This window comes from Noviherbaspirillum aerium, from assembly GCF_008929045.1.
Classification (GTDB): Bacteria; Pseudomonadota; Gammaproteobacteria; order Burkholderiales; family Burkholderiaceae_D; genus Noviherbaspirillum; species Noviherbaspirillum aerium.
Map to the genome: position 1 here is coordinate 171,635 of NZ_VFAH01000010.1, position 44,748 is coordinate 216,382.

Annotated in this window: 29 protein-coding genes (1 of these 29 running past the window's edge); 20 read left to right on the forward strand and 9 right to left on the reverse strand. The window is 60.2% G+C overall.

The window, feature by feature from the left end:
- The 3 genes in view from FH061_RS16230 to FH061_RS16240 are tightly spaced (at most 16 nt apart) and all read left to right on the forward strand, a layout consistent with a single transcriptional unit that may run on beyond the window.
- Positions 1-314: the 3' end of an LPP20 family lipoprotein gene (locus tag FH061_RS16230; RefSeq protein ID WP_151636881.1), read on the forward strand. It extends 409 nt beyond the left edge of the window; only the last 314 of its 723 coding nucleotides appear in the window; its start codon lies beyond the left edge, outside the window; the stop codon is at positions 312-314.
- A gap of 1 nt (position 315) precedes the next feature.
- Complete coding sequence (locus FH061_RS16235) at positions 316-1,509, forward strand: flagella assembly protein FlgT middle domain-containing protein (protein ID WP_192805096.1); 1,194 nt, start codon at positions 316-318, stop codon at positions 1,507-1,509.
- A 16-nt stretch (positions 1,510-1,525) separates the two neighbouring features.
- Positions 1,526-1,783 (forward strand): hypothetical protein, encoded by a 258-nt coding sequence (locus FH061_RS16240; RefSeq protein ID WP_151636883.1) that lies wholly within the window; start codon positions 1,526-1,528, stop codon positions 1,781-1,783.
- A 416-nt stretch (positions 1,784-2,199) separates the two neighbouring features.
- On the opposite strand, the gene FH061_RS16245 is transcribed toward FH061_RS16240, so the two are convergent.
- Together FH061_RS16245 and FH061_RS16250 are read right to left on the reverse strand one after the other, a co-directional pair.
- Positions 2,200-4,323: a hypothetical protein gene (locus FH061_RS16245; protein ID WP_151636884.1), complete on the reverse strand. Its 2,124-nt coding sequence runs from the start codon at positions 4,321-4,323 to the stop codon at positions 2,200-2,202.
- 467 nt (positions 4,324-4,790) lie between these two features.
- Positions 4,791-5,534 (reverse strand): hypothetical protein, encoded by a 744-nt coding sequence (locus FH061_RS16250; RefSeq protein ID WP_151636885.1) that lies wholly within the window; start codon positions 5,532-5,534, stop codon positions 4,791-4,793.
- Between the two features lie 545 nt (positions 5,535-6,079).
- Here FH061_RS16250 and FH061_RS16255 point away from each other — a divergent pair.
- From FH061_RS16255 to FH061_RS16280, 6 genes are all read left to right on the forward strand, one after another.
- Positions 6,080-7,651 carry an O-linked N-acetylglucosamine transferase, SPINDLY family protein gene (locus FH061_RS16255; protein WP_151636886.1) on the forward strand — a complete coding sequence of 524 codons (1,572 nt, stop codon included), beginning with the start codon at positions 6,080-6,082 and terminating at the stop codon, positions 7,649-7,651.
- Positions 7,652-7,919: 268 nt separating this feature from the next.
- Positions 7,920-8,345 (forward strand): response regulator, encoded by a 426-nt coding sequence (locus tag FH061_RS16260; RefSeq protein ID WP_151636887.1) that lies wholly within the window; start codon positions 7,920-7,922, stop codon positions 8,343-8,345.
- A 261-nt stretch (positions 8,346-8,606) separates the two neighbouring features.
- Positions 8,607-8,942 carry a DUF5710 domain-containing protein gene (locus tag FH061_RS16265; RefSeq protein ID WP_151636888.1) on the forward strand — a complete coding sequence of 112 codons (336 nt, stop codon included), beginning with the start codon at positions 8,607-8,609 and terminating at the stop codon, positions 8,940-8,942.
- 254 nt (positions 8,943-9,196) lie between these two features.
- A complete protein-coding gene (locus FH061_RS16270; RefSeq protein WP_151636889.1) occupies positions 9,197-9,739 on the forward strand; it encodes a hypothetical protein in 543 nt (180 codons plus the stop codon).
- A 192-nt stretch (positions 9,740-9,931) separates the two neighbouring features.
- The gene (locus FH061_RS16275) at positions 9,932-11,389 is read left to right on the forward strand and encodes an MBOAT family O-acyltransferase (protein ID WP_151636890.1); all 1,458 of its coding nucleotides are present in this window, start codon (positions 9,932-9,934) and stop codon (positions 11,387-11,389) included.
- Between the two features lie 2 nt (positions 11,390-11,391).
- The gene (locus FH061_RS16280) at positions 11,392-12,609 is read left to right on the forward strand and encodes a hypothetical protein (RefSeq protein ID WP_151636891.1); all 1,218 of its coding nucleotides are present in this window, start codon (positions 11,392-11,394) and stop codon (positions 12,607-12,609) included.
- A gap of 78 nt (positions 12,610-12,687) precedes the next feature.
- Here FH061_RS16280 and FH061_RS16285 read toward each other — a convergent pair whose 3' ends face one another.
- The gene (locus FH061_RS16285) at positions 12,688-13,032 is read right to left on the reverse strand and encodes a PilZ domain-containing protein (protein WP_151636892.1); all 345 of its coding nucleotides are present in this window, start codon (positions 13,030-13,032) and stop codon (positions 12,688-12,690) included.
- A 427-nt stretch (positions 13,033-13,459) separates the two neighbouring features.
- Entirely contained in the window at positions 13,460-14,137 is a 678-nt protein-coding gene (locus FH061_RS16290; RefSeq protein ID WP_225984701.1) for a hypothetical protein, read from the reverse strand.
- Between the two features lie 856 nt (positions 14,138-14,993).
- Between FH061_RS16290 and FH061_RS16295 the strand changes: the two genes are divergently transcribed.
- On the forward strand, positions 14,994-16,538 hold the full coding sequence (locus FH061_RS16295) for a DUF4214 domain-containing protein (RefSeq protein WP_151636893.1): 1,545 nt from the start codon (positions 14,994-14,996) through the stop codon (positions 16,536-16,538).
- A 279-nt stretch (positions 16,539-16,817) separates the two neighbouring features.
- On the opposite strand, the gene FH061_RS16300 is transcribed toward FH061_RS16295, so the two are convergent.
- Positions 16,818-19,784, reverse strand: coding sequence for a beta strand repeat-containing protein (locus FH061_RS16300; protein ID WP_151636894.1), 2,967 nt, complete (start codon positions 19,782-19,784; stop codon positions 16,818-16,820).
- Between the two features lie 513 nt (positions 19,785-20,297).
- Between FH061_RS16300 and FH061_RS16305 the strand changes: the two genes are divergently transcribed.
- From FH061_RS16305 to FH061_RS16320, 4 genes are all read left to right on the forward strand, one after another.
- The gene (locus FH061_RS16305) at positions 20,298-21,506 is read left to right on the forward strand and encodes a site-specific integrase (RefSeq protein WP_151636895.1); all 1,209 of its coding nucleotides are present in this window, start codon (positions 20,298-20,300) and stop codon (positions 21,504-21,506) included.
- A gap of 238 nt (positions 21,507-21,744) precedes the next feature.
- Positions 21,745-22,467: a tetratricopeptide repeat protein gene (locus FH061_RS16310; RefSeq protein ID WP_192805097.1), complete on the forward strand. Its 723-nt coding sequence runs from the start codon at positions 21,745-21,747 to the stop codon at positions 22,465-22,467.
- Between the two features lie 805 nt (positions 22,468-23,272).
- The gene (locus FH061_RS16315; protein ID WP_151636897.1) at positions 23,273-24,151 is read left to right on the forward strand and encodes a nuclear transport factor 2 family protein; all 879 of its coding nucleotides are present in this window, start codon (positions 23,273-23,275) and stop codon (positions 24,149-24,151) included.
- A gap of 463 nt (positions 24,152-24,614) precedes the next feature.
- A complete protein-coding gene (locus FH061_RS16320; protein WP_151636898.1) occupies positions 24,615-27,623 on the forward strand; it encodes an NEL-type E3 ubiquitin ligase domain-containing protein in 3,009 nt (1,002 codons plus the stop codon).
- A 351-nt stretch (positions 27,624-27,974) separates the two neighbouring features.
- Here FH061_RS16320 and FH061_RS16325 read toward each other — a convergent pair whose 3' ends face one another.
- On the reverse strand, positions 27,975-29,549 hold the full coding sequence (locus FH061_RS16325; RefSeq protein ID WP_151636899.1) for a HupA family protein: 1,575 nt from the start codon (positions 29,547-29,549) through the stop codon (positions 27,975-27,977).
- Positions 29,550-30,006: 457 nt separating this feature from the next.
- Positions 30,007-30,351: a hypothetical protein gene (locus FH061_RS30505; RefSeq protein ID WP_192805100.1), complete on the reverse strand. Its 345-nt coding sequence runs from the start codon at positions 30,349-30,351 to the stop codon at positions 30,007-30,009.
- Between the two features lie 180 nt (positions 30,352-30,531).
- Between FH061_RS30505 and FH061_RS16335 the strand changes: the two genes are divergently transcribed.
- The 3 genes from FH061_RS16335 to FH061_RS16345 are packed head-to-tail and all read left to right on the forward strand — an operon-like array spanning position 30,532 to position 35,153.
- Entirely contained in the window at positions 30,532-32,397 is a 1,866-nt protein-coding gene (locus FH061_RS16335) for a type I secretion system permease/ATPase (protein WP_151636900.1), read from the forward strand.
- Positions 32,398-32,400: 3 nt separating this feature from the next.
- The gene (locus FH061_RS16340) at positions 32,401-33,714 is read left to right on the forward strand and encodes an HlyD family type I secretion periplasmic adaptor subunit (RefSeq protein WP_151636901.1); all 1,314 of its coding nucleotides are present in this window, start codon (positions 32,401-32,403) and stop codon (positions 33,712-33,714) included.
- A 2-nt stretch (positions 33,715-33,716) separates the two neighbouring features.
- Positions 33,717-35,153, forward strand: coding sequence for a TolC family outer membrane protein (locus FH061_RS16345; protein ID WP_225984702.1), 1,437 nt, complete (start codon positions 33,717-33,719; stop codon positions 35,151-35,153).
- A 668-nt stretch (positions 35,154-35,821) separates the two neighbouring features.
- Here the strand turns inward: FH061_RS16345 and FH061_RS16350 are convergent.
- Positions 35,822-36,694: a sulfurtransferase gene (locus FH061_RS16350; protein ID WP_151636903.1), complete on the reverse strand. Its 873-nt coding sequence runs from the start codon at positions 36,692-36,694 to the stop codon at positions 35,822-35,824.
- Positions 36,695-36,906: 212 nt separating this feature from the next.
- Between FH061_RS16350 and dnaE the strand changes: the two genes are divergently transcribed.
- The gene (dnaE, locus tag FH061_RS16355; protein WP_151636904.1) at positions 36,907-40,356 is read left to right on the forward strand and encodes a DNA polymerase III subunit alpha; all 3,450 of its coding nucleotides are present in this window, start codon (positions 36,907-36,909) and stop codon (positions 40,354-40,356) included.
- A 564-nt stretch (positions 40,357-40,920) separates the two neighbouring features.
- On the opposite strand, the gene FH061_RS30510 is transcribed toward dnaE, so the two are convergent.
- Positions 40,921-41,091, reverse strand: a complete 171-nt coding sequence (locus FH061_RS30510; protein WP_192805101.1) for a hypothetical protein — start codon at positions 41,089-41,091, stop codon at positions 40,921-40,923.
- A 3-nt stretch (positions 41,092-41,094) separates the two neighbouring features.
- On the opposite strand from FH061_RS30510, the gene tssI reads away from it, so the two are divergent.
- Together tssI and FH061_RS16365 are read left to right on the forward strand one after the other, a co-directional pair.
- Positions 41,095-43,785 (forward strand): type VI secretion system tip protein TssI/VgrG, encoded by a 2,691-nt coding sequence (gene tssI / locus FH061_RS16360; protein ID WP_192805102.1) that lies wholly within the window; start codon positions 41,095-41,097, stop codon positions 43,783-43,785.
- Positions 43,766-44,371, forward strand: a complete 606-nt coding sequence (locus FH061_RS16365; RefSeq protein ID WP_151636906.1) for a hypothetical protein — start codon at positions 43,766-43,768, stop codon at positions 44,369-44,371. The genes tssI and FH061_RS16365 overlap by 20 nt, the downstream gene beginning before the upstream one ends.
- The last annotated feature ends 377 nt before the right edge of the window (positions 44,372-44,748 follow it).

The following is a 44,748-nucleotide window of genomic DNA, read 5'->3' on the forward strand; positions in this document are numbered from 1 at the left end:
GCGGCGCGCGGATCGTGAGCGTGACGCCCATGGCGGACGGCAACTATGAGACCACGATCGAGATCGATTTCGATGACAGGGCAGCGCGCTCCTATCTGCCGCCGGCATCGCCGCAGCAGAACATGCAGCCCGCCAGCCGCAGCTATGTGGCGCAGCCCGCGCCGGTGCATGTGGCGCCGCCCGCGGCTTCTCCCGTGATTCCGGTCTATGCGGCACAGCCGATGGGCGCGCAGCGCCGCGTCGTGGATGACGGCATCAGGGGCACCGCGGGCCCAGGCCGTGCCTATGGGACTTCCTTCTATTCCGCGGAATGACATGAAGCCCGATGGTTACATGGCCGTGGCGGCCCTTGCTGCGCTGGCCTTCACCGCGCCGGCCGTTCATGCGGCCCCGATGGAAGCGGAAGGCGCGGCGCCGCTCGACAAGGGGATCGCGTATGCGCGGCAGGCCGCTAAAGATGATGCCAGGCGGCAGCTGGCGCTGCAGCGCGGCGCCGTCGTGGTGAGCGGCGAGCAGATGACGTCGAGCGGCGAGCTGCTGCAAAGCGCCGCGGTTCGCCCGGCGGGCCAGGTGGGGCCGGCATCCACCGTGCGGGAATGGAAGAGCGGCGATGCCCTGCATGTGCTGATGCAGGCCGGCGATGACGCCGGGAGTGGCTTTGGCCTCGATGAGGATGAGGGCGGCAATGCGTCGGCCACCGCGTCGTATCGCAAGAAGGTGCTGATTACGCCGTTTCGCGTGACCAGGCCGGAGCATGTGGCGGACATGGATGATGTGCCGCTGGGCATGTCGCGCAATCTGTACGAGAGGCTGGGGCGCAGCGGCAAGCTGCAGCCGCGGCTTGGCAAGTACGTCGTGCCCAATGAACGGATGGGCGCGACGCCCGAGCAGACGGCTGCAGCGGTACGGCAGCTGGCCCGGGACAATGACAGCCAGTTCGTTCTTGCCGGCGAAGTGGTCGATGCGGGAACGAGCACGGTCAAGGGCTTTCTGTCTTCCACGACGACCCGCAATTTCGAGGTCCGCACCAGCCTCTACGATGGATTGACCGGCGTGCTGATTGCCGAGCGCCGCATCGGCCGGCAAGGCGAAGGCGAAGTCGGCATTGGCCGCCATCGGCCGTTTGGCAGCGCGTCTTTCTTTTCCACGGCGTTTGGCTGCGTGGTGGATGCGGTGCTGGGTTCGGCGGCGGCGGAAATGATGCAAGACCTTGCGCCGCTGCCCTTTACGGCGAGGATCGTCAGGATCGAGAACAGGAAACTTATTTTCGATGCGGGCGTGACTTCCGCGGTGCAGCCCGGCGACAAGCTCATTGCCTACAGCAGGAAACCGGAATGGGACGTGGGCGCCGCCTTGCATGGCGCGGGCGGCGTTCCGGAGTCGCCGGTGGCAACGGTTTCCGTGGTGCAGGTTCATCCGGCGTTCTCGGTGGGAGAGATGTCCGAACAGCCGGCTCGGGTTCACCTGAAGGTGGGCGACTATGTGCGGTTCGCATCATCGAGCCAATGAATAAGGCGGCAGGAAGATGAAGACAACGATGCGGTTGGCATTGCTATTGGGCGTTGCGGCGCTGTGCGCCAATGCGCATGCGTCGGAAAATGGCCGCACCAAGGCCAGGAAGATGACGACGAACGAAAAGCTCGAACAGCTGACCGAACGCCAGCATGCCATCGTGCAATGGCAGGAACAGCAGCAGCGGCAATTGCAGGAAATGACGCAGAGGATGAATGCCGTGAGGGCTGCGGCGGTGGCGGGGCAGAGTCCTGCTTATTCTTATCCCTAGAGCGGATTGCAGGTGAATGGTCGGTCGCCTCGGCTTGCCCTGGGCGCACGGCAGCGTTGTTCGTCGCTGGTGTGGCCCGCCACACGGCACTCCTCCCGCCTTGCCCTGCACCCCAGGGCAAACCGATTCTTCCATATATCCACCTGCAATCCGCTCTCGAGCGTTTTCGGTTTGACTGTACTGTCGATGTGGAAGCATTTGCCCGCATTACTGCGTTGCGGGGGCGCCGAGTCCTCCTTGACACGGCCCAGCCATGTCAAGGAGCCGCGCCTCTACCCACGGACCGGCTTGCATGCCGGTCCGGCTACGGCAGCGCAAAGCAGGGGGTGCGAAATCCTGCTTCCGCCCGCAGGCACATTTTCCCGGCCTCGTGCAGTCCAGTGAGGACGAAGGCGCCCCGGAACTTCAGCGGGGTGTCATTTTTTTCCTGGACGCCATTGCATCGGGATGGGGTCGTCCTGGTGCGCTTGCGCAATCTCTGTCGCATGGCTTTCCGCGGCTGTTCTCGCGGCCAGCAGATCGTTGCTGTAGTCGGCAGGCTTGAACGCCCGGGTTTCCTCTCCGTGGGTGACCATGAAGGCTCGTTGATCATGATTCCAGATCACGGGAGGCACGCGCCTTAAACCTGGAGCGAATCGTGAAGCCGCGCGGGTGGCTGGATGTGCGCCATGATCAAGTGCGTACTGTTCTGCAGCCAATTGCGGATTCTCATGGTCCGCATCAGAAAATTTTGTGCGCGACATTTTTCCATCCGGCCCTTTAACACCGAAGACCCAAATCTTCTCGAATGAAGACCAATGTACGCCTCGAACGATACTTTGGTACTCCGCTTTTCCTAATTTTTTGTAGAGGTGGGGATTTTCTTTTATGTTTCGCAATTCTTCTATTGCGGCCTGCACAGCCTTTTCCTTGTCGCCATACTGCTTCATCGTGAAATTTCTGGTTAGCCCTTTCAGCTCGTCTATGGTCTTGATTCGAAGTTCACAATGGTTTTTCATGGTACGACCTTCGTCGCCAAACCACGTTAACTCGGGATAACCAGGAACGGATTCGCCACGATGTCTTTCAGGGGGCGGCACGAACGTGCCGTTCTCGATGCTTTCAATATCTTTCTGCCTCGCGGCTCGGGCGGCAGCGTCGCTGGCGAAATTTGATAAATAATAATTTTTAGTTCTAACTGTGCTTTTTGAATTGCCTTCCGTGACGAGGTAAGTCAGCTTGTGCGTTATGCCGGTGGCACGACTATCAACGGTGGATTCTTTTAATTTTTTAATGCTCGTTCCCGCTGTTGCCTGTTGTTCAGCAGGTGGAGCGGCAATCCCGGACGAAGGCCCCGCAGCTTGGGTAGCCTGATCTTGCGCTACAGCCCCGGCGGCCAGGCGCAACCGGTGGCGCGGCGCGATCACAGTCACCTCATTGAGCAATCCCGATCCGGCGTCCAGATCCCGCAGGTATTCCAATGGAGCCATGGTTTGCGCAGATAGTCGGACACTGTCCAGCAGTACCCACTGTCTTGTCTGCGAGTCCCGCCGGAAGGCAACAAAGTGCGATCCCAGGGCGGTCATGCGTCCGGTGTGCGAATTTTCCGTGACCGTGCTGGCATGCATGAGCAGCCGGTCGGTATCAAGGTCGTCGATCTGCGCAAGGTGTTCCCAGTTGATTACTGGCCTGTCGTCCGCACCGGCGGCTGGGACATGCCTGTAGGCCGTCGTCGCAAACCCTTGTCCGTGCAGCACGCCGAGCACTGATTCCGGTTCCACGCCTCCACGCGCTATCGCGTCCAGGATATTTGCCTCTGATCTTGTCGTATTTGCCGGCCGATTCCGGAGTTCATGTTGGACGAATTGATTGAACGACACGAACGGTCCGCCCAGCATGGCATTGACCGCATGCTGGGCGCAGGATTGTTCGGTCTGCTTTTCGAGATAGTAATGCAGGCTTCCATCGGCATCGCGAATGCCGTCCTCGACGGTGAGGCGGTCATCATGGGCGGCCGGCGCCAATTCGGGCTGCTCAATGCCAGGGGGCTCGATGACATGAATGCCGTTCTGGTGGAAGTCGCGCATTTGCGCCATGTCCAGAATACGTGGCATTGGCATGGGTTCCGGACTGGCGGCAGCTTGCGCCTGAGGCGGGGTGGCGATTCGGCGGCGTTGTGCTGGAGGCGCTTCGGGGGGCGTGCTTCTATCGCTGCGCGGACGCGTCGAGACGGATGGCCTGCTGGTTTCCGCGTATAAATCCCTAGTCCAGGCAGCACGAGGGGGCGGTGTGGCGGACTGGCCCAATAAAGGCGGCAAAAAGTAAGCTTCTCGTCTCAAGACGTTGTCCGACTCGATGGATTCCGATTCCAATATCATGCGGGACAGCATATTGTTTTCATCGATGTGCAGGCTCACATCCATTGTTGTGTTGCGATTGTTCACCCCGCTGTAGATCAGCTCGCGCGCACCTGCGGGGCTGGATATATCGGGGATGCCTTCCGGATTGCGCACGACATACTCGATCGCGGGGCTATCCTGGATCCGTGTAAGGATGTCCATGATATCGCCGAGAGTCAGCCGATTCGATTCCTGTGACGGGGTCGGTTCCGCAGGTTGTACCAGTCTCATGAACGGCGGTCCCCTGAACCTGTGGGGGTTGTGTTGTGTTCCTGGGGAGGGGTCTCGTGTTCTTGGATGGGGGGATGGCAACTGTTGCAGAACCCACATTCCATTGGCGGGTAGCCTGGCCAGGAGGTTCTGACGGCGTTGTTGGGTTGCGGCCTGTTCGGCCTCATTGGTGGAAGCGGTTTGGCTGCCCTGGATTCGGGAAGCATGGACAGACGGGGGAATGCGGGATGTCATGGCTCTTGTCGACGTCAATATGCGTTACGCAGGGGGCCACTAGGTGGCGGCCTGGTGTCGAAAAGTTCCATTGGGTACTACTCGACAGACATGAGTGCAAGCTGTTTCAACCCATTCCCGATCCGCTTTGTCAGCCCGTCCGGGCCGGCTCAAGCCGAAAGCGTTTAACTACCGGGGCGGCGGCTGCGCTCATAGGCTTCAATGGCGTCGTTTAGTAACTTCGTTCTCACAAGGCCTGCCTCTATCGCTGTTTTGAGGTCGTAAGTCAACATCCATTTCGTACTTACGTCGTTCCAGTGGCGAAGGTCTGGATCACTGCCTGCCGGCTCGGGCCGGGGATCGGGTTCGCCTAACCGCCCTGACTGATTGGGGCTTTCAGCATGTGCAGCGGTGGCTTCCTCGCTGCGGGCCCTGTAGTAGCTTGCCAGCAATACCGCCGGATTGAAAACCGGGTCTACTGTTGTTGTGTTGCTTGGAATGGCGTCGGCACTGAGCCCGCACGCGATCTGGCACGCTTTCCGGAACGCCGCGTTATCCAGTTCCTGCGGATATTTCCTGGCAATATCGAGTACGGACTTTGGGAGTAGATACATCTTTCTTAACGCCGTTCTGTATAGCAAATTATCCATCTCGTTTAAATTATCGCTCACGATGGCGTCCTTGATGCAGTGGAGAATCGCCTCCCAATCGGTTTTCAGGACAGTGTTTAGAAGCTTGCGCGTGGATTGCATATAGGCGTCTACAGTTATGGGATTGCGTTCGGGCAGCCGAGCATTGGGAGGCATCACTGCCGGATTCGCGCTGGTGGAGGCTGTGGTCGAGTGTTGCACCGAGTGCAGGTTCGTGCTGGGAGCAGGGCTGGAGGTTCTTGCGGCAGGAGCATTCTGTTTCGGCTTTTTCTGGAACAAACCCAGAATGCGAGACTTGGCGCTTCTGCTATCCCTCGTCCGGCGGGCTGGCCCCGGTTGATGCCTTGTCTCCTCGGCGTCGTTTCCTCCACGATGGCTTGTCGCGCTTGTGGTATCCGGGTTGGTATTCGGCCTGGTGCTGGAAGCGCCGAGATGTATCGCTTTACGAAAAGTATTCCACAATCCCGACATCAAACCCCCCGACTTTTTTCAATGGCAGTGCATTCTGCGTGGCATGGCAACCGCATTCGGTTCCCTTGCCTGCTGCTTACCTGCCCATCCGCCATTCCGCCATTCCGCAATTTCGCTATTTCCGGCGCCCCAGCAACGGCTTTATTGAATAAGAAATGGAGCAGGCCGGTGCAGACGGGGTTCTGTGAACCAATGGGTCGCGCCGCCGTGATGTCCATCGGGGCTGGCAGACCGGCCTGCCGCATGGATGTTGCGCCGGATGCTCGACGCATCGCGCCAGTCCCTCGCTGCGAATGCCGCAAATTGCGCTATGCTCTGGGCCGGCAAAGCCCCTCACTTCTTTTGCAAATCAAATGATGCAAGACTGGAAACAGCAGTTCGCCATGGCCCAGGCCGCTGCACAACAAGGCAACATCGCATCATGCCTCGATGCATGCCAGCAGGTTCTCGATGCCCAGCCCGGGAATGTCGATGCCTTGCTCATGGTGGCGGGGTTGCTGTATTCCACCGGCTTGCTGTCGGCCGCGCGGCAATGCCTGGACCAGGCCCGCGCGCTGGCGCCGAACGATTCCCGTCCCCTGCTCGAACTGGCCAACATCGCCAAGGATGAAGGCAATCATGCCGAGTCCCATCGCCTGTACTCCCTCTTGCTGCGCCATCTGCCCGACAGCGCCGTGGTGCGCAGGAACGCATTGACCAGCCTGGAATACAACCCGGCCGTGCCGGAAGCGGAACGCCTGCAACAGGCGCGGGCCTGGGGCGACTGGGCCATGGCGCGGGCCGGCGGCATGCGGCCGCGTCCGCCGCTGATGCCGGAAGCGCTGGATGGATCGCGGCCCTTGCGGGTGGGTTATGTGTCGGCCGATTTCTGCCAGCATACGGTGGGCCTGTTCGTCAAGGATGTGATCGGCAGCCATCGCCTGGACCGGGTAGCCGCGTACACCTACAGCGCGGGCCGCGTGGATGACTGGGTGACCGCGACCATCCGCAGCACCAGCCGGTTTCGCGATGTTTCCGCGCTGGACGATGCGGCGCTGGCCGAACGGATACGGCAGGATGGCATCGATGTGCTGGTCGATCTGTCGGGGCATACCGGCGGCTCGCGGCTGGCCGCCTTCGCGCATCGGCCGGCGCCGGTGCAGCTGAGCTGGCTCGGGTATTTCGCCACCACCGGCCTGGCGGTGATCGATGCGGTGCTGCTTGACGAGTGGCATGCGCCGCCGGGAATCGAGGCGCATTTCGTGGAGCCCATCGTGCGCCTGCCGCGCGGACGCTTCTGCTATGTGCCGGTGCCGTTCGCGCCTGCCGAGGTGGCGCCGCCGCCGTTCGAGAAGAACGGTTTCATCACCTTCGGCTGCTTCAACAATACGGCCAAGCTGAACGGGCCGGTGATTGCGCTGTGGGCGCGCATCCTTGCGGCGCTGCCCTCATCGCGCCTGGTGCTGAAGTGGCGCAGCCTGCAGGACGGCAAGCTGCGCGCCGCATTGCATGCGACTTTCTCGTCCCATGGCATTGCGCCCGGGCGCATCGAACTGCGCGGCCCGTCGTTTCATGCGGATCTTCTCAAGCAGTATGCCGACATCGATATTGCGCTCGATCCCTTTCCCTTCACCGGCGGCCTGACCAGCTGCGAAGCCTTGTGGATGGGCGTGCCGGTGGTGACCTGGCCGCAGGCGCAGGTTGTGAGCCGGCAGACCCATGCGTTTCTGAGCGCCATCGGTCTGCCGGAACTGTCGGCGGCGGATGCCGGGCGCTATGTCGCGATCGCCTGCGAGCTGGCCGGCGACCTGCCGCGACTCAAGGATTTGCGCGGCGGCATGCGGGAACGGATGCGGTCGTCGCCGCTCTGCGATGTGAAAGGATTCACGCGCATGCTGGAGGATGCTTACCTGGCCATCGCCCGGCGATATGCCGGTCATCCATAGCGAGCCGGTTGTCCTGCATGACCAGCGGGAGAGGCAAGCCAAGCGGGAGAAGCGGGATAACGGACCGCCGGGCGGCGGTGCATTATTGATCCGGCCTGGGAAATGGTGCATTTTTCGGGGCGCTGAGTTCAAATGCGCTGATGCATTAAGGTCAGGATTGGATTAACGTTACGTGCATAAGGTTAAGTGCATCAGGTTGATTGCATGTACGGCAAGATGCCTGCCAAATATTCGCTGCACGAAACATCATTGCGCTGCAAATTTTCCAATGACCCATGCCTCTTCGAAAACCCTGCTGATCGCCGTGCGAGAGGATGATGTCGCCCTGGTGCAATCCTTTCTCGGCGATGCCTACCGAACGGTGTATTGCCACACGCTGGAGGAGGCCAAGGCGGCGCTGAACAACGGCGTCGATATCGTGGTGTCCGGCGTGCATTTCGACGGCGGCGCGGTGTTCGACCTGCTGCAGCATGTCCGTGCCAGCAAGGACTTCGGCACGCTTCCCTTCTTTGTCATGCTCGACACCAGCCGGCGCTACAGCTATTCCCGCGCGATCGTCCACGGCATGCGTACGGCATCACGAGTGCTCGGCGCCACCGGCTTTACCGACCTTGGCGGGATGATCGAAAAATACGGCAAGGACGAGGCGGTGAGGATGCTGAAGAAGGGAATCGATGCCGCGTTCGGCGGATGACGGCTCGGCACCTCGATGATGCTGCGGACATGGCATTGCATGGGCTGACCCAATGATCTTCCTCGGCGCGCTGCCTTCCGGAATTGTCAGTGCGGTCGGGCCGACATCGCTCCCATGCATGCATCCGGCATTCCGGCTACAGTCTGGTACCGCGGATGACAGGCACCAATGCATCAATGCATCAATGCATCAATGCATCAATGGACCGATGCACCGATATCCGCGGGATTCGACCCGATTCCTCATGAGAAATGATTTGATATGTCAATCACCGCGCCTCCATTTGATCCGCCTTATGTCAGCATGCATGCTTCCGAAGAGCTTACCGAGTACATTGAAACGCTGGCGGACGGTTCGACGCGCAACGTTCCCGAGGCGGCCTACGGGCCGGCCTTGCTGTCGGTGCGGGAAGTCGTAGCAGGCAGCAAACCGGCGTCCTCGTCGTCATCTTCATCGAAGTCTTACCTGAGCGTGCCTTATGCGGAAAAGGACGAGGCCAAGGCGCTGGGCGCGCGGTGGGATGCGGCCAGGAAGAAATGGTATGCGCCGCAGGGGGCGGAGCTCGACCGGTTCGACAAGTGGCTGCCGAAGACATAGAGCGGATTGCAGGTGAATGGTCGGTCGCCTCGGCTGGCCCCGGGCACATGGCCGCGCTGTTCGGCGCTGGTGTGGCCCGCCACACGGCGCTCCTTGCGTCTTGCCCTGCATCCCGGGGCAAACCGATTCTTCCATACACCGACCGGCAATCCGCTCTGGGCTGTGTTTGATAAGCGTTGCGAGCGGTTCGGATTGGCGCCGGGGAGCGCACGCCCCGCCAATATTTTCCTCGTGTCGTTAAAGATCATCGCGCCGTGATCGAACCATTCGGCGGCCGTCCGCCACACATGAATATGACTCCTAGGAAGGTCAGAGCCATTTTCAGCCGAGGGCGGCCCGCCCTCGGCTTTTTTTATGGTCTGGCGCATATTTATGGGATTGGCGGATTATGCTGCGCCGCATATATTTGCCGTTCGATCAATGACAGCAAAAGGCTTGTCGGGGGACGGACAATGGCAGATGCGTGGCAGGAACTTCAGCGCACGGTGCGCGCATTGCGAAAGCCGGGTGACATCAAGGTACGCCTGACGGAAGCTTACCGGGCCTTGCTGCGGCTGCGGCTCAAGGACCTGCCGAGCGAAGCACGGCATCACCATGAGTGGCTGGTCGGTACCATTGATGCCCGAACCAGCGAATATCTTCTAGCGGAAATCCGGGATTGTATCGAGGGCATGAGCGATGCCCAGATCGCCGAGGCGGTGCACCGGATCGTGGCGCTGTATGAAGCCGTGAAGGTTTATCAACCCGGTCTTTCATCAACCCGCAAGCCTCCCCCATGTCAAAGCGGCAATATCTGACGCTGTCCGGCCTGCTGGCCAGTGAGCGCGGTTACATCTAGGCACGCGCAGGCACGCGCAGGCACGCGTACGCACGCAATTGTCTTACCGGCTAGTTGCATATATATTCATTGGGTGGTGCAAGCATGTTAAAGTGAGCGCTTATTGAGAACAGGCAAATGATGTAGTAATTGCCGCCTACCAGCACTCATTATGGTCTTCAGCTCACCGACTTTTCTCTTCTATTTCTTTCCGCTCTTTCTTCTTCTGTACTATGTTTTGCCCTGGAAGAATGGCGTTCTGCTGGTGGCCAGCCTGTTGTTCTATGCATGGGGCGAGCCCGGTTTCGTGCCGCTGCTGATGCTGTCGGCGCTGCTGAACTACAGCATGGGCTATGCGATCGCACGCTGGCGCGCAAGGGGCGTGCCGCTGCTGTGGCTGGGCATTGCCGCCAACCTGGCCTTCCTGATCTATTACAAGTACATGGCCTTCCTCTGCCAGATTGCGCGCGACCTGCTTGCGCCTTTCGGGCGGCAGGTGGAGATCCCCGAGATCGTGCTGCCGCTGGGGATTTCCTTCTTCACGTTCCAGGGCATTTCCTACCTGATCGACGTCTATCGCAACGAGGTCAACGCCCAGCAGAGTTTCTGGCGCTTCGCGATGTACAAGGCGATGTTTCCCCAGTTGATCGCCGGCCCGATCGTGCGCTACAAGCAGATCGCGCATGAAGTGGATCAGCGCTCCATCACCAACGCCCGGGTGGTGGCGGGCTTCCATCAGTTCGCCGTCGGTCTCGCGCAAAAGGTGCTGATCGCCAATACGGTGGCCCTGCCGGCCGACCGCCTGTTCCTGGTGCCGCCGGGGGATCTGTCCATGCTGGGTGCCTGGATCGGCATTGCCTGCTACTCGATCCAGATCCTCTACGACTTCGCCGGCTATTCCAACATGGCCATCGGCATCGGCCACATGATCGGCTTCAGCTATCCGCCCAACTTCAACCGGCCTTACTCGTCGGCATCGGTGACCGAGTTCTGGCGCCGCTGGCACATGAGCCTGTCGTCCTGGTTCCGCGATTACCTGTACATCCCGCTCGGCGGCAACCGGGTGTCGCCGCTGCGCACCTATATCAACCTGGCCGTCGTATTCCTGCTGTGCGGACTCTGGCATGGCGCTGCCTGGACCTTCATCATCTGGGGCGGCTGGCACGGCCTGCTGCTGATCGTGGAGCGGGCCGGACTGGGCAACGCGCTGGCGCGCCTGCCGCGGCTGGTGTCGCAGGCCTACACGCTGTTCGTGGTGATGATCGGCTGGGTGTTTTTCCGGGCCAACGATGTGCCGCATGCGCTGCATTTCCTGAAAGTCATGTTCGGCCAGGGCACGAAGGGCGAAACCTATCCGTGGCAGTCGGATTTCCAGTTCACCGCGATGACCGCGCTGGCGGTGGGTGCCGTGCTGGCAGTGTGGCCGGCGTCGAATGAAGCGGAGCGGCTCAAGACCGAGGGCATCAACCGGGCGGCGGCGCCGGGCAAAGCGGGCATCACGGCCATATCGGTGATGACGGCGGCCGGCACGGCTTCGGTGAAGCATGCGCTGGCGGCCGCGGCCATCATCCTGTGCGCGGCCAGCCTTGCCGCGGGCACCTACAATCCGTTCATCTATTTCCGGTTCTGATCATGACGTTGAAGCAAAGGCTGACGGGCAACGCAGCAAAAATTGTTCTGGTGGTCCTGCTGGCCGTGCCGGCCCTGCGCTCCATGACCGGCAGTTCGCAGCTGGAGGGAGAGAACCGCAAGCTGGCCGAGTTTCCCGCCGCGCCGGCATCCTGGCAGGAAACGCTGAAGTTTCCGGCCCGGCTGGATCAATGGATCAACGATCATTTCGGTTACCGGGACCGCCTGCTGAAGCTCAACAACCGCGTGCGGCACGCCTTGTTCGGCACTTTCCCCACGGTGCAGGTCATTTCCGGCCAGAACGGCCGCATCTTCATGTCGGCGCATGAGGCCAATTTCCCGCCCTATACGGCCATTCATCCCACCTGCGGCTTCCAGTTTCATGACCATGAAAAGATTGCCGGGCAGATGAATGCCATGCATGCGGCATTCCGCGGCTGGGGCATCGATGCCAAGCTGGTCATCGCCCCCAGTTCGCCGGCGGTGTACCAGGAGGAATTGCCCGGCTGGCTGGCGCAGCGCTGCGCCAGGTCGGTGCCGCCATTCCGGAACATCCTGGTGCCGGAACGGTTGAGCCCGCCGGTGCTGGCATCGGTGTATTACCCGCTCGAGGAACTGCGGGCGGCCCGCGCCGAGGGCGAGGTGATCCCGAAAACCTGGTTCCATCTCACCGGCTTCGGGTCTCGCCTGCTTACCCAGAAGAGCGTCGAGCGCCTCTGGAACATCAAGGCCGATGAAGGCACGACGCTCAAGACGCGGATCGAAACCCAGACATCGGACCTCGCCCATCTGTTCCCGGGGGTCAAGCTTTCCAGCAAGGTGGAAGCGATCGATTTCGCCGCCTCGGGCATCGAGGAATGCAAGGGCGCCAAATGCTATCCGGCGCTGCGGGATGCCCTGGAAAAGCTGGGCGATGTCAACCGCTACCGCAACGAGCGGGCGCCGAAAGAGCGCCTGATCATGCTGTCCGATTCCTTCGGCCAGTACAGCGCCGGCTGGTATGCCCGCTATTACCGCGATGTCATTCATTTTTCCACCAACACTCTCGGGCGCCTGTCGGATGGCGAACTGGCCAGCCTGCGCGGTTTTCTCCGGGAAGAAGGCAGGCGCAGCGATGTCCTGTTTTTTTACCACGACACCGGTGTTCTTACGGGGCGCATCGATCTCGATCTGAAGAAGCTGGCATCGGTCCAGCCCATGGTCAGCCAGGTAAGGAACTGAGCGGGCGGCAGGGGCGGCAGAGATTGCCGGCAGCGATGTGAAGGGAGCATGCGGGTCGCGGGCGCCATGCCCGCGAATTCATTCGCCGTCGTTCGTGAACTGGCGCATGAAATAGCGGCTGCGCGTATCCATATCGGTAAAGGCGATCCTGCAGTGATAGCGGGAGTCGCCTTGCTGGCGCACGTCCACGATGACGCCCCAGGCATTGATGCGCCTCTGTCCTTCCTGGGTCATCAGGTCGAACGCGATCATGCAAGGGCTTCCCGGAGCAACGGATTGCGATGTGACGATGCAGACGCCCCCGATGGAGGCGTCTACCGTTTTGACCAGAATCGGTGCGGATTGCTGGAGCATGAACTGAGCCGGAACCTCCAGGGGAATCCTTGGAGTGCGCCTGCGATTATGAGGAACGGCTGAGCTCATGTGCGGAGAACTTGTCGCGGCCAGGGTGGTGGCGAAGTGATAACAATAAAACGGCGCTCAACTGTGAAAAACTTTCCTTGCGGTATGTATCCCATATTTGAGGCTGGTGCGCAATAGCCGAAATGGCAACATGCCTCCCTGCCAAAGCTTAGTGCGGCGCATTTCCATGCGGGTTGGAGCGTTTTTATTCTTCTTTCGCCTATGAATACGGGCCACCCATTCATCGTGCAGAGTGTGCGTCACTTAACGACATCATGGAAAAATCGCGGCGGCGACCCGGGAACAGCGCGTCAGCTTGTCCTGCGAGAAGATTGATTGCTTGTGAGCGGCGGAAAAATAGGTATCGGCAATAGCAGCCGGAGCCCGATGCAACGGCTCCGGCTGCGGGGATCCGCATGCCTGCGGGCGGCATGCCGGGCCCGCGGCTTCAGAACCGGTAGTTCACGCCCAGGCGCAATACCGGAAAGGCCTTGTAGTCCTCGGCCTCTTCCTGCAGCGAGCGGTTTTCCGCGGCAACGTCGGCCGCAAACTGGGAACAGACCAGCACCGGCGCCGCACAGCCGGTATTGCTGAGCGATGTGCGCGGCGAGCCCTGGAACAGCACGCCGAGGTCGGCGGTGAAACCCCAGCCTCTTTCCTGGGTCCGCGAGACGGCATTGCCCCAGCCGATGCCGAGATAAGGAGCGATATTGCGGAAATCGATGCGGCCGTTGAGGTTGCCGACCAGAGCTGCGGGATAGGTCCGGCCATTCAAGGTATAGGCACCGGTTGCGCCGGGACGTCCCTCCGCATCGATCTTGTTGCCGTTATACACAACACCGCCGGTCAGGCGAAAGCCCGTGCTCATCGGGTAGTAATCCAGCAATGCGTCCACCGTGCGCATTTTTAGCTTCAGGTCGTAATCGACATCCGAGGTATTGCCATCATGCGAATAATTCAGGCCGTTGATACCGAAGCGTGCATTGAGCTGCGGCATGACAGGTACGCTGAGATGCAAACCCGCTCCGGTCGTGCCCAACGTTGCACTGAGGCCAACCTGAGCTTGTGCCGCACCAGCCATCGACAGAGCAAGGCATGCCCCGGTGAGCGCATGTTTCAATTTCATTTCTTATCCTTTTTGATTGAGTGGTCTCGCATAAAAGGCAGCAACGTCGTTGACACGGCGACGAAACAACAGAAGCTCATCAAGGATAGCGCTACTTTCCCTGAGTCCGATGTGCTGCGGCTCAAAGGTGTCGCAGCTTTTCTACACTTCTGGAAAAACTCCCCTTTGCAGTCACGGCAGCTTGAAACTTCGACATGTTTTCCAGGAATCAGGGGACGCGACATGGTGCCCAGAATGGTGCAACTGTTTCAATGTAGGAAGAATGTAGGAAGTTTTTTGCTTCCTTGCATTATTTGCACGGCACATCCGCGCCTGCGAGGTTGAAGGGAGGTGAAACAGGATGGATTCAGGCTCGTGTGAAGAATGTTGCATAAATGCTTCGCTCGCAAAAAATGTGATGGCAAACACTGATTTTTCTCAGATATTGCATGCCGCTCAGCGCTACACTGAAATCGACCCCTAGGAAGGTCAGTCATTCAAGTGCCGAGATGCCGAGCGTCTCGGTATTTTTTTGCCTGTTTTTCCGGCCGCTCCACTGTTGGAGCGGCTGCGGGGATGCACCGGTCCCCCACGGACAGCCGGCGGCCCGACTTCTCTCTTCTCGCGCATGGAACAGCGCGAACAATATCCCTTCCGTTTCCTTCCCTTTCACACCGTCGACTGTTCAAAAAGTTTTGCAAACAGCAAGTCTGTTGTAATCCCGCCGTACCCTTGCGCCGCCTTGTTGCAATCGAGCAGCAATATCCTTGGCATACCTAAACCACCACACGTAAAATTTCCACAAAGAAAGTAAAGTGCCATCTGGCGCCGCTTTCCCGTGCGCCATTCAGGCGCGCTATTTTATTTGGAAGGGTTTATGGCCAACGTCGTTGGGACGCCGCAGTCTACCGTCATCAGCAATTCCATCAGCGGTGATTACCGGATCGATGTGCTGCTCGGCGGAGACGCCTATCGGTGGAACAGTTCAAGCGCTGCGGGAACGCCGGTGGAAGTCACCTACAGCTTCATGACCGCCGCGCCGGTCTATACAAGCTTCAGCAACAAGACTGGATTCATGGCATTCACCGCCGAGCAGAAGACAGTCGTGAAACAGATTTTTTCGGACATCCAGGCACAGTTCAATATCACGTTCAGGGAAGTCGGCGATACCGCGTACAGCTACGGCCAGATCAGGCTCGGCAACAATTCGCAAGGAACCTCATCGGCCGCGTATGCCTACATGCCCGACCCCTACGCGGGGCAGGACAGCGGCGATGTCTACGTCAACCGTGACGACAGTTCCAATCTGGCGCGTATCACTCCGGGCAGTTATGCGTACGCGACCCTGGTCCATGAAATCGGCCACGCGCTCGGGCTCAAGCATCCGGGGAATTACAACGCCGGCTATGCGCCCAGCACCGAGCCGGGCAATTACCTTGCCGCGGCTGAAGATAGCGAAGCGCTTACCGTCATGTCGTATTCATCGGTCACGCAAGGACAGAACCGCAGCTTCTACGGAACTTACGACATCCTCGCATTGCAATACATGTACGGAGCCAGGCCCTATAACACCGGCGACAATACGTACTCGTTCACCAATGCGACGGGGCAGCGGCTTGAGATCATCAACGATAGCGGCGGCACGGATACGATCGATGTCTCCGCCGTGACCGCCGGCGCGAAGATCAATCTGCTGGAGGGCGCACTCAGTTCCGTTGGCAAACTCGCCAATGGATTCACGCCCGCGCAGAACAATGTCTCGATCGCTTACGGGGTGAAGATCGAGAAGGTGATCGGCTCCGCCTATGCGGACCAGATCATCGGCAATGACGGCAACAACGACTTCACGCCCGGCATGGGCAACGATCTCATTGAAGGCGGGGGCGGCATCGATACCGTCTTTGTTTCGACATTGCGTTTCCGCGCAACGGTCAGCCGCAGCGGCGACACGGTTGTTGTCGCCGACAAGTCGGGGTCGGAAGGCAGCGATACGCTGTTCAATGTGGAACGCATACAGTTCGCCGACATGAACGTCGCGCTTGACGGCACGGCGGCCGCATCCTATCGCCTGTATCAGGCGGCCTTCGATCGCAAGCCCGATGTGCAGGGACTGGGTTACTGGATTGCCCAGGCCGACCGCGGCCTGAGTCTGCAGGATGCGGCATGGAACTTCATTGCCTCGGCCGAGTTCCAGCAGAAGTACGGAGAAGGCTTGTCCGACAGCGGCTTCATCACCGCCTTGTATGCCAATGTATTGCATCGCGCTCCTGATACGGCGGGGTTCAATTACTGGTCGAGCATGCTTGCGCAGGGCCTTATCAGCCGCCACGGCATGCTCGCGGAATTCAGCGAGGGATATGAAAACCAGAAGCAGGTGGAGGGTGCAATCACGAACGGGATCGACTATCTCTTCTTTGCCTGATCAAGGGCCGGGAGAGCCGCGCGGATAATTACTACGAGCTGCGCAAGCAGGCCAATGCATGAGCAGTCATGCGCCGCCATATGCAGTCATGTGCCGCCATGAGCGTGGGCACCCAATGAGCACGGGCGGACATGCAGAGACGGGAAATAAAAAAGCCGGGCATCGCCCGGCTTTTTCGCGGGGAGACGCAAAGGTCTCCCTGGTTTGCAATGGCACTCAATTGCGCTTGATGAATCGTTCAGAAAGCCTGGCCATTGCGTCCTTCACCATCCCGTGTCATCAAGCGATGAGCGTGAAGTCGGCAACCGCCAGATCGGTCACGCCGGTCAGCGTAGCGATCTTCACCAGGCCGCCAGCCACTGCGCCGTCGAGGTTGTAGTACAGGTCGCCTGTGGTCTGGTCGAACACGATTTCCTGTGCAATCACGCTGGTTGCCGCGCTGACGAACACGCCCGAGCTGTTGAAGTCGCCGGCATTCAGGCCGCCTGCAACTGTGGACAGACCCGTGCCGCCGAGTGCCGCATCGATCAGTGTGAATTTCGAAAGCGACAGGACGATCTTGTCGTCAGTGCCCGCTGCAGCCGCGGTGTTGAAGCCGCTGATTGTCAGCAAGCCGCCCGACGGCGATACCTGGATGCTGTCAGCCACATTGAATGTGGAATCGAGCGCCACGTCGGCCGCCGACTTCGATGTCAGGCTCGATGCATCGAGCTTGAGCGCCATGCCGGCCACCGGACCGCCGATGTCTGCCGCGCTGTTCAGGCGGACTGTGACCTTCTCGATCTGTGTGGTCGAGGAAGCATGGTAGCTGTCTACCAGTGCGTCGATGACGGTATCGGTCAGTTCGAGATCCAGGGTCTGCGTCACAGCCTGGTCGTTGACGCCGGCGATGATGCCGATGTTGCTGATGTTCTCGAGGTCGCCAGCGGTTGCCGTGGCGTTATTGCGGATCTCGATGATGTCCGCGTTGGCATTGAACGTGGTTGCCAGATTGTCGACCGCGCCGCCATCGATCACGTTGCCGCCATTGATGTTGGCATCGGTGAAGATGAAACGGTCTGCAGTGCGCGATGCGCCTTCTTCACCGTTGTAGGTGAAGTGATTCTGCGCATTCAGGCTGCGTGCGTCGATGGTGACACCCGATTCCACCGCAGTACCGGCGGTCGAACCGGCGTCTTTGACATCGTTCGATGCATCGTTGTCGTTCAGGATGTTCAGCAGACCGGAGCCGTTCGCCTGAATGAAGTCATTGGTCAATGTCAGGTTGTAGGCATTGTCGCCCAGCAGCGTGCTGACGGGTGCGGCGGTCGTGCCGACGAGACGCAGGTTCTCGAAGCCCGAGACATTGGTCCACTCCGAGGAACCGATGGAGATGCGAACGCCGGAGCCGTCGATGACCAGCGTATCGGTACCGGTGCCGCCGGCAACGGTGTCGGCGATCGTCAGGCCGGCGCGGGTGTCGTTCAGGCGATCGAAGATGACGGTATCGTTGCCGCTGCCCATGGTGACCTTCTGCGCGCCCGTTGCGGAAGCGTAGTTGGTATCCAGGCGAACGATGACGTTGCCGACTTCAGCCGAAGCATCGACAGTCGCGGCACGCAGGCGAACCTGTGTTGCCACGCCGGATACGTCGAAGATGTGGCCGGCGCTTGCGTCCACTGTCGTGCCGGTTGTGTCCAGCGCGTAGAGGCCTTGCTGTATTTCGCCTGCGTCAGCGGTTGTCGCGTTCAGCGCTGCGGTTACGTCGCCGCCTGCGGTGTCAACGTCCAGGTTGAGGAACGTGCCTGCCAGACCGCCGGACAGCGTGACTGTGCCGGTGTGCTTTGCGAAGTTGTTCAGCTCGACGGAGTTGGACTCGGTGTCGTTGTCCTTGAGCGTGACGCTTTCGACGTTCTGCTTGACGCCTGCGACCACGTTGTCGAGCGTGAAGTTGAAACGCGCGTCGGTGTTGGTGCCTTCGTTGATCGACAGGCTGACCAGATCGTTCACGCCGGCGTCTGTCTTCAGGTTGGCCACCAGCGTGGTGTCTTCAACGGCGTTGTTGAAGGTGGTGCTGTGCTGGATGGTCAGGTTCGCAGCTTGCGCGGCGGTCAGGTTGTTGAAGGTTGCGACCTGGTCGCCGGCGATGTCGGCCGGTGCGGATGCCGCATTGTTCGAGCTGATGTTGCGCACGTTTTGCAGCACTGCATCGGGCAGCTTGTCGAAGTCCAGGGTGACGCTTGCATTGCGCATTTGCACGTCGATGTTCTCGACCTTGCTGACTGTGCCAACCACGCCGCCCTGATAGGCAACCAGCGTGTCGGTGCCGTCATTGCCGTTGATGGAGTCGCCAGCCTGGACGGTGTCGTTCAGGTAGAACACGTCATCGCTCTTGGTGCCGATGATGCTGACGTTCTGCACCACGCCGGATGTGTCGGCCTTGCCTGTGCTGAGCAGCGCATTGCCGACGTTGAGCGTCAGGCCCGCGGTCATAGCGGAACCGTCGATGGTGGCCAGACGGCCTTGTGCCTGTGCGATACCGCCGGCATGCGTGACGGCTTCAACGCCGGCTGCGCCGATGATGTTGTTCGTCGTGGCCAGTGTCAGGGCCTTGTCGCCGGTCAGGGTGATCTTGCCGTCGGTGCCGGTGTCCATCGGCAGGTTGACGGTGCCGATGGTGTTGCGGGCGCCTGTGCTGTTGATGGTGATCTGCTCGTAGCCGTTGAGGCCGACGCCGCGGGCAGCGATGCCGCTGGTGTTTTCGCCGATGTTGAGCGTGCCGACGCCGACGTTGCTGACGTTGAGCGCGCCGGTATTCGCACCCTTGAGCGCGTCCTGCGCGAAGGAGAACTCTACTGTGCCGCTGTGGTTTGCGTTGGTGTCGGACAGCGACAGCTTGGCCACGCTGGCGTCCATGATGTTGCCGACTTCGGCGCTGTTGATGGCTTGGGAAACGCGGTTGATGTTGACTTCCTTGACGCCGGTAGCATCCTGCAGATCGAGTGCAGTAACTGCAGCGCCCGAACCGGTGAACGCGACATTCACGGTCGAGATGTTGACGAGTTTTGGTGTGACGATGGTGCCGCCGTTGTCGTTGGCATTGCCCAGAGTCGCGTCCAGACGTGCATTCGCGCCTGCGCCAGTGAGTACATCCTCGTCTTGTAGTGCGTTAATACGGTCAGTGCCGCCCGGTGTGAAGACTTGGCCGGCCTTGAAAACGTCTGCTGTAGCAACATCCGTATTTTCAGTAAGAGTCCAAGTCGCCAACTTTTCTAAGCTACTGATTATTAAAATTAACTTCGGCTGCAATATATTCCATTGGTCACGCTTCCTACTTTCTTCCACTTTCAAAATTTATTCTTTCGATAAGAACATATCGAAATGGAAATTTTTTCGTGCTACCTTAGCGCCTTCCTTAAGGAAACAAGGCTTTAAGGAAAGATTAAGAATGCATACCGGAGTCCTTCCGTTGCCTTCATGACCGAGCGGCACAGTGTATCCCTGGAGCAGGGCCATCGCCCCGATGTATCGGCGGCGGCCAACATCACGAGAACAAGGCGCATGGCTGGCGCGCCGCATTTACAACACAGGCCTCGGTTGTTTGGCTGGTCTCAAGCCTGATCGCCTTGCGCGGTCTTAGCATGGCAAGGTCAGCATTGAAGTCAGCAGCGGTGAGGAGATCAGGGAGCCAATCGGCTTGCGGCATACACATACCGGCTTCGCGGGGCTCGAAGCAAACGGTCGGGATGCCGAACGCCAGTGTTTAATGAACGCGTCGCCATGCCCAAAAAACTGCTTGATCATAGATTCGTACAAAGCGCCGTCTGCCCCGAAGGCAAAGGCAAGATCGATTACTTCGACATGGGCTGCAAGGGTTTGCAGCTGGAGGTGCGCACATCGGGTGGCAAGACCTGGTATCTGCGCTACATGAACGAGCGCGGCAAGGTGCGCCAGCTGCGCATTGCCGATGTGCGCGACCTCTCGCTTGCCGATGCGCGCAAGCGCGCCGATCTCCTGCGCGGCAAGGTGGCAGTGGGGCAGGACCCGGCCGAGCAGAAGGAGGCGATACGGCGCGTGCCCACCTTCGAGGAATTCATCGAGAAGCGGTATATGCCTTTCGTGAAAGGCTACAAGCGTTCCTGGAAGACCGACGAGAGCCTGCTGAAGAATCACCTGCTGCCGGTGTTCGGCAAGCGCCATCTCGACGAGATCGGGCGGCACGAGATCATCGAGATGCATCACACGCGCCGGCAGGACGGCGCCTCGCCGGCCTCGGCCAACCGGCTGCTGGTGATGATGCGCTTTATCTTCAACCTCGCGATCAAGTGGGGCATTCCCGGCGTGAAGGCCAATCCGGCGTCGGGCGTGCGCATGCTGGAGGAGAACAACAAGCGCGAGCGCTATCTCAATGCGACGGAGGTGCAGGCGCTGTACGAGGAGCTGCGGAAGAGCGACAACCGCATGCTGCGCTTTATCGTGCCGATGCTGATCTACACCGGCGCGCGCCGGCGCGAAGTGCTCAGTGCGCGCTGGGAGGATATCAACATCGAGATGCGTTCCTGGCGCATCCCCATCAGCAAGAGCGGCAAGGCGCGCCATGTGCCGCTGTCTTCCGGCGTGCTGGAACTGCTGGAGAGCGTGCCGCGCTTTCATGAGTGCCCGTATGTGTTCCCCAATCCGAACACGCACAAGCCGTATGTGTCGATCTTTTATTCCTGGGACACGGCGCGGCGCAATGCGGGAATTCCCGATGTGCGGATTCACGATCTGCGGCACAGCTTCGCGAGCTTCCTGATCAATGCGGGGCGGTCGCTGTATGAGGTGCAAAGAATTCTCGGCCATTCGCAGATCGTGACGACGCAGCGCTATGCGCACTTGAGCAGCGAGACGCTCTTGGAGGCGGTGAACGAGGTGGTGAATCTGACCGGCTTGCGAAGCGGAGAGAGCGCGGGCCGGGGGACGGGAAGGGGGAACGGGCGACCTGTCTGACGCGGCGGAATAGCGCGGTTCGAAGATGGAACTCTGGCTGCATGAACGACACTCACCGCAGCCCTGTCGCTCATGCCTGCATGACAGCTTGCATCGCCTGATGCGACACGGGGAAACTTTTGCTTTTTCCCTTTGTTGGGTTGGCTCTGGCTCATTGTCCCGCTTCAAACCATCTGATCTTATGCCCGTGTCGGCAGCTTGCCGGCAATGTCGAGCCCGGCACGGGGAGCGGTCCGCTTTGAAAGCCGGCGCCCGGCGCTTTCAAATCACCCGCGCAAGCGAGCCATGGAACTTGTTGCCCGGTGGTGCCACTCACTCTATCAAGTGTTTGATTGAGTCCTTGTTTCGACGGGACCGCGTTATTTCGCAAGGAGGTGAAAGTATGGCGGACGATACCGATATAAGTGCTGGCGCAAACGATTACTATCGCGCCATGGCCGCGATGGGGAATGCCGCTGCGATGAACAATCTTGGAGTGAGTTATGAAAAGGGACGGGGCGTGCCGCAAGATCTCGACAAGGCGGTGGAATGCTACAGGTCCGCGATCGAAATGGGAAACGCGTGCGCCATGTTCAATCTGGGATTGATGTATGAAGAAGGCCGCGGCGTGAGAAAAAGCCTGGCAACAGCCGCGGAACTCTATTGTCGCGCCGTGGCTCTTGGCAACGTCGATGCCATGGTGAATCTGGGCCATATGCTGGACAACGGCATCGGGGTGCCGCCGAATAACGCGAAAGCCTATGAGCTTTATCTGATGGCTGCGGAAAGGCATCACCGCGTGGCGATGTTCAATCTGGCGATGATGTTTTTCTACGGTCGAGGCACGGAAATGAATCTCGACGATGCGGACTTCTGGCTTCGCAAGGCGGCCGAGGCCGGGCTTTCCGAAGCGAGTCATTTCTTCAGCATGGCAAAGTGCCATTCCCCTTCCGATTCGCATACCGATTTCACCCTGCACTGACATTGCCAGCCGGCGGAGGGACGGGCGGTGCCCTCTCAAGCGGTTCGTGCGCATGAGTCGCCGGAGCTGGAACGGCATGCCCGGCGATGGCATGACGCCTGAGAAGGTTCCGATCGCATGGAACTCTGCGCCACGCGAAGCGACACACGATACTTTTCCTTTCCGGTCATTCGTCGCATGCAATCAACCAGTCGTGTCGCTTCTCCCCAACCCCGCAATACCGTTCCCGCCGGTCAGACGGATGATCCGGCGAGGGCGCCCGCACGTGTTGCCAGGCCCCAGCAATGGAGCCTGGGCGGTTTGCCATCGAGTCAACGCGCCAGGGTGACGGTGACATGAAGGTTGATCCGCCCCCGGCGTGCGCATGAACGAGGAGAACAACCAGCGCAACCAGCGCAACCAGCGCGAACGCCGGAATCATCGCGACCGCGCAGGTTGCCGCCGGGCCCGCATCGCGGGAACCAGGGCACTCCGCGAAACCACCTACTAGACAGTATTTCCCTACTTGCCCAAGAGCTGGTTTGAAAATCTACTGCACGGCCTGACTCCGGCGCTGCGGTGCCAGGCGTACATGCGTGCGTTCCTCGTGCCGGGCGCCAGCCGCTCACTACCGTTTTCAAGCAAGACCGAAGCAATCTTAAAAACCTGGAGCACCTGTCAACATGCCGCTTGCCGCGCTGTGTCAGGCGAGGCCGCGATCGCGTTCTTGCCGCACGCGCGCACCGATTTCACCGGTGCATCCCGCCGGCGTGATGTTGATAGGGGCTCTGCATGTCAACTGACAAGGAGCCTTATGAAATTCCGAATGTCGCAACTTATTTCCATCGCCAGCTTCGCCGCCGCGGCGGCAGGACTCGCCGCCTGCTCGTCGGGCAGCGATCCGTCCGAACAGCATGCTGCGATGACATCCGAGCAAAAGTCGGCCATGCAGAAGCAGCAGGTGGTTGAACTGCTCAAGAGCATCGAAACGGGTGACACCAAGCCGGTTTCCTACATCAATCCGAATAAATATATTCAGCATAACCTGGCGGTGGGCGATGGCCTGGCCGGGTTCGGCGAGGTGTTGAAGCAGCTTCCGAAAGGCAGCGCGAAGGTGAACACGGTGCGTGTCTTCGGCGACGGCGATTATGTCTTCGCGCACACGGACTATAACTTCTTCGGCCCGAAGATCGGCTTTGACATCTTCCGCTTTGAAGACGGCAAGATCGTCGAACACTGGGACAATCTGCAGGAGACGCCTACCGCGCCCAACCCGAGCGGCAACACGATGCTCAATGGCCCGACCGCTTCCAAAGACCTGGAAAAGACGCAGAAGAACAAGGACCTGGTGCGCCAGTTCGTCGACGACATCCTGGTCCATGGCCGCATGGAAAAGCTGACTTCCTATATCGAGGGCGATAACTACATTCAGCACAATCCGCAGATCGGCAACGGCCTGTCCGGCCTGTCCATCGCCTTGCAGGCCATGGCGCAGCAGGGCATCACGATGAAGTACGACCGCATTCACAAGGTCCTGGGCGAAGGCAATTTCGTGCTCACCGTCAGCGAAGGCAGCTTCGCGGGGAAATGGACGTCATACTATGATCTGTTCCGTGTCGAGAACGACAAGATCGTCGAGCACTGGGACACCATCGAAGCGATCCCGCCCATGTCGGATTGGAAGAACAGGAACGGCAAGTTCTGAGCCTGAACAAGGCAGCGCAGGCGAGTGACGGCGGCGCGCCGTCCCTTGCCGGCCTACTGCCTCTCCGCCTCCCTGCCTCCTTGCCTCCCCGCCAGTCTGAACATCATGACTTGGGTTGGGTATCAAACACCAGCCATGCGCACGTCTTCCATTGCTCAACAATATTCAGCCCCGGCAAAGCCAATGCCGGATACTGATTTATCTTTCCACGCATCCCCTGGAGCGCTTTCATTCTTGCCAGACCAGAGTGTTTTCGGCTTGACTGCTCCAGTCGGGACGAAAAAAGCACTAGGCAAGCCGGCAGAAACTCTTTAACAAGATCCGCTGCATTTGTTGGTGCATCCGTATTTCGTTTCCCTCGTCCTTAAATGGGAGAGGAGGAGGGTGACGAAGATGATCGGCGATCGGGACGCTGCCGGATCCGGCGCCATGGCCTTTGAATCAGCCTGACTTGTGCTAAACCATGACGAATCGTTTTCTTGGCAGACTTTCCTCGCACGTTCCGTCCTTGCGTCGGACCGATCGTGCCGCCGCCGCCGACGCCAACGCGCCCGAGCCCGTATCCAATGACAGGGCGCCGGAGCATGAACATGCGTCCACGAATACGCGGCGCTATTCCGAGAAACTGCAGGCCTTGCGCCACCGCGGAAAGAACATGGGCATCGCCTTGTATGCAAGTGCCCTTCCGCATTCAGCCATCGCTCAGAAAAGACAAGCCGACCGCGAGCTCAAGCGCGTCTGGAGCCGGTGGGCGCAGGAGGATCCAGCGCGCGCGCCGGGTGCGCCAGCCGAGCGGCGCGGGGAGGCGCTTGCGCGCGTACTCGCATGGCGCAACAGCAAGCACCGCCCCGATCATCTTGACCTGACCAACCTTGGCCTGACATCGCTGCCCGCGGTGCTGCCCGCCGTGGCGAGGCTTTATGTGGCCGGCAATCCGCTGCAAAGCGGGCCGATGGAGCCTGAAGGCACGACCGTCATTTTCCATGCGCCGGCAGCGGCCGCTCCCGGCGGGCCTGCGCAAGTGCGGGAGAAGCGGGAAACACTAGAGGCATGGCAGGCATGGGCAGCGGCGCTGCCGCCGGATCATCCCCAGTCCGCCCGCAGAAGCGAGGCACTGCAGCGCGTGGATCACTGGTATCGATCCATCCCGCGTCCGGCCCGCCTGGACCTCAACGGACTGGACCTGGCGGAATTGCCGCCGCGCTTTCCGCCGGTTCGGGAGCTTGATCTGGCGAACAACCATTTCACGACGCTGCCGGCGCTGCCTGATTCGGTGACGCGGCTTGATGTCAGTCATAACCCGAACCTGCGGACCGTGGGCACGCTTGCGGGCGGGTTGCAGGAGCTTCATGCAACGATGGTGCCGCTGGAGGGCAGCCTGACGCTGCCGGATACGGTGGAGCGGCTGCATCTGGATTGGGATGGCGCAAATGCGCCGCCGCGCATGGTCATGGCGAACTGGCCGGCGGCTCTCAAGGTGGCGCGATTGGCGAATCGCCAGCTTGGGCAGCTTCCGCCAGGCTTGCCCATCGGATGCGAGGAGCTGCATCTTGCCGGCAATGCGCTCAAGGAGGCTCCCGATGCCGCTTTTCTCCCATTTCATACGAGCATCAGGCATCTTGATCTTGCGAACAATGCCATAGGTGATATTGCGGCGCTTCCCGAAAAGCTGGAATCCCTGAACGTGTCGGGGAACCGATTGCTGAACCTGCCGCGGATTCCCCCCGCGCTGACCCGTCTGCATATGGCCGGGATTGGAGCCTACTGGCTGCCTGCACTGCATCATGGATTGCAGGAGCTGAACGTCAGCGGCAACAACATCGAGTCCCTGCCGCCGCTACCTGCGACGCTTCGTATCCTGAACGTCGCGTCGAATCGGCTGCAGCGCCTGCCGCAGCTTCCGGCGACCATCACCGAGCTTGATGCAAGCAATAACGCTCTGCATGAACCCCTGGTTCTGCCGACAGGCCTGATTCATTTGAATGTCAGCAATAACCAATTGAATGCCTTGCCGGATGTGCGCCGGATGGAAGGGCTGCGTATGCTGAATATCAGCGCCAATGAGTTCGAGCAGCTGCCCGCGCTGCCGGAGGGCGTGGAGAGACTACTCATGTCCTTCAATAGGGTCGAAGCATTGCCGGCGGAATTGCCGACTACGCTGATCGAGCTCAATGCCGCAGCCAACCAGCTGCGGACGGTAGCGTTTCTGCCGCCGAATCTGAGGCGAATCGATCTCAGCAACAATCAGCTGTCGTCACTGCCGGATTTTCACTGCCAGTCGGTCGACCTTGCCGTTGTCGATAACCGCCTGAGAAGTTTGCCTGCGTGCGTATTCGCACTGGATAGAGAGTCGAGAGTGACGCTGTCGCTCAATCCGATCGATGCTGCCACTTTCGAACAGATTCAGGAGGTAAGGGGGCGACGCCACCGACGCCCTCGCTTGGCGCTGCCCCACATCGATTTTCACCCCAGCTTAGGCCAGATGGTTTCGTACTGGTCGCCAGCAAAAAAGCACGATGACGCTCACGAAATATGGCGGACCGCGCGCGGTACGGAATGGACGACATTCCGCGATTTTCTCGTCAAGCTGCATGGCACGGCGTTCTACCGGGATCCGAACCTGCGCGGAGGCGTGGCGGAATGGCTATCCCGCCTTGCCGAGGATGAGGCGCTGCGGGAACAGTGCATCCAATTGAGCGTGGAGGCACTGGGCCATTGCGATGATCGCATTACGCTCTCCTACAACAAGATGCGCATGGCCGCCATCGCCACGGATGTCAACAGCGGAAGGTACGATCAGGATTTGCCGGCGGCGATGCGGCTTGCACGAAGCTGGTTCCGCGTGGAAGAACTGGAACGCATCGCGTATCGAAAGATCAACGAGCAGGCAGCCGCGCATGAGAGGTGGCGCGAGACGGCGGCTCCGGGAGCGGAACCGCCGCTCCACAGGCGGCCTCCAGATGATGTCGAGATTTACCTGGCGTATGTCGATGAGTTTTACCGCGAACTTGATCTGTTCATTGGTGATGGCGGCATGCTGTACAGGCGCAGGGCGAATCTGACGCAGGAGGATTTTGATGCGGCGCGGAGGCAGATCAATCAGGCGGAACGGGACAACTTCGTGAATTTTCTGGTCAGGGAGTGGGCACCCTGGGACGCGCTGCTGGAGCGGAGGGATAAAGACAGCCATGAAGCTGCGCACGACAGGATCGACACTCTGGTAAGCGATGGCACCTATATGGAAAGAATCCGCCGGCGCTTGCTGGACATGGGCATCGATGAGCGGGATACCTCGGTATGGAACGACGCGGAAGCCCGACTGGGCAAGGTGGTCAGCGATGAGATCAGGCAGGAAGCCTTGATTCCGCTGACCCGGGATTTTCTGGACAGGAATGGCTTGCTCCATCTGCTCGATGCACCGACGTTGACGGACGATGCCCGGCCAGTGGCCAGCGGCAGCCGCACCGGTTAGGAGCAACTGGGAAACGGCAAGCAACAAACGACAAACAAATCAAGCAAAAACAAAGCGGAAGAACGGTCTTCCCGGTTTCGCCATGAATCACGAAGCCGGGAAGACCGTTTCGTTATGGCCGGAGCCGTATGCGGCCGGCCCACGGAACTGCGCTGCGCATCCCTGCCTTGCTCTGCGTCGCTGCCTGCCGACGTTGCCGCCGTTGCCAACGTTGCCAACGTTGTCGACGTTGGCATTTTGGCGACCACGCCATGAAAAAAGCCGTCCCGTCGCTGGTCGCGAGGGGACGGCTTGCAGCAGGAGTCGAAAGCCCGCTTCCGTGGAGGCGGGCCGTTCTTGCCGTTGTTGCCGTTAGCGCTTGTGGCCGATGAAGCCGCCGATGATCGATACGCCGGAAGTGGCGTTCGACAGGGTCATGGTGCCGGCGATTTCGGCAGGGCCGGGGTGGATCGTGCCGGCATTGAAGACCGGGCCGAAGTAACGGCCGCTGATGCCGCCGGTCAGCGAGCCCGCAGCCGCGGCGCCTGTCATGTAGTTGGCGACGTTGGTGCCGGCCGCGCCCATGGCGATGGTGGTCTGGAACGATGCGGGCACGGGTGCGCCGGCGGCGTCATTGCGCACGGTGTTCTGGAACACCAGCGTGGCCTGGCGGGTAGCGAAGTCCACGGTGATGGTTGCCGCGCCCCGGAACGGATCCGGGTCCAGCGCCGGATTGCTGCTGTACCAGCCATAGACGATGCCGGTGTAGATGGCCGTGCCGGAAGTGGGAACGGCTGCCGGATCCGTCACCTCGCCGAAAGCGGTGATGCCGCGGCGGTTGGTGTTGTGCTCGTCGATGCCCGAGCCGCCGGTCCATTCGGCCATGGTGACGGTGTCTTGCGTGACCCAGGTGCCGAGGTTCGCATAGCGCATGCTCCAGGTATCGAGATCGCGGTAGCCCTTGGAGCCGGGGAAGGGCACGCCGATGCCGGTGCCGCCGTCCAGCCATGCCGGCGTGGCGCCGGGGAGCGCGTTGCCGGCGTGGATGTCGCCGTCATTGTGCAGGCGGGTCGAACGGGTGTAATCCGGTGCGTTGCCGCCGACACGCCAGTCGCCGGCAATGCGCACGATGCCGGGTGTTTCGAGATTGCCGCAATTGGTCTGGCCGGGAGCGCAGCGCGAAGGTTCGGCGCGCGGGAAATAGGTGTTGTTCGCATAATTGCCCTGCGTGGCCGCTCCGCCCCGGGTCGCGAAATCGTAGAAGCCGAGGTCGGTGCTTGCCGGCAGCGTGGTCGCGGTCAGCGCGCCGGTGGGCGTGAGGCCGGCGCGGCCCTGCGCGGTGCGGAAGGTTTCCACGATGGTGGGGCGTTCCGTCCTGCCGTCCCAGGAGATGCCGAAATTGTTGAGCACCATGGCGCTGGTCAGCACCGTGCTGCCGGCATCCTTGCTGACGCGGATGTCTGCCACGCCGGTGGGGATGGCGATCGGGGCGAAACCGGTGGCCGTTGCCCGGTTGACGATGGGGTTGGCGAGGTCATTGGTCGAACGGCCGTAGACCTGCACGCCCGAGCTCAGCAGCGAAACGCCGTTTTCATTGCGGATGATGCTGTTGCCGGAGCACTGGAAGATCGGACCGTCGGGGCAGGTCATGACCATCGATGCGGTCGCCGCGACCGGGGCCGGCGATCCGGCTGCGCCAGGTGCCGCGGGTGTCGTCGGTGTCGTCGGCGCGGCGGGTGTGGTGGGTGTCGTCGGTGCCGCCGGCGCGGTCGGTGTCGTTGGTGTCGTTGGTGTGGTGGGTGTCGTGGGAGCCGCCGGTGTGGTTGGTGTGGTCGGTGCCGCCACGCTGCCGCCGTCGCTTCCTCCTCCGCCGCCGCATGCAGCGAGTACGCTGATGGCAATCAGCGCCGAGCCCAGCGATTTGATGTTCAAGTCGTTCATCTTCATACCCGTGTCTCCCTAATGTCGAATGTCCTTGCATGTGTAATGAAAGGCAAGGTCGCAGCCGTATGGCCGAAGTGGTTCATCGAAATGTCCTCCGTAGCGATGGTGCGCGATGGTGCGTCTTGCAATGAAAATATCGGATGTCTTCAAAGGTTTTACTTTTGCCGTTGCTCAATGCATCGCAATGAAATGAGCACGCATGCCGTGCACGCCGGGGGTGCATGGCATTAAAGGCAAGAATACCGATTGAGGCGCGGATAGATTGAAGAACTCGATGCTCGCTTGAGTGCTATCAACGGGGTAACCAGGTGTATCCGGTGCAATGTAGATAAGCCGCAACGCGGCATGACGCAAGTCAAAAAACAGGACGCAGTCATGCGGCGGCCAAATCCAGCGCGTTTTCGTACTGACCGGCCTGGTTCTAACGGCAAGCCTTGATCATGCGCTTTAGGCATGTCCATTAAAACAATGCCTGCGCCGAGCTTGCCGGAGCGCTTGTTGATGAATGCACAAATGCAATGCTGCGCCGGATAAATATTGTTTCCGTATGGGGAAACTGTTCGTGCCGGTCGCAGGTCAGAAACGACTTCCGGTCATGCGAGGCCTCGGGAGAAAGAAGACAAGGAAGAGGGAGCATTCCGTCGGTCTTGCCGTCCTGATCACGTTGCTTTTGTGAATAAATAGCAGTTTCACAGTACTTTTCCCCGACTTTGGCGCAAAAACCATGGTTTTTCGTTCTTCCAAGAAAAACTGTGGTACGTCGAATTTCGCTGTGGTAAGCTTCCTCAAATGTGATCACCGTCACATTTTTCGAATGACAACGAAGCAGTGTTCAAGTTGGCAGGTTTCGATGAAGGGGCGGTGTCTGGCGGCATGGGGCCGGTCCATATCCTGGTTTTCAATCTGATATCGATGGTTCCCGCGCCGCTTTGTTCTTCATGGATATATCTGCCCATCCGGCATTCACCAGCGCGTCAAATCCTAGATGAAATCTAAATTACAACTTCCCAACAACGAAATTGCCCAGGCGCTTGTCAGCTTCAAGGGTGCGTTTCGGACCGTCGGCATCTTCAGCGCGATCATCAACCTGATCATGCTGACGCCGTCGATCTACATGCTGCAGGTGTACGACCGCGTCCTCCCGAGCCGCAACGAGATCACCCTGCTGATGCTGACGCTCATCATGCTGGGGGCGTACATCTTCATGAGCGCGCTGGAATATATCCGCAGCTTCGTGCTGGTTCGCGTCGGCGCCAAGCTCGACATGCAGCTCAACAAGCGCGTCTACACGGCGGCGTTCGAGCAGAACCTGCGCCGCGGCGGCGGCAACGCCGGCCAGGCCCTGCAGGATCTGACCAACCTGCGCCAGTTCCTCACCGGGAATGCGCTGTTCGCCTTCTTCGATGCGCCCTGGTTCCCGATTTATCTGATTGTCATCTTCCTGTTCGAGCCTTCGCTCGGCGTGTTCGCCCTGGTCGGTACGGCCATCCTGGTGGCGCTGGCCTTCATCAACGAGAAGGTGTCCAAGAAGCCGCTCGGCGAAGCCAACGCATTGGCCATCGCGTCCTCGAATCTCGCCACCAACAACCTGCGCAACGCCGAGGTGATTGAATCCATGGGCATGCTGCCCAACCTCATGCAGCGCTGGTTCAAGCTGCATGGCCGCTTCCTGCAGCTGCAGGCGGAAGCCAGCGAGAAGGCCGGCATCGTCACGGCGATCACCAAGTTCTTCCAGACTTCGCTGCAGTCCCTGGTGCTCGGCTACGGCGCGCTGCTCGCGGTGGAAGGCAAGATCACTCCCGGCATGATGATCGCCGCGTCCATCCTGATGGGCAAGGCGCTCGGCCCGGTGCAGCAGGTGATCGGCGTCTGGAAATCCTGGAGCAGCACGCGCAGCGCCTATCAGCGCCTGAACGAACTGCTCACCAACAATCCTCCGCGCGCCGCCGGCATGGAGCTGCCGAAGCCGCAGGGCCAGCTGACGCTGGAAGCCGTGATGGCGGCGCCCCCGGGCTCGCCGGTCGCGGTGATCAAGGGCCTGAGCATGGGTATCCAGCCGGGCGATGCGCTGGGCGTCATCGGGCCGAGCGGTTCCGGCAAGTCGACGCTCGCCCGCCTGCTGGTCGGCGTGTGGCCGGCCGCCTCGGGCAAGGTGCGCCTGGACGGCGCCGACATCTTCCAGTGGAACAAGGATGAGCTCGGCCCTCACATCGGCTACCTGCCGCAGGATGTCGAACTCTTCGGCGGCACCGTCAGCGAAAACATCGCCCGCTTCGGCGAAATCAATGCCGACAAGGTCATCGAAGCGGCCAAGCGCGCCGGCGTGCATGACATGATCCTGCATTTCCCGAAAGGCTACGACACCGTCCTCGGCGACGGCGGCGCAGGCCTGTCGGGCGGCCAGAAGCAGCGTATCGGCCTGGCCCGCGCCATGTATGACGATCCTTCCCTGATCGTGCTCGACGAGCCGAACTCCAATCTCGATGACGTCGGCGAACAGGCGCTGGTGAACGCCGTGATGGATCTGCGCCGCCGCGGCAAGACCATCGTGCTGATCACCCACCGTACCAGCGTCATCGGCGTGACCAACAAGCTTCTGCTGCTGCGCGACGGCGTGGCCCAGATGTTCGGTCCGACCAACGACGTGCTCGCCGCTCTGCAGCAGCAGGCGCTGCAGGCACAGCAAGCCCAGCAGGCGCAGCTGGCGCAACAGCAGGCCGCCCAGCAGCAGGCAGCCCAGCAGCAGGCAGCCCAGCAGCAGGCCGCCCAGGCGGCGCAACAACAGGCAGCCCAGCAGGCTCCGGCGCCGCAGGCAGCCCCGGTCGCAGCAGTCGCAGCAGAACAGGAATAACGCATGAAACTTCTGAAAAGCAAAGAGGCGACCGAAGTCGTCTCGCATGACGTATCGCCCATCGACATCGATACCGATCCTACGCGCCATGCCCGGCTGGGCTGGCTGATCGTCCTGCTGGGCGTCGGCGGCTTCCTGCTGTGGGCGATCCTGGCGCCGCTCGACAAGGGCGTGCCGGTCAGCGGCACGGTTACCGTGTCGAGCAGCCGCAAGGCGATCCAGCACCAGACCGGCGGCACCATCGAGCAGATCCTGGTCAAGGAAGGCGATGCCGTGAAAGCGGGCCAGCCGCTGGTCAAGATGAATGACGTGCAGGTCAAGTCGGCCGCCGAAGTGACCCGCGTCCAGTATTTCACGGCACGCGCCACCGAGGCCCGCCTGATCGCCGAGCGCGACGGCAAGAAGACCATCGAATTCCCCGCCGACCTGGAAGGCGCGAAGAGCGATCCCCGCGTGGCCAACAACATCATGCTGCAGCAGCAGCTGTTTTCTTCGCGCCAGTCTTCGCTGCAGAGCGAGCTCGCCGGCGTGGATGAAAGCATCGCCGGCCTGAAGTCGCAGCTGAGCGGCCTCAAGGAAGCGCTCGACAGCCAGAAGCAGCAGCAGGTGTTCCTGAAGGAACAGCTGTCGGGCATGCGCGATCTGGCCAAGGACGGCTACGTCGCCCGCAACCGCCTGCTCGACCTGGAGCGCACCTATGCGCAGATCAACGGCGGCATTTCCGAGAACATCGGCAACATCGGCCGCACGCAGCGCCAGCAGGATTACCAGAAGGAAGTCCGTTCCCAGCTGACCGAAGTGCAGAAGGAAGCCGAGGCGCTCGAGAACCGCTTGAAGAGCCAGGACTTCGATCTGCAGAATGTGATCGTGCGTGCGCCGGTCGACGGCACCATCGTCGGCATGAACGTGTTCACCCAGGGGGGCGTGGTCGGCAGCGGCTTCCGCATGATGGACCTGGTGCCGGTCGATGATCCGCTGATCGTCGAAGGCCAGGTGCCGGTCAACCTGATCGACAAGGTGCATCCGGAACTGGCGGTGGAACTGATCTTCCCGGCCTTCAACCAGAACACGACGCCGCATATTCCGGGCGTGGTCACGCAGATTTCCGCCGACCGCCTGGTCGATGAGAAGACCGGCCAGCCGTACTACAAGATGAAAGCCATGGTCACGCCGGAAGGCAAGAAGCTGCTCAAGGATCACCAGGTGCGCGCCGGCATGCCGGTGGAAGTCTTCGTCAAGACTGGCGAACGCACAATGATGAATTACCTGTTCAAGCCGGTCATCGATCGCGCGAAGACATCCCTGAGCGAGGAGTAAGCGTGGCGGTAAAGAACAAGAAACGCCTGCTGGCGGCGGCGGTCGCCGCCGCATTGCTGGCGCAGGCCGGACAGGCCTCGGCCATCGGCCTGGTGCAGGCTTATGAAGCGGCATTGCAGAACGATCCGACCTACCGGTCTGCGGTGCACGAGAACGAGGCGGGGCAGCAGAACCGGATTCTCGGGCGATCCAATTTGCTGCCGAACGTGGCGGCGAATTATTCGACGTTCAAGAACAAGGGTGAATTGACGGAGCCTGGCCGCCTTGGTCAAACGACCAGCGATCTGGACTACAGAAGCAATTCCTCCGGCGTCTCTGTGCGCCAGCCCTTGTTCAATCTGGATGGCTACGCCCGGTACAGGCAGGGCATTGCGCAGACCAACTACAGCGATGCGATCTTCAGCGCGCGCGGACAGGACCTGGTGATCCGCCTGGTCAGCGCCTATGCGGAAGCGAAGTACACCGAAGACCAGCTTGCGCTGGCGACGATACAGCGCGATACCTTCGCCGAACAGCGCAAGGTGAACGACCGCATGTTCGAACGGGGCGAAGGCACCAGGACCGACATGCTGGAAACGCAGGCGCGCTACGACCTGGCCGAAGCGCAGCTGATCGAGGCGCGCGACAACATGACCACCGCCCGCAACAACCTGGCGGCGATCGTGGGCATCGATGTCACCCAGCTTGACCCGCTGGGCGATGACTTCCGCGTCAAGCCGATGGAGCCGGCCTCCTTCGAGGAATGGAAAGCACTGGCGCTGGAACGCAATGCCGAGATCGGCGCGCAGCGTTACGCGGTGGAAATCGCGGAGCAGGAAATCAGGAAGGCCCGTGCCGGCCATGCGCCGCGCGTCGATCTTATCGCGCAATACAACAAGAGCGGTTCGGAAACGGTAACCTCGCTTGGGCGGGAATCGGATGTGCGTGCGCTCGGCGTGCAGGTCAACATCCCGATCTACTCCGGCGGCGCGGTGAACGCATCCACCACGCAGGCGGTCGCCAATCAGCAGAAGGCCAGATCCGATCTCGATGCCAGGACCAAGCAGGTGCTGGTGGAATTGCGCAAGCAGTTCGACCTGCTGCTGAGCGGCGCGTCGCGCATCAATGCGCTGGTCAAGTCGGTGAACTCGGCCCGCCTGCTGGTGGAGGCGACGCAGCAGAGCGTGAAGGGCGGCGTGCGCATCAACCTCGATGTGCTCAATGCGCAGCAGCAGCTGTACACCGCGCAGCGCGATCTGGCCCAGGCCCGCTACAGCTATCTGATCAGCTATCTGCGCCTGCGGTATGCGGCGGGAACGCTGAATGCGGACGACCTGCATACGGTGGCGTCTTATTTTGCGCCTGGCGGGACCAGCTACGCGATGCCGGTGGGGCCGGGAACGGCGGACAGGCTGTCGAAGACTTCGTATGATCTGGTTTATCCGAAGGCTACGAAATAAGCGCAGCCGTGAAGTGACGAAGGTAATAAGAACGCCTGCAGCAATGCAGGCGTTTTTGTTTTGGCATGCCGGTAGTGCAGGCCTCCGTGCCTGCACAAAGAACCTTCGCCTGGAAAGTGGATTGTTGAACTCTCATCTCTCCGTGGAGGCTTTGCCGGGACTGGCCCCGGCGGGCCACCGACGTTTTTGCTTCTCCAAAAAAGCAGGCAAGAAAACGACCCCGATGCCCCTGCAGGGTTCCCGAAAGAGCGCAGCACCAAGCGGGAAGCGCAGAAACTCGCCTTCGGCTCAGACAATCCGTGCTTCTCTATCCGATTGGCGCTGCGCTCTTTAGGCGTAGGCAAGGGCGATAGCCTCTTTGGTATCTGCATGACATGTCTTGCCCACCCAACAATAAAGAAGGAACCCCTCTCCCGCAGGCGGGAGAGGGGCAGGGGTGAGGGGGCTAGCAAAGCCGCATGAGGTCTTGTGATTTCTCTCATCCGCACCTCTTGCTCCGCGCCTGCCGGCGAAGATAGCCGGGCTCCACCAGCGTCACTAACACAAGTTCAAAACATCTCAGAACATCATCGTGCCGGCACTTTGCACCTGGATAAACCCCAACCCAACAAAAAAGCCGGCCCGTCATCAACGGCGCCGGCTTTCTCATCAGATCATCCAAACCGCCATCAGGCCGCCTGCGACTCCTGCGTCTCCCTCATTTCCTTCCTGCAATGCGGGCAGGAGCGGCCGGGAATGTAATACGGCGACAGCTGCTCGCGCGGCGTCACCACGGCGCGGCAGGCGAAGCACTGCTTGGTGTCGGTGGCTTCGAGCTGGGGGTTGAGCGCGGTGCGGTAGTCGAAGACGAAGCAGTCGCCCTTGTAATGCGCGCCGCCGACTTCCTCGAAATACTTGAGGATGCCGCCGTCGAGCTGGTAGACGCTGTCGTAGCCGACGTTCTGCATGTGGATGGCCGCCTTTTCACAGCGGATGCCGCCGGTGCAGAAGGTGACCACGGTCTTGCCGTCGAGCTCGTCCTTGTGCCTGGCCACCACGTCCGGGAATTCGCTGAATTTCTCGATGCGGTAGTCGATGGTGTTTTCGAAGGTGCCGACATCGACTTCGAAGGCATTGCGGGTATCCATCATGACCACCGGCCTGCCGTTGTCGTCATGGCCCTGGTCGAGCCAGCGCTTGAGCGTCCTCGGATCGACCGCCGGCGCGCGGCCTTCTTCCGGCTTGATCAGCGGATGCTTCATCGTGATGATCTCGCGCTTGAGCTTGACCAGCATCTTGGTGAAGGGCTGGCGGTCGGAAAAGCTTTCCTTGACTTCGATATCGGCAAAGCGCGGATCCGAGCGCAGGAAGGCGAGGAACTTGTCGATGGGTTCGCGCAGGCCGGCCAGGAACAGGTTGATGCCTTCCGGGCTGAGCAGGATGGTGCCCTTCAGGCCCAGTTCCTCGCACAGGTCGCGGAACTGCGGACGCTTTTCGGCGGTGTCGTCGAAGGTGATGAACTTGTAGGCGGCGATATTGACGTAGAGATTGCTGGACTGCATAGGCGAATGGAGAGGATAAGTCTTTGATTTGCCGACATTATAAACGCTCGACGGGGCGAGGCGGTAATGGTTTTGACGCGCTTTTGACGCGCTCCCGGGCAGCATTTTTCGCTCGGAGTGTCCTCGGAGGGCCGTTTGTCAATAGGGAAAGCCGCAACAGCAACCGCCCGGCTTGCCGTCTGGAAGCAGGGCGCTCGCGGTAGAATACCGGGATGACCTCCCCGCAATTCATCCATCTCCGCCTTCATACCGAATACTCGATCGTCGACGGCCTCGTGCGCATCGACGATGTAGTCAAAACGGCATCGAAGGACTCGCAGCCCGCGCTGGCCATCACCGACCTCGCCAATCTGTTCGGCATGGTCAAGTTCTACAAGGCGGCACGGGGCAAGGGGATCAAGCCGATCGCCGGCTGCGATGTCTGGATCACCAATGACGACGACCGCGACAAGCCTTCGCGCCTGTTGCTGCTGGTCAAGAACCACAACGGCTATCTGCAGCTGTGCGAGCTGCTGTCCAGGGCGTGGCTGACCAACGTGCATCGCGGCCGTGCCGAGATCCGCGCGGAGTGGCTGGAAAATGAAGGCGGCAGCGACCTGATCGCCTTGTCGGGCGCGCACTTGGGCGACATCGGCATGGCCATCGACAATGGCAATGCCGCCTCGGCGCAGCGCTGCGCCGAACGCTGGGCGCGCATCTTCCCGAACCGTTTCTACATCGAAGTGCAGCGCTACGGCCAGCCCAACATGGACAGCCACGTGCGGCAGGCGGTGGCGCTGGCGACCAAGCTGAAGCTGCCGGTGGTGGCCACGCATCCGACCCAGTTCCTGAAGGCGGAAGAATTCATTGCCCATGAGGCGCGCACCTGCATCGCCGAAGGTGAAATCCTCGCCAATGCGCGCCGCGTCAAGCGCTTCAACGAGCAGCAATGCTTCAAGTCGCAGGCCGAAATGGCGCAGCTGTTCGCCGACATGCCGGCGGCGATCCAGAACACCATCGAGATCGCCAAGCGCTGCAACCTCCAGCTCGAACTCGGCAAGCCCAAGCTGCCGCTGTTCCCCACACCGGACGGCGTAACGCTCGACGAATTCCTGGTCTCGCAGGCCAGGGCCGGTCTGGAAGAGCGGCTGGTGCAGCTGTTTCCCAATCCGGAGAAGCGCGAGCAGCACCGCCAGCGGTATGAAGAACGGTTGAAGTTCGAGACCGACACCATCATCAAGATGGGATTCCCCGGCTACTTCCTCATCGTTGCCGACTTTATCCAGTGGGGCAAGAACAATGGCGTGCCGGTCGGCCCGGGCCGGGGCTCCGGCGCCGGCTCGCTGGTCGCGTATGCGCTCAAGATCACCGACCTCGATCCGCTGGAATACAACCTGCTGTTCGAACGCTTCCTCAATCCGGAACGCGTCTCGATGCCCGACTTCGATATCGACTTCTGCCAGGAAAACCGCGACCGCGTGATCCAGTACGTGAAGGACCGCTACGGCCGCGAAGCCGTGTCGCAGATCGCCACCTTCGGAACGATGGCCGCCAAGGGCGCGGTGCGCGATGTCGGTCGCGTGCTCGACATGGGCTACAACTTCTGCGACGGCATCTCCAAGCTGATTCCCTTCAAGCCGGGCAAGCTGGTCACCATCGCCGACGCCATCGAGGAAGAACCGCTGCTCAAGGAGCGGATGGAAAAGGAAGAAGAGGTCAAGCAGCTGCTCGACCTCGCGCAGCAGGTCGAAGGCATTGCCCGCAACATCGGCATGCATGCCGGCGGCGTGCTGATCGCGCCCGGCAAGCTCACCGACTTCTGCCCGCTGTATACGCAGGGCGGCGATTCCGGCGTAGTGTCGCAGTACGACAAGGACGATGTCGAAGCCGTCGGCCTGGTCAAGTTCGACTTCCTGGGCCTGACCACGCTGACCATCCTCGACAGGGCGGTGCGCTACATCAAGCAGCTCGATCCGGCGCTGCAGGACTTCTCGCTGGAAAAGCTGCCGCTCAACGACAAGGCATCGTACGAACTGCTGACCAAGGCCAAAACGGTCGCCGTGTTCCAGCTGGAAAGCCGCGGCATGCAGGGCATGCTCAAGGACGCGCGCCCCGACCGTTTCGAGGACATCATCGCGCTGGTGGCGCTCTACCGTCCGGGCCCGATGGACCTGATTCCCGATTTCTGCCGGCGCAAGCACGGCGAGAAATTCGAGTATCCCGATCCGCGTACCGAAGGCATTCTGTCCGAGACCTACGGCATCATGGTCTACCAGGAGCAGGTGATGCAGATGGCGCAGGTCATCGGCGGCTACTCGCTCGGCGGCGCGGACTTGTTGCGCCGCGCGATGGGCAAGAAGAAGCCCGAGGAAATGGCGCAGCATCGCCTGATCTTCCGCGAGGGCGCGGCCAAGAACGGCCTGTCGCAGGAAAAGGCCGACGAGATCTTCGACTTGATGGAAAAGTTCGCGGGCTACGGCTTCAACAAGTCGCACGCCGCGGCGTACGCCTTGCTGTCGTATCACACCGCTTATCTCAAGGCCCATCATCCCGCCGCGTTCATGGCAGCCAACTTGTCGCTGGCCATGGACGACACCGACAAGATCAAGATCCTGGTCGAGGACGCGATCGACATCTGCGGCCTCAAGCTGCTGCCGCCGGACATCAATCTCTCCGACTACCGCTTCACCCCGGTCGGCGAACCGGGCAAGAAAGCCATCCAGATCCGCTACGGCCTGGGCGCCGTCAAGGGTTCGGGCCAGAATGCGATCGAAGCCATCATCGCGGCGCGCCAGGAAGGGCCGTTCAAGGACCTGTTCGACTTCGTCAAGCGCATCGACAAGCGCCAGATCAACCGCCGCACCATCGAATCGCTGATCCGCGCCGGCGCCATGGATTGCTTCGGCGTCGACCGCGGCGTGCTGATCGCCTCGGTCAACTACGCCATGGAATGCGCGGAACAGGCGGAGGCCTCGGCCAACCAGGTCAGCCTGTTCGGCGGTCCGGACGACGGCATGGAAGCGCCGCTCGAATACGTGAAGGCCGCGCCGTGGAGCGAAAAACAGCGCCTGACCGAAGAGAAGATTGCGCTAGGCTTCTACCTGTCGGGCCACCTGTTCAACGCCTATGAGCAGGAGGCGCGCAAATTCGCCCGTTCCAAGCTATCCAGCCTGGAGCCCGCCCGCGAGCCGCGCCTCATGGCCGGCATCGTCAGCGCCATGCGCACCCAGATGACCCAGCGCGGCAAGATCCTGATCGTCACGCTCGACGACGGCAGCGCAACGGTCGACGTTACCGTCTACAACGAACTCTACGAACCCAACAAGCAGCTGTTCAAGGAAGACGAGTTCCTGGCGGTGCAGGGCAAGGTATCCGAAGACCGTTTCGCCGGCGGCCTGCGGGTCTCGGCCGACAAGGTGATGGACATCGCGATGGCGCGCATCGCCTTTGGCCGCCAGTTCGCCTTTTCGCTGGACACCCGGCCCGATGCCGCGCAGATGAAGCAGGCTCTCGCGCCATACCGTTCCGAGAATGGATTGCCGCTGATGCTGCGCTACATGCAGGCCGGCGTGGGCAGCTGCGAGCTCCGGCTGGCCGACGACTGGCGCGTGTCGCCCGCCGACGGCCTGAAGCAGATACTGGCTGACAAGTTCGGCATCAAGGGCGCTGCGGTCGAGTACTGATCCGGCGGTTCCACCGCCGCTCCATACCAGTTCCATCCATGCAGGCATAGCGGGGCAGTGAAGTGCCACGCCATGCCTGCGCGCGTTTTCCTCCCATTTTTCCCCCTTTCTCTCCAGCCGTCCAAGCCTGCGCTGTTGCCGGCGTGGAGCTCGCCGGACGGCGCTCCTCCTCCGACTAAGCAGGGAAGTCGGCTGCCACCTTTGCCACTCTCTGGTTGATCCTGTTCCAGCATGGACGTGTAGTCGTCGGTGTCGCACATGTACATCAGATGTTGCAATTCATTTAACTAATCGCAGTTTGACGTGTTACCATCCCGACAACTTTTGTGTTGCATTTCATTCAACTTCCTTGCGCTTTCCAACTCTGGATGCCGTCGCAGGAACGCAATACCGTCGGAGAAATACATGTCCCTCAAGCCTTTCGATGACCCCGAACAGGACCCGCTCAAGGGTCTTGTTCCTTCATCGCCATCATCAGCATCGCCCCTGTCTTCGCTGACCTCACTCGCCGCAAACGCCGCAGCCCTGACCGGCACAGTGCCCAAGGAACTGCATCTCGCCTCTTCAGCGCTGCATGCCATCGACGCCCTGCAAGCCGATACCCCCGGCAGCGCCCTGCAGCACGGCCTGCAAGCCGCCTCCCGCCTCAACCCCGACATCGCCAGGGCCGCCCAGGCCGCCAGCCTCGCGCAGCAAGCCGCCGAAGCGCTCCACATCGCCGGCCACCCGCTGCACGGCATGGCCATCCGCGACTTCGCCAGCCCCATCGCCCCTTTCTTCCCCACCTTCGCTTCTACCGAACCAGCCGACACCGCTGACGACACCCAAGACACCCTGGCCGCCCTCGCCGCAGCCGCCATCCCCCAGTTCACCGACAGCAACCGCCTGCTGCGCTTCTATTCCCCGCTGTCCTCCGACAAGACCCTGCTCATCGACACGCTCCACGCCCAGGCCGGCCTCTCCGAAGGCTTCCACCTGCGCCTGCAACTGCTCTCCACCCATGCCGGCATCGAACTCAAGGAACTCATGGGCAGGAACGTCACCGTCGGCATCGAGCAGGACGACGGCAGCGAGCACTACCTCAACGGCTACATCCATCACTTCGCCTTCACCCATGCCGACGGCGGCTTCGCCTTCTACCAGGCCGAAGTGCTGCCCTGGATGTCGTTTCTCACCCACCGCGTCAACTGCCGCATCTTCCAGGACGAGACCGTGCAGCAAGTCATCGACCGCATCCTGCGCGAAGACTACCAGGGCATCGCCGACTACCAGTTCCGCCTCGGCGGCAAGTACGAGCCCGAAAACTACCTGGTCCAGTACCATGAATCCGACGCCCATTTCCTCCACCGCCTGATGGAGCGCTACGGCCTGTTTTACTATTACGAGCACCGCGCCGACGGCCATACCCTGGTCATCAGCGACGACTCCTGCAACGCCGCCTTCTGCCCGCCGCACCAGCATCATGCGAAGGTCGAGTTCAACGGCGGCCACCGCACCCACCGGCGCGGCGGCATCACCCAGCTCAGCGCCCAGCGCAGCCTGCAGTCCTCGCGCGTGGCGCTCAACACCTTCGACTTCAAGGCGCCATCGGCGCCGCAATATGTCGAGCAGCCCACGCTGGCCAGGCAGGGCGACGTGCCGCAACTGGAAGTGTTCGACGGCAACCCCGCCTTCATGTACCGCAACGCCGGCGAAGGCGCGCGCGAAGCCAGGCAGCGCATGGAAGTGCTGGAATGGCAGGCCAAGCTGTTCGGCGGCGCCTCGGACTGCCGCAGCCTGAGTCCGGGCCGGACCTTCCAGCTCACCGAGCACCACTGGTTCGACGGCCACGATGACAGCGACGCCGACTTCCTGGTGGTATCGGTGAGCATCGACGCCCGGAACAACCATGCCGACCGCGGCAATGCGCCGGTATATGCCAACAGCTTCAGCTGCATCCGCCGCAAGATTCCGTACCGCCCCAGGCGCCAGCACAAGAAGCCGCGCATGCCGGGCCCGCAGACGGCCACGGTGGTCGGGCCCAAGGGGCAGGAAATCCACACCGACCCGCACGGGCGCATCAAGGTGCAGTTTCCCTGGGACCGCTACGGCCGGCACGATGAACGCAGCTCCTGCTGGATCCGGGTGTCGCAGCCCTGGGCCGGCGCAGGCTGGGGGACGGTGGCGATCCCGCGCATCGGCCAGGAAGTCATCATCGACTATCTCGAAGGCGACCCTGACCGGCCGCTGTGCACGGGCAGGCTGTACAACAGCGCGCAGCCGCTGCCATACGCATTGCCGGGCGCGGCGCACGTGATGGGTTTCAAGAGCCGTTCGACGCCTGGCGGAGGCGGCTTCTGCGAGATGGTGATCCATGACAGGAAGGGCCGGGAGCTGATCAACATCCATTCGCAGAAGGACATGGTGACCACGGTGCAGCATACGCAAGCCACGGTGGTGAACGGTCCGCACCAGACGAACACGGTGACGAACGGCTTCCAGGTGACGAAGGTGAAGAAGCGGGTGGAGCTGGAGTCGCAGACGGAGTTCATTCAGCTGAAAGCGGCGACGAAGATTGTGCTGGAGGTGGGATCAAGCCGGATCGAGATGGAGGCGAACGGGAAGATCACGATACAAGGGCTGCATGTGGATGTGATCGGGGCGCAGCGGATTGATTTGAATACGAATGGGGGGAGTCATTCAACCTCCCCATCCAGTCTCCCTCGGGGACAAGCAATAAGCAATAGCGACAAGGGAGCAATAAAGAGCACTGTGTCAAAACTGCCAAAGGGCTCTCAGAACAATGCTCCACTTGCTTCACAACCTAAATCAAGCTCAAGCCCGGCGGGAAAGTCAAATAAAGAAATTAAGCAGGGGTCAGCAAAATCTAATCTTATTTCGGAACAAGATTACGTCAATGCCGCAAAAAAATTAAACGTAGAGGTTGCATCAATAAGAGCAATAGCGGAAGTCGAGTCTAAGGGGCGTCCATTCTTGGAGGATGGAAAACCGGTCATCCTCTTTGAGAGACATCGATTCCATGCAAACACGCGTGGCATATTTGACAAAGTTGCGCCCCATATTTCGAACGCCAACCGGGGCGGATATGGAAAAGCCGGAATACATCAGTACGATCGATTAAACGAAGCTGTAAAACTGGATCGGGCTGCAGCGTTAAAGTCAGCATCATGGGGACAGTTCCAGATTATGGGCGAAAACTATAAACAAGCCGGCTTCTCGAATGTTGAAGACTTTGTCAACGCGTCAAGTGAAGGGGCGGATCGACAATTGGAAAGTTTTGTCGACTTTATCAGGAACGACAAGCGCTTACTAAATGCATTACAAGGTAAAGATTGGAAGACGTTTGCAAGAATATATAACGGACCTGCGTATAAAGAAAATGCGTACGACAGAAAAATGAAGGAAGCATATGAAAAATACAGCAAGTAAGATTTTTCTAACGATAATCCTATGCATTCTCGTATTCACTTCCGATGCCGCAGAGTCTCTCATATCCGTACCTATTCGCCTTTTGGATAGCAAAAGGCTAGATCAGATGCATCAAAAAATACAGGATTCTGCGCCGAATAAGTTGAAAGTAAATCTTTTTGCGAAAAAGAGCTTCTCTATACAGGGAAGTAATGTGGAAATATTTTCTGGGGAATTTCTTGGTGATCTCATCAGTAATAAAAATGAATGCTTTGTTTACGTAGGTGCTAATCAGAGAAGCGGAAAAATCTTCAATGTTGAGCATAAGTCAGACCGTCTTTGGCATTGCGCGGGAGAGCCTAAGCTGTCCGTGCAAACTAGTGAGGGAACGAAGAAAGTTCTGCTAATACTCGTGATGTATTTGTTTCAAGCTCCATCAGGAGATTCGTTTTATCTTCCTCAAGCTATTGAAATTACTAAAGACGGTGATGCAAATACTGGAAATATTGATCAATGTATTGATAAGGAAACTGGCGGAGACGCTGTAAGAACCATGCGTGAACTATCAAACATCGCCGCAAGGTGTATTGTCGGAAAGAATAAGTGACAAACATAAAGTGTCGTTAGTATGCCCAGCACGCCTAATTAATTTATGACAAAAGGTGGAATGCCAGTTCTTAGCAGTTCACCAAACTGGAAAGAAAGAATGATAGGTCGTTCCGAGAGCGATGATCGGTGCTGGCATCCCTAAACTAACGATAGTCGAAGTGCAGTGCATTTAATAGTTTATCAAAGAAAACGTAACTTACATTTCATGCTAAAGAAGAATCGATAGGCTTATGCAATACCAAACTAACGAAGTCACTGAGTTAAAGTCGGAAGTGGTGTACGGCAGGGAACTGAGGCGGGAGTAAGGCGGTAGAGGTTTTTGTTGGACAATTTGATTGTCGAAGTCAAAACCAACCAACAAAGGAAACCTCCACC

What these genes read in the sequence shown, in the direction of transcription:
- FH061_RS16340 (WP_151636901.1), top strand. Translation starts at nt 32,401, where the DNA reads ATGAAACTTCTGAAAAGCAAAGAGGCGACCGAAGTCGTCTCGCATGAC.
- FH061_RS16365 (WP_151636906.1), top strand. Translation starts at nt 43,766, where the DNA reads ATGAAAAATACAGCAAGTAAGATTTTTCTAACGATAATCCTATGCATT.
- FH061_RS16285 (WP_151636892.1), bottom strand. Translation starts at nt 13,032, where the DNA reads ATGAGCTCAGCCGTTCCTCATAATCGCAGGCGCACTCCAAGGATTCCC.
- FH061_RS16350 (WP_151636903.1), bottom strand. Translation starts at nt 36,694, where the DNA reads ATGCAGTCCAGCAATCTCTACGTCAATATCGCCGCCTACAAGTTCATC.
- FH061_RS16295 (WP_151636893.1), top strand. Translation starts at nt 14,994, where the DNA reads ATGGCCAACGTCGTTGGGACGCCGCAGTCTACCGTCATCAGCAATTCC.
- FH061_RS16305 (WP_151636895.1), top strand. Translation starts at nt 20,298, where the DNA reads ATGCCCAAAAAACTGCTTGATCATAGATTCGTACAAAGCGCCGTCTGC.
- tssI (WP_192805102.1), top strand. Translation starts at nt 41,095, where the DNA reads ATGGCCATCCGCGACTTCGCCAGCCCCATCGCCCCTTTCTTCCCCACC.
- FH061_RS16320 (WP_151636898.1), top strand. Translation starts at nt 24,615, where the DNA reads ATGACGAATCGTTTTCTTGGCAGACTTTCCTCGCACGTTCCGTCCTTG.
- dnaE (WP_151636904.1), top strand. Translation starts at nt 36,907, where the DNA reads ATGACCTCCCCGCAATTCATCCATCTCCGCCTTCATACCGAATACTCG.
- FH061_RS16275 (WP_151636890.1), top strand. Translation starts at nt 9,932, where the DNA reads ATGGTCTTCAGCTCACCGACTTTTCTCTTCTATTTCTTTCCGCTCTTT.
- FH061_RS16265 (WP_151636888.1), top strand. Translation starts at nt 8,607, where the DNA reads ATGTCAATCACCGCGCCTCCATTTGATCCGCCTTATGTCAGCATGCAT.
- FH061_RS16260 (WP_151636887.1), top strand. Translation starts at nt 7,920, where the DNA reads ATGACCCATGCCTCTTCGAAAACCCTGCTGATCGCCGTGCGAGAGGAT.
- FH061_RS16335 (WP_151636900.1), top strand. Translation starts at nt 30,532, where the DNA reads ATGAAATCTAAATTACAACTTCCCAACAACGAAATTGCCCAGGCGCTT.
- FH061_RS16240 (WP_151636883.1), top strand. Translation starts at nt 1,526, where the DNA reads ATGAAGACAACGATGCGGTTGGCATTGCTATTGGGCGTTGCGGCGCTG.
- FH061_RS16235 (WP_192805096.1), top strand. Translation starts at nt 316, where the DNA reads ATGAAGCCCGATGGTTACATGGCCGTGGCGGCCCTTGCTGCGCTGGCC.
- FH061_RS16255 (WP_151636886.1), top strand. Translation starts at nt 6,080, where the DNA reads ATGATGCAAGACTGGAAACAGCAGTTCGCCATGGCCCAGGCCGCTGCA.
- FH061_RS16315 (WP_151636897.1), top strand. Translation starts at nt 23,273, where the DNA reads ATGTCGCAACTTATTTCCATCGCCAGCTTCGCCGCCGCGGCGGCAGGA.
- FH061_RS16245 (WP_151636884.1), bottom strand. Translation starts at nt 4,323, where the DNA reads ATGGACATCCTTACACGGATCCAGGATAGCCCCGCGATCGAGTATGTC.
- FH061_RS16325 (WP_151636899.1), bottom strand. Translation starts at nt 29,549, where the DNA reads ATGAAGATGAACGACTTGAACATCAAATCGCTGGGCTCGGCGCTGATT.
- FH061_RS16280 (WP_151636891.1), top strand. Translation starts at nt 11,392, where the DNA reads ATGACGTTGAAGCAAAGGCTGACGGGCAACGCAGCAAAAATTGTTCTG.
- FH061_RS16290 (WP_225984701.1), bottom strand. Translation starts at nt 14,137, where the DNA reads ATGAAATTGAAACATGCGCTCACCGGGGCATGCCTTGCTCTGTCGATG.